This is a genomic window from Hydrogenophaga sp. (genome assembly GCF_025699295.1).
Lineage (GTDB): Bacteria > Pseudomonadota > Gammaproteobacteria > Burkholderiales > Burkholderiaceae_C > Hydrogenophaga.
This window is the reverse complement of sequence record NZ_JAILWB010000007.1, coordinates 1-56,513: the sequence shown is the minus strand read 5'-3', so window position 1 is coordinate 56,513 and position 56,513 is coordinate 1. Positions and strand designations below refer to the sequence as shown.

At 66.1% G+C, this 56,513-nt stretch carries 51 protein-coding genes, 1 tRNA gene and 1 riboswitch (1 of these 53 running past the window's edge); of the genes, 25 read left to right on the top strand and 27 right to left on the bottom strand.

Annotation, left to right across the window (positions count from 1 at the left end):
- The 12 genes from K5880_RS08745 to K5880_RS08690 form a co-directional block, all read right to left on the bottom strand.
- Nucleotides 1-677 carry the 5' portion of a hypothetical protein gene (locus tag K5880_RS08745; protein ID WP_297650821.1) on the bottom strand. It extends 166 nt beyond the left edge of the window, so 677 of the gene's 843 nt are visible here — the first part of the coding sequence; its start codon is at nucleotides 675-677; the stop codon falls past the left edge of the window.
- A 46-nt stretch (nucleotides 678-723) separates the two neighbouring features.
- Nucleotides 724-1,590 carry an alpha/beta hydrolase gene (locus K5880_RS08740; protein ID WP_297650819.1) on the bottom strand — a complete coding sequence of 289 codons (867 nt, stop codon included), beginning with the start codon at nucleotides 1,588-1,590 and terminating at the stop codon, nucleotides 724-726.
- On the bottom strand, nucleotides 1,587-2,687 hold the full coding sequence (locus tag K5880_RS08735; RefSeq protein WP_297650818.1) for a branched-chain amino acid ABC transporter permease: 1,101 nt from the start codon (nucleotides 2,685-2,687) through the stop codon (nucleotides 1,587-1,589). Before K5880_RS08735 ends, K5880_RS08740 begins: the two co-directional genes overlap by 4 nt.
- A 13-nt stretch (nucleotides 2,688-2,700) precedes the next feature.
- Entirely contained in the window at nucleotides 2,701-3,687 is a 987-nt protein-coding gene (locus tag K5880_RS08730; RefSeq protein WP_297650816.1) for a branched-chain amino acid ABC transporter permease, read from the bottom strand.
- Nucleotides 3,684-4,418: an ABC transporter ATP-binding protein gene (locus tag K5880_RS08725; protein WP_297650814.1), complete on the bottom strand. Its 735-nt coding sequence runs from the start codon at nucleotides 4,416-4,418 to the stop codon at nucleotides 3,684-3,686. The genes K5880_RS08730 and K5880_RS08725 overlap by 4 nt, the downstream gene beginning before the upstream one ends.
- Entirely contained in the window at nucleotides 4,415-5,176 is a 762-nt protein-coding gene (locus K5880_RS08720) for an ABC transporter ATP-binding protein (RefSeq protein ID WP_297650812.1), read from the bottom strand. Before K5880_RS08720 ends, K5880_RS08725 begins: the two co-directional genes overlap by 4 nt.
- 126 nt (nucleotides 5,177-5,302) lie before the next feature.
- Nucleotides 5,303-6,493 (bottom strand): substrate-binding domain-containing protein, encoded by a 1,191-nt coding sequence (locus tag K5880_RS08715; RefSeq protein WP_297650810.1) that lies wholly within the window; start codon nucleotides 6,491-6,493, stop codon nucleotides 5,303-5,305.
- Between the two features lie 163 nt (nucleotides 6,494-6,656).
- Nucleotides 6,657-8,150: a sigma 54-interacting transcriptional regulator gene (locus K5880_RS08710; protein ID WP_297650808.1), complete on the bottom strand. Its 1,494-nt coding sequence runs from the start codon at nucleotides 8,148-8,150 to the stop codon at nucleotides 6,657-6,659.
- Between the two features lie 28 nt (nucleotides 8,151-8,178).
- The gene (locus K5880_RS08705; RefSeq protein ID WP_297650806.1) at nucleotides 8,179-9,672 is read right to left on the bottom strand and encodes a tripartite tricarboxylate transporter permease; all 1,494 of its coding nucleotides are present in this window, start codon (nucleotides 9,670-9,672) and stop codon (nucleotides 8,179-8,181) included.
- Between the two features lies 1 nt (nucleotide 9,673).
- Nucleotides 9,674-10,201, bottom strand: coding sequence for a tripartite tricarboxylate transporter TctB family protein (locus tag K5880_RS08700; RefSeq protein WP_297650804.1), 528 nt, complete (start codon nucleotides 10,199-10,201; stop codon nucleotides 9,674-9,676).
- 66 nt (nucleotides 10,202-10,267) lie between these two features.
- Entirely contained in the window at nucleotides 10,268-11,227 is a 960-nt protein-coding gene (locus K5880_RS08695) for a tripartite tricarboxylate transporter substrate-binding protein (RefSeq protein WP_297650802.1), read from the bottom strand.
- Nucleotides 11,228-11,337: 110 nt separating this feature from the next.
- Nucleotides 11,338-12,360 carry a porin gene (locus K5880_RS08690; protein WP_297650800.1) on the bottom strand — a complete coding sequence of 341 codons (1,023 nt, stop codon included), beginning with the start codon at nucleotides 12,358-12,360 and terminating at the stop codon, nucleotides 11,338-11,340.
- A gap of 136 nt (nucleotides 12,361-12,496) precedes the next feature.
- On the opposite strand from K5880_RS08690, the gene K5880_RS08685 reads away from it, so the two are divergent.
- Genes K5880_RS08685 through K5880_RS08675 form a run of 3 tightly spaced genes read left to right on the top strand, consistent with a single transcriptional unit; the run spans nucleotide 12,497 to nucleotide 15,056 of the window.
- Complete coding sequence (locus tag K5880_RS08685; protein ID WP_297650798.1) at nucleotides 12,497-13,171, top strand: response regulator transcription factor; 675 nt, start codon at nucleotides 12,497-12,499, stop codon at nucleotides 13,169-13,171.
- Nucleotides 13,168-14,595, top strand: coding sequence for a sensor histidine kinase (locus K5880_RS08680; RefSeq protein ID WP_297650796.1), 1,428 nt, complete (start codon nucleotides 13,168-13,170; stop codon nucleotides 14,593-14,595). Before K5880_RS08685 ends, K5880_RS08680 begins: the two co-directional genes overlap by 4 nt.
- Nucleotides 14,592-15,056, top strand: coding sequence for an RNA-binding S4 domain-containing protein (locus K5880_RS08675; protein ID WP_297650794.1), 465 nt, complete (start codon nucleotides 14,592-14,594; stop codon nucleotides 15,054-15,056). The genes K5880_RS08680 and K5880_RS08675 overlap by 4 nt, the downstream gene beginning before the upstream one ends.
- A 51-nt stretch (nucleotides 15,057-15,107) precedes the next feature.
- Here K5880_RS08675 and K5880_RS08670 read toward each other — a convergent pair whose 3' ends face one another.
- The gene (locus tag K5880_RS08670; protein WP_297650792.1) at nucleotides 15,108-16,016 is read right to left on the bottom strand and encodes a DMT family transporter; all 909 of its coding nucleotides are present in this window, start codon (nucleotides 16,014-16,016) and stop codon (nucleotides 15,108-15,110) included.
- A gap of 131 nt (nucleotides 16,017-16,147) precedes the next feature.
- Here K5880_RS08670 and K5880_RS08665 point away from each other — a divergent pair, with 131 nt between their 5' ends.
- On the top strand, nucleotides 16,148-16,627 hold the full coding sequence (locus tag K5880_RS08665) for a hypothetical protein (protein ID WP_297650791.1): 480 nt from the start codon (nucleotides 16,148-16,150) through the stop codon (nucleotides 16,625-16,627).
- A 63-nt stretch (nucleotides 16,628-16,690) separates the two neighbouring features.
- Here K5880_RS08665 and K5880_RS08660 read toward each other — a convergent pair.
- From K5880_RS08660 to cysS, 6 genes are all read right to left on the bottom strand, one after another.
- Nucleotides 16,691-16,783: transfer RNA gene (locus K5880_RS08660), tRNA-Ser, on the bottom strand.
- Nucleotides 16,784-16,837: 54 nt separating this feature from the next.
- Nucleotides 16,838-18,118 (bottom strand): aspartate kinase, encoded by a 1,281-nt coding sequence (locus K5880_RS08655; protein ID WP_297650789.1) that lies wholly within the window; start codon nucleotides 18,116-18,118, stop codon nucleotides 16,838-16,840.
- Nucleotides 18,119-18,206: 88 nt separating this feature from the next.
- A complete protein-coding gene (gene tilS / locus K5880_RS08650; protein ID WP_297651105.1) occupies nucleotides 18,207-19,148 on the bottom strand; it encodes a tRNA lysidine(34) synthetase TilS in 942 nt (313 codons plus the stop codon).
- A gap of 43 nt (nucleotides 19,149-19,191) precedes the next feature.
- Nucleotides 19,192-20,178, bottom strand: a complete 987-nt coding sequence (locus K5880_RS08645; protein WP_297650788.1) for an acetyl-CoA carboxylase carboxyltransferase subunit alpha — start codon at nucleotides 20,176-20,178, stop codon at nucleotides 19,192-19,194.
- Between the two features lie 53 nt (nucleotides 20,179-20,231).
- A complete protein-coding gene (locus tag K5880_RS08640; protein WP_297650786.1) occupies nucleotides 20,232-20,882 on the bottom strand; it encodes a DNA-3-methyladenine glycosylase 2 family protein in 651 nt (216 codons plus the stop codon).
- On the bottom strand, nucleotides 20,882-22,258 hold the full coding sequence (cysS, locus tag K5880_RS08635) for a cysteine--tRNA ligase (protein ID WP_297650784.1): 1,377 nt from the start codon (nucleotides 22,256-22,258) through the stop codon (nucleotides 20,882-20,884). The genes K5880_RS08640 and cysS overlap by 1 nt, the downstream gene beginning before the upstream one ends.
- A gap of 328 nt (nucleotides 22,259-22,586) precedes the next feature.
- Between cysS and K5880_RS08630 the strand changes: the two genes are divergently transcribed.
- The 6 genes from K5880_RS08630 to K5880_RS08605 all read left to right on the top strand — a co-directional run bounded on the left by K5880_RS08630 (nucleotide 22,587) and on the right by K5880_RS08605 (nucleotide 27,951).
- Nucleotides 22,587-23,540, top strand: a complete 954-nt coding sequence (locus K5880_RS08630; protein WP_297651103.1) for a tetratricopeptide repeat protein — start codon at nucleotides 22,587-22,589, stop codon at nucleotides 23,538-23,540.
- On the top strand, nucleotides 23,540-25,021 hold the full coding sequence (locus K5880_RS08625; protein ID WP_297650782.1) for a L,D-transpeptidase: 1,482 nt from the start codon (nucleotides 23,540-23,542) through the stop codon (nucleotides 25,019-25,021). The genes K5880_RS08630 and K5880_RS08625 overlap by 1 nt, the downstream gene beginning before the upstream one ends.
- A 65-nt stretch (nucleotides 25,022-25,086) precedes the next feature.
- The gene (locus tag K5880_RS08620; protein ID WP_297651101.1) at nucleotides 25,087-25,725 is read left to right on the top strand and encodes a peptidylprolyl isomerase; all 639 of its coding nucleotides are present in this window, start codon (nucleotides 25,087-25,089) and stop codon (nucleotides 25,723-25,725) included.
- A 2-nt stretch (nucleotides 25,726-25,727) separates the two neighbouring features.
- The gene (locus tag K5880_RS08615) at nucleotides 25,728-26,234 is read left to right on the top strand and encodes a peptidylprolyl isomerase (RefSeq protein WP_297650780.1); all 507 of its coding nucleotides are present in this window, start codon (nucleotides 25,728-25,730) and stop codon (nucleotides 26,232-26,234) included.
- A 25-nt stretch (nucleotides 26,235-26,259) separates the two neighbouring features.
- Complete coding sequence (locus tag K5880_RS08610; protein WP_297650778.1) at nucleotides 26,260-27,075, top strand: UDP-2,3-diacylglucosamine diphosphatase; 816 nt, start codon at nucleotides 26,260-26,262, stop codon at nucleotides 27,073-27,075.
- 18 nt (nucleotides 27,076-27,093) lie between these two features.
- Nucleotides 27,094-27,951, top strand: a complete 858-nt coding sequence (locus K5880_RS08605; RefSeq protein WP_297650776.1) for a M90 family metallopeptidase — start codon at nucleotides 27,094-27,096, stop codon at nucleotides 27,949-27,951.
- Between the two features lie 15 nt (nucleotides 27,952-27,966).
- On the opposite strand, the gene K5880_RS08600 is transcribed toward K5880_RS08605, so the two are convergent.
- Complete coding sequence (locus K5880_RS08600; protein WP_297650774.1) at nucleotides 27,967-30,681, bottom strand: DUF349 domain-containing protein; 2,715 nt, start codon at nucleotides 30,679-30,681, stop codon at nucleotides 27,967-27,969.
- Nucleotides 30,682-30,793: 112 nt separating this feature from the next.
- The gene (locus tag K5880_RS08595) at nucleotides 30,794-34,483 is read right to left on the bottom strand and encodes a DUF748 domain-containing protein (RefSeq protein WP_297650772.1); all 3,690 of its coding nucleotides are present in this window, start codon (nucleotides 34,481-34,483) and stop codon (nucleotides 30,794-30,796) included.
- A 737-nt stretch (nucleotides 34,484-35,220) separates the two neighbouring features.
- Between K5880_RS08595 and K5880_RS08590 the strand changes: the two genes are divergently transcribed.
- From K5880_RS08590 to nrdR, 3 genes are all read left to right on the top strand, one after another.
- Nucleotides 35,221-36,108, top strand: a complete 888-nt coding sequence (locus tag K5880_RS08590; protein WP_297650770.1) for a lytic transglycosylase domain-containing protein — start codon at nucleotides 35,221-35,223, stop codon at nucleotides 36,106-36,108.
- A gap of 24 nt (nucleotides 36,109-36,132) precedes the next feature.
- Nucleotides 36,133-36,304: riboswitch (ZMP/ZTP riboswitch) on the top strand.
- Between the two features lie 36 nt (nucleotides 36,305-36,340).
- A complete protein-coding gene (gene glyA / locus K5880_RS08585) occupies nucleotides 36,341-37,585 on the top strand; it encodes a serine hydroxymethyltransferase (protein WP_297650768.1) in 1,245 nt (414 codons plus the stop codon).
- A 22-nt stretch (nucleotides 37,586-37,607) separates the two neighbouring features.
- A complete protein-coding gene (gene nrdR / locus K5880_RS08580; protein WP_297650766.1) occupies nucleotides 37,608-38,057 on the top strand; it encodes a transcriptional regulator NrdR in 450 nt (149 codons plus the stop codon).
- A gap of 70 nt (nucleotides 38,058-38,127) precedes the next feature.
- Here nrdR and K5880_RS08575 read toward each other — a convergent pair whose 3' ends face one another.
- From K5880_RS08575 to K5880_RS08550, 6 genes are read right to left on the bottom strand one after another with little or no spacing between them, the layout of a single operon-like run.
- Nucleotides 38,128-41,511: a PilC/PilY family type IV pilus protein gene (locus tag K5880_RS08575; protein WP_297650764.1), complete on the bottom strand. Its 3,384-nt coding sequence runs from the start codon at nucleotides 41,509-41,511 to the stop codon at nucleotides 38,128-38,130.
- Nucleotides 41,512-41,541: 30 nt separating this feature from the next.
- Nucleotides 41,542-42,153: a hypothetical protein gene (locus tag K5880_RS08570; RefSeq protein WP_297650762.1), complete on the bottom strand. Its 612-nt coding sequence runs from the start codon at nucleotides 42,151-42,153 to the stop codon at nucleotides 41,542-41,544.
- Complete coding sequence (locus K5880_RS08565) at nucleotides 42,153-43,403, bottom strand: PilW family protein (protein ID WP_297650760.1); 1,251 nt, start codon at nucleotides 43,401-43,403, stop codon at nucleotides 42,153-42,155. The genes K5880_RS08570 and K5880_RS08565 overlap by 1 nt, the downstream gene beginning before the upstream one ends.
- 11 nt (nucleotides 43,404-43,414) lie before the next feature.
- The gene (gene pilV / locus K5880_RS08560; RefSeq protein ID WP_297650758.1) at nucleotides 43,415-43,864 is read right to left on the bottom strand and encodes a type IV pilus modification protein PilV; all 450 of its coding nucleotides are present in this window, start codon (nucleotides 43,862-43,864) and stop codon (nucleotides 43,415-43,417) included.
- 1 nt (nucleotide 43,865) lies between these two features.
- Complete coding sequence (locus tag K5880_RS08555) at nucleotides 43,866-44,390, bottom strand: GspH/FimT family pseudopilin (protein ID WP_297650756.1); 525 nt, start codon at nucleotides 44,388-44,390, stop codon at nucleotides 43,866-43,868.
- On the bottom strand, nucleotides 44,384-44,809 hold the full coding sequence (locus tag K5880_RS08550; protein WP_297651099.1) for a type IV pilin protein: 426 nt from the start codon (nucleotides 44,807-44,809) through the stop codon (nucleotides 44,384-44,386). Before K5880_RS08550 ends, K5880_RS08555 begins: the two co-directional genes overlap by 7 nt.
- A 364-nt stretch (nucleotides 44,810-45,173) precedes the next feature.
- On the opposite strand from K5880_RS08550, the gene ribD reads away from it, so the two are divergent.
- The 12 genes from ribD to K5880_RS08490 all read left to right on the top strand — a co-directional run.
- Nucleotides 45,174-46,421: a bifunctional diaminohydroxyphosphoribosylaminopyrimidine deaminase/5-amino-6-(5-phosphoribosylamino)uracil reductase RibD gene (gene ribD / locus K5880_RS08545; RefSeq protein WP_297650754.1), complete on the top strand. Its 1,248-nt coding sequence runs from the start codon at nucleotides 45,174-45,176 to the stop codon at nucleotides 46,419-46,421.
- 200 nt (nucleotides 46,422-46,621) lie between these two features.
- The gene (locus tag K5880_RS08540; RefSeq protein WP_297650752.1) at nucleotides 46,622-47,185 is read left to right on the top strand and encodes a GspH/FimT family protein; all 564 of its coding nucleotides are present in this window, start codon (nucleotides 46,622-46,624) and stop codon (nucleotides 47,183-47,185) included.
- Complete coding sequence (gene pilV, locus K5880_RS08535; protein WP_297650751.1) at nucleotides 47,182-47,799, top strand: type IV pilus modification protein PilV; 618 nt, start codon at nucleotides 47,182-47,184, stop codon at nucleotides 47,797-47,799. Before K5880_RS08540 ends, pilV (K5880_RS08535) begins: the two co-directional genes overlap by 4 nt.
- The gene (locus K5880_RS08530; protein ID WP_297650750.1) at nucleotides 47,796-48,572 is read left to right on the top strand and encodes a PilW family protein; all 777 of its coding nucleotides are present in this window, start codon (nucleotides 47,796-47,798) and stop codon (nucleotides 48,570-48,572) included. The genes pilV (K5880_RS08535) and K5880_RS08530 overlap by 4 nt, the downstream gene beginning before the upstream one ends.
- On the top strand, nucleotides 48,569-49,291 hold the full coding sequence (locus K5880_RS08525; RefSeq protein ID WP_297650749.1) for a pilus assembly protein: 723 nt from the start codon (nucleotides 48,569-48,571) through the stop codon (nucleotides 49,289-49,291). Before K5880_RS08530 ends, K5880_RS08525 begins: the two co-directional genes overlap by 4 nt.
- A 14-nt stretch (nucleotides 49,292-49,305) precedes the next feature.
- Entirely contained in the window at nucleotides 49,306-52,647 is a 3,342-nt protein-coding gene (locus K5880_RS08520; RefSeq protein WP_297650748.1) for a PilC/PilY family type IV pilus protein, read from the top strand.
- On the top strand, nucleotides 52,647-53,075 hold the full coding sequence (locus K5880_RS08515; protein WP_297650747.1) for a type IV pilin protein: 429 nt from the start codon (nucleotides 52,647-52,649) through the stop codon (nucleotides 53,073-53,075). The genes K5880_RS08520 and K5880_RS08515 overlap by 1 nt, the downstream gene beginning before the upstream one ends.
- A 59-nt stretch (nucleotides 53,076-53,134) precedes the next feature.
- Complete coding sequence (locus K5880_RS08510; protein WP_297650745.1) at nucleotides 53,135-53,779, top strand: riboflavin synthase; 645 nt, start codon at nucleotides 53,135-53,137, stop codon at nucleotides 53,777-53,779.
- Complete coding sequence (gene ribBA, locus K5880_RS08505) at nucleotides 53,776-54,906, top strand: bifunctional 3,4-dihydroxy-2-butanone-4-phosphate synthase/GTP cyclohydrolase II (protein ID WP_297650743.1); 1,131 nt, start codon at nucleotides 53,776-53,778, stop codon at nucleotides 54,904-54,906. The genes K5880_RS08510 and ribBA overlap by 4 nt, the downstream gene beginning before the upstream one ends.
- A 36-nt stretch (nucleotides 54,907-54,942) precedes the next feature.
- Nucleotides 54,943-55,407, top strand: coding sequence for a 6,7-dimethyl-8-ribityllumazine synthase (gene ribH / locus K5880_RS08500; RefSeq protein ID WP_297650740.1), 465 nt, complete (start codon nucleotides 54,943-54,945; stop codon nucleotides 55,405-55,407).
- Nucleotides 55,404-55,922 carry a transcription antitermination factor NusB gene (nusB, locus tag K5880_RS08495; RefSeq protein WP_297650738.1) on the top strand — a complete coding sequence of 173 codons (519 nt, stop codon included), beginning with the start codon at nucleotides 55,404-55,406 and terminating at the stop codon, nucleotides 55,920-55,922. The genes ribH and nusB overlap by 4 nt, the downstream gene beginning before the upstream one ends.
- Nucleotides 55,919-56,513 (top strand): aminotransferase class I/II-fold pyridoxal phosphate-dependent enzyme (locus K5880_RS08490; RefSeq protein ID WP_297650736.1); only part of this gene is annotated, 595 nt, incomplete at its 3' end. The genes nusB and K5880_RS08490, both read left to right, overlap by 4 nt.

The following is a 56,513-nucleotide window of genomic DNA, read 5'->3' as shown; positions in this document are numbered from 1 at the left end:
TAAGACCGTTTCCATTCCGGCTCCAAGAATCGCTGGATAGACCACCGAAGTTGATTCAAGAACTCCGCGATTGTGCTCGCGTGATAAGCGAAATAGTTCGAGTGAAGCCACTCGTAAATGCTCGGGAGCGCGACAACAGCCTGAGCCCTCGTCAGAGGCGTCCCACTGTCGGCATATATCCGAACAAGTCTCCCAATATCTGAATCCAGCCTAGAGAAGTTGTGCTTCCCGATGTTCCCGGAAATCTTGAGGAATTCGTACCTACTCGCCAATAGATTTGACTCCACCCCCACTTCGCCAAGCCACATCCGATCAATTGGTTGTCTATCCTCAAGCCACGCCGCAAAGTGCTCTACCGTGTGGGACAGCTCCGTTGCATCTGACCCTAGCTGCGGATGTGCACACACCTGCTTCAAATAGAACAAATAGCTCCGATCCGTCAGGCCTTGTGCAGGTACCGCAGGGAGATCGAAGGGCATGAAGCCACCCCTCGGCACTGGGGCGGAAAGAAAATCCACAAGCAAGATGTTGAAGAGCCGCTTCTCAGCCGAACCGACGAACATGACGTTCGTATCCTTTGTAGTCACAAGCCGCTCGAACATGGCGTGGTTCACCATGTCGTCGATCATCTCGACGACTGCGAACAGGATGATGCATTCATGCTCAACCGGGTTCATGGTCAGTGGCCATCCATGAACTCGATCGTACCGGGTCTGTCTCAGCTCAGTGCCCCGCCAGAAAACGCTGCACAAGATCCAGTTGCTCGGGCACGTTCAACGCCGGCGCGTGACCGCATCCGGCAATGGTCACCACCAGCGCGCGCGGACCCCGGTCGCGCATGGCCTCGGCGGTGTCGGCCAGCAGCAGGTCCGAGTCCGCGCCGCGCAGGCAGAGCACCGGGATGTCGATGCGGTCGTAGGCGGGCCACAAGTCGTAGTCCGCCGGGTGGTGGATGAACTGCTGCACCATGGCCGGGTCGTAGTGCGGCGTCACGCGGCCGTCGGGCAGGCGGCGGGTGGAGCTTTCGGTGAACAGGCGCCACTGCGCGTCGCTCAGATAGCCGTAGGGCTTGTAGACGGTGCGGAAGTACTGCTCCAGCTCGCCCACGGTCGCGAAGGCCGGCGGGCTGCCGGCGTAGCTGCGGATGCGTTGCACGGCGGCGTCGGCCAGCTTCGGGCCGATGTCGTTGAGCACCAGGCGCTCGATGCGCCCGTGCAACGGGCCGGCGGCGCACGCCATGCCGATCGCGCCCCCCATGGAGGTGCCCACCCAGTGGAAGCGCTTGAGCGCGAGCTGGTCCACCAGTGCTGTGGCGATGCGGCTGTAGAAGTCCAGGCAGTACTCGGCCTCGGGCGCCGGGCTCCACTGGCTCAGGCCGCGGCCGATGGTGTCGGGACAGATGACGCGCCAGCCCAGGGCGCACAGGTGTGCGGCCAGCGGGTCCATGTCGCGGCCGGTGCGCGCCAGGCCGTGCCAGGCCACCACCACCGGCCCGGTGGGGGTTTCGGGCTCCCAGTCCATGAAGTGGATCTCGCGGCCTTCGCAAGCGAGGTAGCGCGAGCGGGGTGCGGGCGGCGTGGTCGGATTCATGGGCGGCCCCTCAGGCGGGCGAGCACCGCGCGCTCCCGCAGCTTGCCCACGATGCCGGTGGGAAAGTAATAGACCGAGAGCACGAACAGCAGACCCAGCCAGAGCAGCCAGCGGTCGGGCGTGAGCAGCGCGGGCAGCAGGGGAATGCCCTCGGCGGCACCGCCCGCCAGGCGCAGCAGGTCCTGCAGGTAGCTCTGCGCGAGCACGAAGATCACGCTGCCGATGAGCGCGCCGTACAGCGTGCCCATGCCGCCGATGACGACGATCAGCAGGATGTCGAGCATGATCTCGAACGACAGCGAGGTGTCGGGTCCCTGGTAGCGCAGCCAGAGCGCGAGCAGGCAGCCCGCGAGCGTGGCGAACGCGGCCGAGAGCACGTTGGAGAGCGTGCGGTAGACCACCGTACGGTAGCCCAGGGCCTCGGCGCGGAAGTCGTTCTCGCGGATCGCCTGCAGCACGCGGCCGAAGGGCGAGTTCACGATGCGCAGGATGGTCAGGAAGATCGCCGTGACCGCGACAAAGAGCAGGTAGTAGGTGATGAAGCGGCCGTCCAGATCCACCTCGCCCAGCGGCGTGGCCAGCGGCTCCTCGCGCAGGCTGAAGGCGGGTGACAACAGCTCGGGCACGGAGAAGCTCAGGCCGTCCTCGCCACCAGTGAAGTCCGAGAGCTGCGAGGCCAGGGTGAGGAATGCCGAGGCCACGGCGAGCGTGATCATGGCGAAGAAGATCGCCTTCACACGCAGCGAGAACAGGCCGATCAGCAGCGAGAGCACGAACGAGATCGCCAGCGCGCAGACCACGCCCAGCGCGATCGCACCCCAGCTCGGTTCCTCGACCGCGTTCAGCGCGATCGCCACGCCGTACGCGCCGATGCCGAAGAACATGGTGTGCGCGAAGCTGACGATGCCGGTGTAGCCCAGCAGCAGGTCGAAGCTGGCCACCAGCGCCACGAAGATCAGCACCTTGGCGGCCACGTTGAGCGCCTTCACGCCCGGGAACAGGAAGGGCGCGAAGGCCAGGCCGAGGAACAGCACGATCAGCACGGCGGCCAGCCAGCGGCTGCGCGGCAGGTCGTTGGAGAGGATGCGGGAAATCATGCGGCGCTCCTGTTCAACGGTTGGTCACGGGATAGACGCCCTGGGGCCGCCACAGCAAGATGGCGACCATGAGCGCGATGTTGGAGAACAGCGCGACCTTGGGCACCAGGAAGCCGGTGTAGTTGGCCATCAGACCCACCAGCAGCGCGCCGATGAGCGCGCCAGTGGTGGAACCCAGGCCGCCGATGATGATGACGATGAAGATCAGCACGTTCACCTGCGCGCCCATCTGCGGAATGACCGACTGCTGGTACAGCGCCCACATCACACCACCCAGGCCGGCCAGCGCGCTGCCGACCACGAAAACGCCGATGAAGAGCTGGCGGATGCGGTAGCCGAGCGACTCGACCATCTCGCGGTCCTGCACGCCGGCACGCACGAGCAGGCCGACCTTGGTGCGGTTGAGCGTCCAGACCATGGCCGCGAACACCGCTGCGCCGACCAGCACCGCCAGCAGGCGGTACTTCTCCACCGCTGCGTCGCCGAAGATGAAGGACCCACGCAGCGACTCGGGCAGCGGCAGCGGAATCTGCTCCGGCCCCCATACCACCTTGATCAGCTCCTCGCCGATGATCATGCCGCCCATGGTGATGAGGATCTGCTTGAGGTGCATGCCGTACACCGGGCGGATGATCAGGCGCTCGAACACCCAGCCCAGCGCGCCGGCCACCGCCATGGCCACCAGCATGGCCGGCAGCAGCGCCACCAGGTTGAGCCACAGGCTGTCGGCCGTGGTGTAGCTGTTCATGCTCGCCAGCACGGTCGTGGCCACGAAGGCGCCCAGCGCGATGAACACGCCGTGGCCGAAGTTGAGCACGTCCATGAGCCCGAACACCAGCGTGAGGCCCGAGGCGATGATGAAGATGATCATGCCCATGGCCAGACCCGCCACGGTGAGCGTGAGCCAGGTGGATGCGCTGCCGGTGAGCGGCAGCGCGATCAGCGCGAGCACGGGCACCAGAGCGAGCGGCTTCCAGTCGAAGTCCTTGAGGGCAATCATTGGTGCGCTCCGAGAGAGAGTCCGAGCAGCTTCGACTGCAGGGTTTCGTTGCTCGCCAGTTCGGCCATCGAACCGCTGTGCACCACGCGCCCGTCGTCCATCACGGCCACGGTGTCGCCGAGCTGGCGCGCGAAGTTGAAGTTCTGCTCGACCAGCAGGATGGTGGTCTTCGCGGCCTTGAGTTCCTTGAAGGCCGCGATCATGTTCTGGATGATCGCGGGCGCCAGGCCCTTGCTGGGCTCGTCGATCAGCAGCAGCTTGCGCGGCTCCACGATCGCGCGCGAGACCGCGAGCATCTGCTTCTGCCCGCCGCTGAGCTTGCCGGCCGGGTGCAGCCAGAACTTCTTCATGGCCGGGAACAGGCCGAAGATCCATTCGAGCCGCTGCGTGTCGATGTCGTCGAGCGTGCGCGCGCCGCGCGCGGCCAGCAGCAGGTTCTCGCGCACCGACAGGTCCGAGAAGATGCCCATGCTCTCGGGCACGTAGGCCACACCGCTGTGCGCGATGTCGGGCGTGGGGCGCTGGGTGATGTCCGCGCCATCGAGCGTCACCGTGCCCTGGCTGGCGTGCCACAGTCCCATGATGGTGCGCAGCGTGGTCGTCTTGCCCGCGCCGTTGCGGCCCAGCAGCATGGTGAGCTGGCCCTCGGGCACCTGCAGGTCCACGCCATGGAGGATGTGGTACGCGCCGATGTGCGTGTGCACGCCGCTCAAGGTCAGGAGGTCGCTCATGCGCTCACCTCTTCTTCCGGGTTGATGCCCAGGTAGGCCTGCTGCACCACGGGCGACGCGATCACGGTGGCGGGTTCGCCGTCGGCCACCAGCTCGCCGTTGTGCAGCACGATGATGCGGTCCGAGAGTTCGCGCACCACGTCCATCTTGTGTTCGACCAGCAGGATGGTCTTGGTCTTGTCGTTCTTCAGTTGCCGGATCAGGTTCAGGATCACCGGCACCTCGTCCACGCTCATGCCGGCGGTGGGTTCGTCGAACATGAACACCTGCGGCTCCAGCGCCATCAGGATGCCCACCTCCAGCTTGCGCTGGTCGCCGTGCGGCAGGCTCGACGCCAGCGCGTCGCGCTTGTCGGCCAGCGCCACGGTCTCCAGCACCTCGTCGGCACGCTGCAGCAGGTCGCGCCGGTCGCTCCAGACGCGCCAGAGGTTCAGCCCCGCGCCGGCCCGGGCCTGCACCGCCAGGCGCACGTTCTCCTGCACCGTGAGGTTGGGGAACAGGTTGGTGAGCTGGAACGCGCGCCCCAGCCCGGCCTGCGCACGCGCCGGTGCACCCAGCCCGGACAGATCCCGCCCGTTGAGCCGCACGCGCCCGGCACTGGCCTTGATCTGTCCGGAGATCAGGTTGAAGTAGGTCGTCTTGCCCGCGCCGTTGGGGCCGACGATGGCTGTAAGCGTGCCCGGCGCGAACGCGCACGAGACAGCACTCACCGCCACGTGCCCACCGAAGCGGACCGTGAGGTCTTGGGTTTCAAGCATGGGTAGCCTCGGAGCCGCAGCGCGGCGACAGTTCAAGAACACAGCGGAACCGGCTTTGCCGGGCCGCATGTGTTGCCCCCTTGAGGGGGTGACGCGCCGCAGGCGCGGCGCGGGGGTGGGTCAAGCTCAGCGCTTGTTTCTCACTGGGACGTCCATCTCTTCCGGCTTGATCTCGCGCACCAGCTCCGGCACGCCCCAGGCGAAGGCCGGGTCCACCTTGATCTTGAAGTGGTACATGCTCTGCATGGCCTGGTGGTCTTCCTTGCGGAAGGTCATCGTGCCCTTGGGTGTGTCGAAGCTCATGCCTTCCATGGTCTGGATCAGCTTGTTGGTGTTGGTGTCGCCGCCGGTCTTCTTCAGCGCTGTCACCACCGCCATCGCGGCCGAGAACCCACCGGCGGTGAAGAAATCCGGCGGGGCCTTGAACTGCGTGTAGTGCTGCGCCACCAGCGCGTCGTTCACCTTGTTCTTCGGGATGCCGAAGTAGTAATAGGTCGCGCCTTCCATGCCGGGGAAGTTCTTGTACGCGGCCATGGCGGGCAGGATGTTGCCGCCGGTGGCGATCTCGATGCCGTAGCGCTTGAGGTCGAGATCGGCGATCTTGAACGGGTTGCCCGCGCCAGCCCAGATGATCCAGATCACCTTGCGGCCCGGCAGGTCCTTGAGCTTGTCGATCAGGCGCTGCGCGCCGGCGGTGAAGTCGGTCGTACTGGTCGGCAGGTACTCCTCGTGCACGATCTTCGCGGTCTTGATCGACTCCTTGAACGCCTTCACGCCGTCGCGGCCGAAGGCGTAGTCCTGCGCCAGCGTGGCGATGCTCACGCCGGCCTTGTCCAGCGCCACGGCGTTGGAGATCGCGTCCTGCGAGCTGTTGCGGCCGGTGCGAAAGATGTACTTGTTCCACTTGTCGCCGGTGATGGAGTCGGCCACGGCCGGCTCGACCAGCAGGATCTTCTTGTACTCGGCGGCCACCGGCAGCATGGCCAGCGCCACGCCCGAGCCGGTCGGGCCGATGGCGATGTCGGCCTTGTCGTCGGCATAGGCGGCGGCCAGTTGCGCGCGGCCCACGTCGGGCTTGAACTGGCTGTCCTTCTCGATCACCACGAGCTTCTTGCCATTGACCATCATGGTGCCGCCGGTGGCGTAGTCCAGGCCCATCATCAGGCCGGTGTGGGTCTGCTTGGCGTAGGCCTCCAGCGGGCCGGTCTTGTCGTAGACGTGGGCGATGCGGATTTCGCCCTTGTTCGACTGGGCCATGGCCAGCGAAGCGGTGCAGGCGAGCGCGAGGACCGCGAGGCGGCGGGTGATGTGGGTCATGTCTTGTCTCCTGGTTGGAACGGTCACAGCGCGTTGCGCCGTGGTCATTCATTGCAGGCTTCATGCCAACACCGGACGCCGTTGATATTCAACAGGTTTTCAAGCGGGTCAATCTGGGTCGTCCAGATTTCAGACGATTTGAAGATGAAGAAACGTCTGAAATTCAGGCAATCGTATGAATTTCAGACAATCCACCGGAAGACGTCAGGCGGTCGTACAGACTGGCGCGCGAGATGCCCAGCAGCTTCGCTGCAGCAGTGCGGTTGCCACCGGTGTGCGCCAGCGCCAGCGCGATGGCACGCTGCTCCAGCTCGGCAATCTGCTCGGGCAGCGGGCGCAGCTGAGCGCCTTCGGACTCGGCGCCTGCAGCCGCGCGCAGCGGCGCCGCTGTTTGTGCCGGCGCCAGCGCGGGCAATCCGGCCTCGCGCAGCACCGCGCCCACCTGCGCGGCGGTGATGTGGTGCGAGTCGCTGCGCAGCGCCAGTTGCTCCAGCACGTTGCGCAGCTCGCGGATGTTGCCGCGCCAGCTCTGCGCGGCCAGCAACGCCTGCGCATCGGTGGTCAGCTCCAGCTGGGCACCGCCGCCGCGTGCGGCAATGTCCTCGCACAAGGCCTCGATCAGCAGCGCGATGTCGTCCCGGCGCTCGCGCAGCGGCGGCACGCGGATGGGCAGCACGTTGAGCCGGTAGTAGAGATCTTCGCGGAAGCTGCCTTCGGCCACCATCTGCTGCAGGTCGCGCGAGGTGGCGGCGACCACACGCACGTCGAAGCGCAACAGCCTGTTCGAGCCCAGCGGTTCGATCTCGCCCTCCTGCAGCGCGCGCAGCAGCTTCACCTGCACCGACATCGGCATGTCGCCCAGCTCGTCGAGGAACAGCGTGCCGCCATCGGCCAGCTTGAACTTGCCGTCGCGACCCTTCTTGTCCGCGCCGGTGTAGGCACCGGGTGCCACGCCGAAGAATTCGGCCTCCAGCAGCGTGTCGGGCACGGCGGCCATGTTCACGCTCACGAACGGCCGCCCCGCGCGCGGCGAAGCCGCGTGGATCGCGTGCGCCAGCAGCTCCTTGCCGGTGCCGGTCTCGCCCAGCAGCAGCACCGGGCTGGCCGACTGCGCCGCGCGCCGCGCCTGGCGCTTGACCTCCAGCGCCGCGGCACTGCTGCCGACGAAGCTGGCAAAGGTGTACTTGGTGCGGCGCTGGCTGGCCAGTTCGCGCCGCGCCTCGCTCAGGTCCTGCTCCAGCCGCGCGAATTTGCTGATGAGGGGCTGCAGCGTGGTCTCGGGGTGGTCGAACAGCACGATGCCCAGCACGCCGATGACCTCGCCCGCGCCGTCGCGCAGCGGGATGCGGCTGACCACGAAGGTGCCCGCGCGGTTGGTCAGCAGGTCGATCAGGATCGGCTTGCCGGTGGCCAGCACCTGGTGCATCTGCGTGTTCTGCACCACGCGGGAGACCGGGTGACCCACGAAGTCTTCCTCGCGCTCGAAGCCCAGCGCCGGCAGAAAGCGGCGGTACTGGTCGTTGATCCAGACCACGCGCGCGTCGCGGTCCACCAGCATCATGCCTTCGCTGGCGTTGGCGAACAGCTCGAACATCGAGCGCGCGGCGAGTTCGAGAATGCTTTGCGCGTCGCGCGGCAGGCGGTCGTCCCGGGTCATGCCGGGATGGTACCCCCTACCGGTATCGTCAAGCCATGCGAGTGCGCCGCGCCAGCAGGCGCGGCAACACCAGCACCGCCACCACCACGGCCAGCAGCGTGGCCGACATCGGGCGCTGCAGGAAGACCATGAAACTGCCCTCGCCGATGGACAGCGCGTTGCGCATCTGCGCCTCGGCCATGGGGCCGAGGATCAGGCCGACGATCACCGGCGCGGTGGGGAAGTCGTAGCGGCGCATCACCACACCGAGCAGGCCCAGGCCGTACATCAGGAACAGGTCGAACGCGCTCTGGCGCATGCCGTACACGCCCACGGTGGCGAAGATCAGGATGCCGGCGTAGAGCTGCGGGCGCGGGATCTTGAGCAGCTTGACCCACAGGCCCACCATGGGCAGGTTGAGCACCAGCAGCATCACGTTGCCGATGTAGAGCGAGGCGATCAGCGCCCACACCAGGGCCGACGAGGTCTGGAACAGCTGCGGCCCGGCGTTGATGCCGTAGTTCTGCAGCGCGCTCAGCAGGATGGCCGCGGTGACCGAGGTGGGAATGCCCAGCGTGAGGAGGGGCACGAGCGTGCCGGTCACGGCCGCGTTGTTGGCCGCCTCCGGGCCGGCCACGCCTTCGATGGCGCCCGTGGTACCGAACTCCTTCTTTTCCTCGGGACCGGCGAGCTTGCGCTCGGTCGCATAGCTCAGGAAGGTCGGGATCTCGCTGCCGCCGGCCGGGATGGTGCCGAACGGGAAGCCGATGGCGGTGCCGCGCAGCCAGGCCGGCCAGGAGCGGCGCCAGTCGCGCCGCGTCATGTGCACGCGGTTCATCTTGTTCATGGTGGCGGTGCTGCGGCCTTCGTAGAGCGCGTTGTAGAGCGCCTCGGCCACGGCAAACAGACCCACGGCGACCAGCACCACTTCGATGCCGTCCATGAACTCGAGCACGCCGGCGGTGTAGCGCACCTGCGCGGTGATCTGGTCGATGCCGATCAGGCCCAGCGCCAGGCCGAAGAACAGCGCGGTCAGACCGCGCAGCGTGCTCTGGCCAAGCACCGCGCTCACCGTGGTGAAGGCCAGCAGCATCAGGCAGAAATACTCGGGCGGGCCAAGCTGCACCGCGAACTCCGCCAGGATGGGCGCGAACAGCGTGACCAGGATGGTGGCGATGCTGCCGGCCACGAAGGAGCCGATGGCCGAGGTGGCCAGCGCGGCGCCCGCGCGCCCGCTCTTGGCCATCTTGAAGCCTTCGAGCGCGGTCACCATGGTGCCGGTCTCACCCGGCGTGTTCAGCAGGATCGAAGTGGTCGAGCCGCCGTACATGGCGCCGTAGTAGATGCCGGCGAAGAAGATCATCGACGCCGTGGGTTCCACCTGCCCGGTGATGGGCAGCAGCATGGCCACGGTGACGGCCGGGCCCAGGCCGGGCAGCACGCCGATGGCCGTGCCCAGCGCGCAGCCGGCAAAGGCCCAGAGCAGGTTGACGGGGGTGCCGGCGGTGGCGAAGCCGGCGAGCAGCTGGTTGAGGACGTCCATGTCAGATCCAGCCCGTGGCGGTGATGCCGGGCAGGTTCACGGCCAGCAGTTTGGTGAACAGCCAGTACACGGGCGCGGCGATCAGCATGCCGGTGACCGCGTCCTTCACGGTCTGTCGCAGGTCGCCGATGGGTTTGCCCTCGCTGGCGCGAAGACCGCGCACGGCGAGCATGAAACACAGCGAACAACTCAGGATGAAACCGATGGTGGTGATCAGCGCCGCGTTGAGCAGGATGCCGGCCGAGACCCAGGCCAGCGCGCGCCAGTCGCCCCGCGCGGCGCCCGAAGGCTCTTCCATCTGCCGGTAGCCGCCCGTGAGCACCTCGCGGATCAGCATCACGCCGCATGCCGCCAGCGCGGCACTCACCACCCAGGGCAGGAAGTTGGGGCCGACGCCGGCATAGCCCGCGTCGGAGGGGATGTCCATAGCGCCCCAGGCGAGCACCGCCGCCACGACAAGGGCACCGATGCCCATGGCGAGCTGACCGGGGCGGTGGTTGGTTTGTGATCGGGTATCGAGGGAATCCATATCAGTGCTCACCGAAGGCGCGCCAGAGGGGAAAGCCGCAAAGCGGCGCAGGGGTGCTTGCGGGCTCTAGACCATGCCCGCGCGCACCATGGTCGCGCGCAGCGATGAGAAGTCCTTGTCCACGAACTCGTCGAAGGCCTTGCCGGTGAGCAGCGCGGGCGTCCAGTTGTTCTTCTCCAGCGCGGCAGCCCAGCTCTTGCTCTGTGTGGCCTTGACGATGCGTTGCGTCAGTTCGTCGCGCTGGGCCGGCGTGATGCCTGCCGCGCCGAACACGCCGCGCCAGTTGCCGATCTCCACGTCGATACCCTGCTCCTTCAGCGTCGGCACGTCGATGCCCTTGACGCGCTGACCGGACGTAACGGCAATCGCACGCATCTTGCCGCTTTCGATGTACTGCTGGAATTCGCTGTAGCCGCTGCCGCCCACGCTGACGTTGCCGCCCAGGATGGCTGCCGTGGCCTCGCCACCGCCCCTGAAGGGCACGTAGTTGATCTTCGAGGCCGGCACACCGACCGACTGCGCGATCTGCGCGGCGGCGATGTGTTCGGTGGAGCCGCGCGAGCCGCCGCCCCACTTGACACTGCCCGGGTCCTTCTTGAGCTGCTCGACCACGTCCTTCATGGTCTTGAAGGGCGAGTCGGCCGGCAGCACGAACACGTTGTATTCGGTGGTCAGGCGCGCGATCGGCGTGAGCTGGGTGACGGACACCGGCGGCTTGCCGGTGATGATGCCGCCGAGCATGACCGCGCCCATGACCATGAGCGCATTCGGGTCGCCCTTGCTGGCGTTGTAGAACTGCGCCAGGCCGATCGCGCCGGCGGCGCCGCCCTTGTTCTCGAAGGTGACCGATGAGGCCACGCCGGCATCGCGCAGGGCTTCGCCGAGCGCGCGGCCGGTGCCGTCCCAGCCACCGCCCGGGTTGGCCGGGATCATCATCTTGATGCTGACGTTGGCCCAGGCGGCAGTGGGCAGGGCACCGGCAGCGGCGAGGGCGGCCAGGGATTTGAGGAAGGTATCGCGGCGCATGGCTTGTCTCCTTGATATGGGGTGAACCGACTGGCGTATCTTCTGCCTGCACGCTGTCAGTTCGCTGTCCACTTCCTCGGTGAAAACCCTAGGCCAGCGCCCAGCACCGATCAAAAGCGATGGCGCAGCCCCACCTGGATGCCGTTGGAGCGGCCCCCGGCCACCGGGCCGTTGAACCCGAGCGCGGCCACGCCGTCGTTCGACACTGCGGTGAGGTGGCTGTAGACCGCCGTGCGCCTGGACAGGTTGTGGCTGGCCTGCAGGGTGAAGATCTTCGCGTCGTCCAGCGCCGCCGATCCGGTGACGTTCTTCGCCTGCGCCGCGCCCACCGACAGTGTGGTCTCGCCGAACTTGAACGCCGCGGCCAGGCCGTACACCTTGAGTTTCTCGGCGGCCCTGTCTTCCACGTCGTAGTAGGCCGACAGCTTGAAGCTGCCGAAGTCGTAGGCACCCACGAGCAGCAGCGCGTCCCTGCCCTGCTGGCCGGCCAGGGCACCGTCGGCGTCCTTCACCTGCATCAGCGACAGGCCCGCCGTCAGCGGTCCTTGCGCGTACAGCGCATGCGCACTCAGCTGCTTGCCGAAATCCGGGCTCGGGTTGCTGCTGGCGCGCTCCTCGCCCAGGCTGTACTGCAGCTGGAAGACGGTGTTGGCGACCGTGGGCGAGACGTAGGTGATGGCGTTGTCCACGCGGTTGTAGTCGCCGTTGCCGATGATGGGCACCACGCTGAGCACGTCGTAGGTCTTGGTGCCGATCACGCCGGCGATGTCGTCCATGGGCGAATACTGGCGGCCCAGGCGCAGCGCACCCCAGCCACCGGCCAGGCCCACGTAGCCCTGGCGCCCGAACAGGCGGCCGCCCTGCCCCAGCGTGCCCACGTCGGCGTTGAAGCCGGACTCCAGCAGGAACACGGCCTTGAGGCCGCCGCCGAGGTCTTCAGAGCCACGCAGGCCCCAGCGCGAGCCCTGCTGCTGACCGGAGGACACGCGGGTGAGCGAGGTCGCGCCCTTGATGCGTTCGACGGCAACATCGACCACCCCGTAGAGGGTGACGGAGGACTGCGCGCTGGCCAGGCCGCTGGCAAGCCCGAAAGCCGCGAGGGCGATGGCATTTCTTCTCAAGCTGAGGTTCATGTTCACTTTCCTGTGTGGGTGGAGGGAGTGGCCATGCTCTGCGCGGGGGCTGTCAGTTCGCTGTCCAGCCGATCCGGACAAACCCTGAGCACCTGTCCGGACCACCGCGCGCGCGCCGCGTGCCGATAATCGGCCCATGAAGTTGCTGCTGATCGAAGACAACGCCACGATGCAGACCACCTTGCGGCGCAGTTTCGAGCGGCGCGGCATGCAGGTGCTGGGTTGCGAGGACGGCGCGCGCGCGCTGGCGCTGTGGCAGGCCAGCCTGCCCGACGCCGTGCTGCTCGACCTGAGCCTGCCCGGCGTGGACGGGCTCGACGTGCTGAGCCAGGCGCGCGCGGCCGGCCTGACCACGCCGGTCATCGTGCTCACCGCACGCGGCACCGTGGGCGACCGCATCCTGGGGCTCAACTCCGGCGCCGACGACTACATGCCCAAACCCTTCGACCTGGACGAGCTCGAGGCGCGCGTGCGCGCGCTGGTGCGCCGCTCGGGCCAGGCCGACCCCGGCGCGCGCGCGCCCGCCTGGTGCGGCATGCACGTGGAGCGGGACAGCGGTGCTGTCTACTTCGGCGGCCAGCCGATGGAACTCGCGCCACGCGAGCTCGCGCTGCTGCAGGCCCTGCTGGGCAAGCCCGGCCACGCCATCGCCAAGGAACGCCTGTTCGAGCTGGTGTTCCCGGGCGAGAGCCAGGTGCAGCCCGAGGCCATCGAGGTCGTGGCCTACCGTTTGCGCAAGAAGATCGCCCACACCGGCGCACAGCTGGTCACGCTGCGAGGCCTCGGCTATCTGCTCAAGGCCTCCACATGAAGCGGCCGGTCTCGCTGCGCCGTACCCTGCTGCTGGGCATCCTGGTGCCGGTGTTCGGCTTCGTCCTTGTCAACACCGTGGTGCTGTACCGCCAGGCCCTCGCCGCAGCCGACACTGCCTACGACCGCACGCTGCTGGCCACCGCGAAGTCGCTGGGTGAGCAACTTCGCGTGACCGGCTCGGGCGACAACCTGCGCATCGAATCTACCCTGCTGTATTCGGCTCTTGAAGCCTTCGAGGCCGACAACCGCAGCCGCATCTTCTACCGCGTGAGCGGTCTCAAAGGCGAGATGGTGTCGGGCTTCGACGACATGCCCGCCTCGCGCCGCGACATCCCGCAAAAGAACCTCTACGCCGCGCTGGTCAACTTCTACGACGACGAGTACCGCGGCGTGCCGGTGCGCATGGCGGTGCTGCTGCAACCGGTCTCGGGTGTCTACGAGCAGGGCATGGCCACGATCCAGGTCGCCGAAACGCTCGAGCTGCGCCAGACGCTGGCACGGCAGATCCTGGCCGACACGCTGCTGCGCCAGGCCGCGCTGGTGATCGTGATCGCGCTGGTGGTGGTGTTCGTGGTGCAGCGCGCCACACGGCCGGTGCGCGCGCTCAGCCAGGCGCTGGGCATGCGCAGCGAGAACGACCTCTCGCCGCTGCCCACCGAGGGAGCGCCGCGGGAGCTGCTGCCGTTGCTCGATGCCACCAACCAGCACATGCAGCGCCTGTCGCATCTGCTGGAGCACCAGAAGCGCTTTGTGCGCGATACCTCGCACCAGTTGCGCACACCGCTGGCGGTGCTCAAGACGCAGGTGCAGTCGGCCCGGCGCGGGGATGCCCCGCCCGCGCAGGCATTGGAGGAGATCGGCCACACCGTGGATCGCGCCACCGAGCTGGCCAACCAGATGCTGGCACTGGCCAAGGTGGAACAGTTGCGGCAGGACCGCAGCGCACCCGTGCTCGACTGGTCGGACGTGGTACGCGCGGTCGCGCTGGACCTCTCGGCCCTGATGGCCGCGAACTCGCTGGATTTCTCCATCGAGACACAGGCCGCGCCAGTGCAGGCGCATGAATGGGCGCTGCGCGAACTCAGCCGCAACCTGCTGCACAACGCGATCAAGAACACGCCGCCAGGCTCCACCCTCTCGGTGGTGCTCGTCGCGGACCGGCACACCGCCGCGCTCACCATTCGCGACGAGGGCCCCGGCATTTCGCCGGCGCTGCGCGCACGTTTGTTTCAGCCCTTTGCCACCGAACCGGGCCAGGTACCCGGCGTGTCCGGCTCCGGCCTGGGGCTGGCGATCTGTCATGAGATCGTGCAGTCGCTGCAGGGCATCATCGAACTCGACAACCGCGTCGAGCATGGCCAGTTGCACGGTCTCGACGCCACCGTGCGCCTGCCGCTGGCCACGCCTTCCACCGCTCCATGAAAAACACTCCCGACCTCCACGGCAACGACAAGGTGCGCCTCGACAAGTGGCTCTGGGCCGCACGCTTCTACAAGACCCGTGGCCTGAGCAGCGAGGCCATCGACAAGGGCCACGTGCGCCTCAATGGCCTGCCCGCCAAACCCTCGCGCGAGGTGAAGGCGGGCGACACGCTGGAGCTGCGAATGGCCCAGGACGCACCCCGCACGGTGGTCGTGCGGGCCTTGAGCGGCGTGCGTGGCCCGGCACCGGTGGCCGCCCTGCTGTACGAGGAAACCGAGGCCTCGCTCAAGCAGCGGCGCGAAGCCGCCGAGCAGCGCCGGCTGGCACCGGAGCCCGCGCACAGCCAGCCCCTGGGCCGACCGACCAAGCGCGACCGCCGTCACATCGAAGATTGGCGCAATGCAGCGCCGCGCGATCAATGGAACGACCGCTGGAGTGCCTCGCTGGACGATCCGGAGTAGTTCCCTCGCCGCGCCACCGTGCGAGGCCAGCACGGCAGGCTGCCGCCCCGTTCAGCCTTTGCGCAGACCCAGCCACATCACCGTGGCCACCACCACCAGGCCCCCGGCCACCTGCACCGGCGCGATCGCCTGCCCCAGGATCGCCCAGGCCAGCACCAGCGCGAAGATCGGCTCGATGTTCATGATGGCCGAGTTGCCCACCACGCCGAGCCGTGGCAGCACGGTGAACATGATGGTGAAAGCCGTGCCGTAGAGGAAGGTCAGGCCCAGCAGCCCCCACCAGCCGATCGGTGCGGTGGGCAATGACAGCCCGCCTTGCGTGGCCGCTCCGGCCAGCGCCATCACCGAGACGATGGCCATGGTGCTTGCAGTGCGCAACCGGCCGTCGAGTGCACCCGTTTCATGCTGGGTCAGCACCAGGGCCAGACCGAACGTGGCCGCCGCCGCCAGCGCGAACGCCACCCCCACGCCGATCTTTGCCCAGTGCCCTGAAGCCCCCAGCCCCGACGCAGCGCCGAACACGTCCAGCGCGAGCGCCAGGCCGAGCAGCATCACCGGCATGGCACGCAGCACACGCGGCTGCGGGCGCTGCCCGTACACGATGCGCGCCCACAGCGCGGTCCACAAGGGATAGGTGTTGAAAGCCAGCAGCGCCAGGGCCACCGGCAGGCGCGCGACAGACGCGTAGAGGCACAGGCTCTGCACGCCCACCAGCAGCCCGATGGCGGGCAAGGCCTTGCGATGCCGTGCCTGCAGCGCCACCGGCACGCGGTACGCAATCAGGATGCCCGCGACCACCAGCGCCGTGACGCCGCTGCGAAAGGCCACGGCGGTGGCCACGCTCACGCCATGGTCGAACGCCAGGCGCGCGGCCACATGGTTGGCGCCCATCATGAAGGCGATCAGCAGCAGGGTGGCGAAGGCCGTGGTGGAAAGCGCGGCAGGGGTCGGGTTTTGCATGGTGCATTGTCGCGTCAGCACAATGGCCCGGCATCGGCACCGTGTTCAGCGTTCGGGGTGTCGATGCGTTGCTGGAAACGGGGATATCACCGATAGTCGCCTCACCGACACACGCACCGAAGGAGAGAACGATGGGCTTCAACGAGCATCAGCGGGGCGACAGCGAGGGCTACCGCGGCATCCCTACCCGGCCCGCGCAAAGCCTGGACGAGGCCATGGGCCGTGGCGCCGGGCAGGCGCGGCGCGAACAGGAACTCCAGCATGGCCTGCAAGGCTCAGAAGGCTACGAAGCGATCCCGCCGCGCTACGGCATCTATCTGGTGGTCCTGATCGGGGTTTTCGCGATGGCACGCTGGATGTTCGGAGGCAACACGTACGCCTCGCTGCTGCTTGCTGGATCAGTCGGCGCGTTGATGCTGACGCTCGCTTTGCGGGGCCTGCTGCGGGGCTTCACTCCGCTGGCAGTTGGCCTGGCCGGTGGGGCGGCCTTTGGATCCATGTCCCTGGTCATCAATCAGTCGCCTCTCACTTGGGGCAACATCGCGATTCATCTCATCATTGGAAGCGCCATCGGGATCGGCATCATGGTGGTTCGACGGCACCGGCGTTGAAGAGTCACAGGCCCGTCCGCGCATGAAAAAACCCCACGGCCAACGGCGATGGGGTTTTGTGTCTGGCGGAGCGAGAGGGATTCGAACCCTCGATGAGGCTCTACACCCCATACTCCCTTAGCAGGGGAGCACCTTCGGCCACTCGGTCATCGCTCCGGAAGCTGCGTATTATGCCTCAACTCACCCGGCTCTTCTCCTCTGGAGAACGGCTCAGCGGGTGAGGGTGTCAGCGGTCTGGTCGAGGTCGAATTCGCGGTGCAGCGCACGCACCGCGAGTTCCATGTACTTCTCGTCGATCACCACCGAGGTCTTGATCTCGGAGGTGGAGATCATCTGGATGTTGATGCCCTCCACGCTCAGGCACTTGAACATGCGGCTGGCCACGCCGACGTGGCTGCGCATGCCGATGCCGACAATGCTGACCTTGCAGATGCGCGTGTCGCCCACCACTTCGGCCGCGCCCAGCGCCGGCACGACCTTGGCCTTGAGCAAGTCCAGCGTTTTCTGGTAATCGTTGCGGTGCACCGTGAAGCTGAAGTCGGTCAGTCCGCCCTTGCTCAGGTTCTGGATGATCACGTCGACCTCGATGTTGGCATCGGCCACCGCACCCAGGATCTGGTAGGCGATGCCGGGGGTGTCAGGCACGCCGAGCACCGAGATCTTGGCCTCGTCGCGGTTGAAGGCAATGCCGGAAACGACGGCTTGTTCCATGTCTTCGTCTTCCTCAAAAGTGATCAGGGTGCCGGAAGCGGCTTCCTCATTCAGGTCGATGTCCCAGGGCGTGAAACTGGAGAGCACGCGCAGGGGCACCTTGTACTTGCCGGCGAATTCCACGGAGCGGATCTGCAGCACCTTGCTGCCCATGCTGGCCATCTCCAGCATTTCCTCGAAGCTCACGCGCTCGAGGCGGCGCGCCTCGGGCACCACGCGTGGGTCGGTGGTGTAGACGCCGTCGACGTCGGTGTAGATCAGGCACTCGGCGGCCTTGAGCGCGGCGGCCACGGCCACGGCCGAGGTGTCGCTGCCGCCCCGGCCCAGCGTGGTGATGTGGCCGTCGGGATCGATGCCCTGGAAACCGGTGACGATGACAACCTTGCCAGCAGCGAGTTCGGCGCGCACGCGCACGTCGTCGATCGACTCGATGCGGGCCTTGGTGAAGGCGCTGTTGGTCTTGATCGGCACCTGCCATCCGGCAAAGCTCACCGAGCCGATGCCCTCGGCCTGCAGCGCGATCGCCAGCAGCGCGGACGAGGCCTGCTCGCCGGTGGCCGCGAGCATGTCGAGCTCGCGGTTGTAGGCGTCATCGGTCTTGCCAGGCGCCAGTTCTCTGGCCAGGCCGAGCAGGCGGTTGGTCTCGCCGCTCATGGCGCTAGGCACCACCACGAGCTGGTGACCGGCCCGGTGCCACTTGGCCACACGTTTGGCCACGTTGCGGATGCGCTCGGTCGACCCCATGGAGGTGCCGCCGTACTTGTGAACTATCAAAGCCATCGGGAGTTGGGATTGGGTTGGTTGCCACCACGCGACGACGTCGGCGGTGCATGTCCTGGGCACTCGCGGCCCGTTGGGCAACCTGTAATTATATGGGTGCCCTGTAGTTCAGGCACTCCCCCTCTCGCGCCACGTACCCCGCGGCGACCTTGAGATGGATGCGGTGGCCCCGCGTGGTGCAGGCGGCGACCTGATCCAGCAGCTCGTCCATCTGCGCGGCGCTGGCCGCCACGCCTTCGCTGTCGCGCAACCAGTGGCGCAAGGCGTTGGCCTGCCGGTCGCGCGACAGCCGCTGCAGCGCCGCAATGGCGGGCGGCGTGCCGGTGCCAGCGAGATCCAGCACCGCCAGCTCGTCCAGCAAACGCTGCGCCTGTGCGGCGTGCGCGGCGCTGCGCGCCAGCATCGGCCGGAAGCCCGGAAAGCAGGCCTCCCACGCAGGCATCAGCAGCGCGCGGATGCGGTTGCGGGTGAAGCGCTGGTCGCTGTTGCTCGGGTCGTCCACGAAACCGTGGCCCTGCGACAGCAGCCATGCGCGCAGCTCGGTGGCGGGCAGCGCCAGCAGCGGCCGCCCGAAGACCATGCCGTGTCGCTCGAAACGCGCTGCCATCGCGCTCAACCCCGGCAGGCCCGCGCCGCGGCTGAGCGCGAGCAACAGGGTTTCGGCCTGGTCGTCGGCGTGTTGCCCGAGCAGCGTGCAGCTGGCTCCTGCATCGGTGGCCATGCGCGCCAGGGAGGCATAACGTGCCTGGCGCGCGGCATCCTCAGGGCTCTGGCCGGAGGTGTGCATGGCCTGCACGCGTTCCACCCGCAGCGCCATGCCGCGCTCGGCGCAGAAGGATCGGGCGTGCGACTCGAAGGCATCGGCAGCGGCCTGCAGACCGTGGTTCACATGCAGCGCCACCACCCGGTCGGGCCAGCGCCGCTGAGCGGCCAGCAGCAGCGCGGTGGAGTCGGCGCCGCCACTGTAGGCCACCGCCACAGTGTCCAAGGGCAGGTCGACGCTGCTCCAGCGCGCGCACCACGCCGCCAACGCCTGATCGCAGGGGTTGGCCGGTGCGTCGCAGGCGTTCACCTCAGCGCTTGTCCTTGCTGTCGGCCTTGGTGTCGGTGAAGCGACCGTAGCTGTTGAGGCGCGCGTAGCGGCGATCCACCAGTTCCTTCACCTTGAGATCGGCGACCTGTCGCCAGGCGTCGCCCAGCGCACGCTTGAGGAAAGCGGCCATCTGCTTGTGGTCCCGGTGCGCGCCGCCCACCGGTTCGTTCACGATCTTGTCGACCAGTCCCAGCGCCTTGAGGCGGTGCGCGGTGATGCCCAGGGCATCGGCCGCCTCACTGGCGCGGTCGCTGGTCTTCCAGAGAATGGACGCACAGCCCTCGGGGCTGATCACCGAATAGACCGAGTACTGCAGCATGAGCACCTGGTCGGCCACCGCGATGGCCAGCGCGCCGCCCGAACCGCCTTCGCCAATGATGGTGGAGATGATCGGCACCTCGAGTTGCGCCATCTCGAAAATATTGCGGCCGATGGCTTCGGACTGGCCGCGCTCCTCCGCGTCGATGCCGGGATAGGCGCCGGGCGTGTCGACGAAGGTGAACACCGGCAGCCTGAACTTCTCGGCCAGCTTCATCAGGCGCAGGGCCTTGCGGTAGCCCTCGGGCTTGGTCATGCCGAAATTGCGCAGACCACGCTCCTTCGTGTCGCGGCCCTTCTGCTGCCCCAGCACCATGCAGGGCTGGCCGTTGAAGCGCGCCAGACCGCCCACGATGCTCAGGTCGTCGGCGAAATGGCGATCACCATGCAGTTCGACGAAGTGCGTGAAGACTTCGCGCACGTAGTCCAGCGTGTAGGGGCGATCGGCGTGGCGCGCGATCTTGGTGATCTGCCAGGGCGTGAGGCTGCTGTAGATGTCCTTGGTGAGCTGCAGGCTCTTGCCGGCCAGCTGTTCGATCTCTTCGGAGATGTCGACCGCGGATTCCGTCTGCACATAACGCAGTTCCTCGATCTTGGTTTCGAGTTCGGCAATCGGTTGCTCGAAATCGAGAAAATTCTTCTTGGCCAAGGTGTGCTCCTTTGGTCTTGTTTGCGACGACGTCCCGGTGAAAACCGGTGCGCTCAGTAACTCACCGGCAGCGGATCGAGCGACCGCCAAATATACCAAGTCGCCACACTGCAGAAGGGGGCCCAGGTGGTCGCCACTTCCCGGATTTCGCTGCGGCTGACGGGCTCGCCCGAAAAGTAGGCCTGGCTGATGCCGTTCTGCAAACCAATGTCGTCCAGCGGTAGTACGTTGGGCCGCATGAGGTGGAAGATCAGGAACATCTCGGCCGTCCAGCGGCCGATGCCGCGAATGGCAACCAGCTCGGCAATGATGGCTTCGTCGTCCATGCCAGGCCAGTCGTTGACGCGCACGCGCCGATCGGCGAAATGCAGGGCCAGGTCCACCAGGTACTCGACCTTGCGCGCTGACAGGCCGGTCGCGCGCATGTCGTCAACCTTGAGCTTGAGCACCTGCGCCGGCACCATCTTCTTCGGCAACTGCTCGAAACGGTCCCATACCGACTGCGCGGCCTTCACCGAGATCTGCTGGCCGACGATGCTGCGCGCCAGCGTGACGAAAGCGTCGCCGCGCGATTGCAGGCAACCGGCCCCGTACTGCGGGATGAGCTTCTTCATCACGCGGTCGCGCTTCATGAGGTGGCGGCAGGCCTCGACCCAGTACTCGGGCGGCACGGGCGTGGGCACGGGCAATGCGGCCGTGGCCATCAGATGCGCTCCCAGGTGGTGCCCGAGGGGCTGTCCTTGAGCACGATGCCCTGCTCCTGCAATGCCTTGCGGATGCGGTCGGCTTCGGCGAAGTCCCTGGCCTGCTTGGCGGCGGTGCGCGCCGCGATCAACGTGGTGATCCTGACCTCGTCGCTCTCGGAGCCCCCTTGCAGGAAGCGCTGCGGATCGTCCTGCAGCAACCCCAAGGTCCCACCCAGTGCTTTCAACAATCCGGCAACGGCAGGCTCCCTGCCACGGTTGATTTCACCGGCCAGTTCGAACAGCACCGCCACCGCCTCGGGCGTGCCGAAGTCTTCGTCCATCGCGGCGCGGAAACGCTGCGCGTGCGGCTGGTTCCAGTCGATCGAGTTCATGGGCGCGGGCGGCACCAGCGACAGCGCGGTGTACAGGCGCTTGAGCGCGCCGCGCGCGTCGTCCAGGTGCACGTCGCTGTAATTCAGCGGGCTGCGGTAGTGCGCGCGCAGGATGAAGAAACGCACCGTCTCCGGGTCGTACTTCGCCAGCACCTCGCGGATGGTGAAGAAGTTGCCCAGGCTCTTGGACATCTTCTCGTTGTCCACGCGCACGAAACCGTTGTGCACCCAGAAGCGCGCCAGCGGCTTGCCGGTGGCGCCTTCGCTCTGAGCGATCTCGTTTTCGTGGTGCGGGAACTGCAGATCGGCACCACCACCGTGGATGTCGAAGGTTTCGCCCAGCGTGCTGCAGCTCATGGCCGAGCACTCGATGTGCCAGCCCGGGCGGCCCGTGCCGTAGGCGCTGTCCCATTGGGCCTCGGCCGGTTCATCGGGCTTGGCCGATTTCCAGAGTACGAAATCCAGCGGGTCGTTCTTGTCGCTCGCCACCGCTACGCGTTCGCCGGCACGAAGGTCGTCGAGGGATTTTCCCGAGAGCTTGCCGTAGCCGGGGAATTTGCGCACCGCGTAGTTCACGTCGCCGTTGTCAGCCTGGTAGGCCAGGCCCTTGCGCTGCAGGGTCTCGATCAGCGAGAGCATCTGCGGCACGTATTCGGTTGCACGGGGCTCCAGGGTGGGAGGCTCGATGCCGAGTGCGCCGATGTCCTGGTGCATGGCCGCGGTCATCTCGTCGGTCAGTGCCCGCAGGGTGATGCCGCGCTCCAGCGCGCGCTTGATGATCTTGTCGTCGATGTCGGTGATGTTGCGCACGTAGGTGACGCGGTAGCCACTGACCTTGAGCCAGCGCTGCACGATGTCGAAGGCCATCATCATGCGGGCGTGGCCGATGTGGCACAGGTCGTAGATCGTCATGCCGCAGACGTACATGCGCACATGGCCGGGTTCCAGGGGCTGGAATGCCTCCAGCCGGCGAGACAGGGTGTTGTGAATTTTCAGGGTCATGGAACGGCAGACGCGGGAGTCGGGGCGGCAATCGGGGGCGGCAAACCGGACTCGCCAGGCCTTGCATGACACCCCTCACACAGCAGGCCCTGCGGGTGTTCCATACGGTCTGGCGCGGCCATCGGAACAGGACCCCTCAGATACAATCCGCCAGTATATCCAGCCCGGCGGCGCGCCCCAGCGCACCTTCGGTCATTCGATCAACGCACCACTGGCCCCATCCCCGTAGGATGCCCAGGCTCGCTTCCGAGGTCCCATGTCCCACCCCGTGAACCCACAGCCCGGCCACCAAGGCCTGCCGATTCCATCCTCGTGTCTGTCCATGCGCATGCGCCAGCTTGCGCTTGCAACCGTGGTCGCGTTTGGCCTGGGCGGACCTGCGGCCTGGGCGCAGGCGGACGACTACAGCGAAGTCAACCGGCTGGTGCGCGCGGGGCAGCTCAACGAGGCCATGTACAAGGCCGACCAGTACCTGGCCGGCAAGCCACGCGATCCGCAGATGCGCTTCCTCAAGGGCGTGATTCAGACCGAGAGCGGCAAGACCACGGACGCGATTGCCACTTTTGCCAAGCTGACCGAGGACTACCCCGAGCTGCCCGAGCCGTACAACAACCTGGCGGTTCTGTACGCCGGCCAGAGCCAGTTCGACAAGGCGCGCGCCGCGCTCGAAATGGCCATCCGCACGAATCCGAGCTATGCGACGGCGCACGAGAACCTGGGCGATGTGTATGCCAAGCTGGCCAGTCAGGCCTACAGCAAGGCGCTGCAGCTAGATGCCGGCAATGCGGGCGTGGCTCCCAAGCTCAGCCTGATCCGCAACCTGTTTGCCGTCAGTACTCCCTCCTCGAACGGCACCAGCCCGTCGGCGGCGCCCGCCCCCCGGGCCGCCAGCGTGGCCAGCCCCGCGCCGGCACCGGCGCCTGCACCCACTGCAAGCGGCGATGCGCAAAGAGACGTCGAAGCGGCGGTCATGGCGTGGGCCAACGCGTGGTCGTCCAGGAACATGGCCAGCTATCTGGGCGCCTACGGCCCGAACTTTGCGCCACCGGGCGGACAGGCCCGCGCTGCCTGGGAGGCCGAGCGCCGCGCGCGCATCGAGCCGCGCTCGCGCATCGGCGTCGACATCAGCGATCTGAGTATCACGGTCAACGCCGATCGCGCCACCGCCCGCTTCCGCCAGGACTACACCTCCGACAACCTGGACATCACCAGCCGCAAGACGCTGGAACTGGTGAAGATCGGCACCCGCTGGCTCATCGTGCGGGAATCCACAGGCTCTTGATGCTCAATCGGCGGTTTTCGCAACGGGGCCATGCCAGCCTCTCGACCGAACTGCCGGGTGCAACGCCCGGCAGTGGCTGGCAAGCGCCCAGGATGCGTGGCGCGCTCGTCGCCGCGACCGCCCTCGCCGGCCTGTGGCTGGTGGCCACTGTCTTGCGCACTCCCGTCGAGCCGAACCCTCCGACGGATCCCTCCGGTCAAGCCGGCGGTGCGTCACCCTCCCTGATCGACAGTGCTGTGGCCAAGGCCCACGACCGCGTGCCCGGATCGGCCGACGTGGCGTCCTCCGGACTCAAGGCCGTGAGCCTGACCGACGAATACCTCAGGCAGTCGGCGCCGCGGATCGGCCTGGCCGAAGCCCGTCTCATCGGCATCTACCAGCTCATCAGCCAGGCACGCCATCGGGAAGCACTGGTGCAGACCGAGCAACTGGTCCGCGATCACCCGAATTTCCAGCTGGCCCATCTGGTGCATGGAGACCTGCTCAGCCTGCAGGCCCACCCGGTGCGCCAACTCGGCGACGTGCCCGATACCAAGGCCCTGGCCGCTGCGGTGCAGCTCACGGCCTTGCGCGAGGAATCGCGCCGGAGGCTGCGCGCCCTCACCGAGCGCCCCCCGGAGGGCAGCGTGCCCACGCAGTTCCTCACGCTGTCGCCGCAGAGCCGCCACGCGATCGCCATCGACGCCTCGCGCTCGCGCCTGTACCTGTTTGAAAACCTGAACGCGGTCCGTGGCGCCCACGGCGTCGATCGGGCGCCCCGACTCAAGCTGCTGGGTGACTTCTATATCTCGGTGGGTCTGCAGGGCATCGAAAAGTCCGTCGAGGGCGACAAGCGCACGCCGCTGGGCGTGTACTACATCACCAGCAACCTCAACCCCGCCGATCTGCCCGATCTGTACGGTGTCGGCGCACTGCCCATCAACTACCCCAACCCGCTCGACATGCAGCGTGGCAAGACCGGCAGTGGCATCTGGCTGCACGGCACGCCCAGCGACCAGTTCGTGCGCGCGCCGCAGGCCTCGGACGGCTGTGTGGTGCTGGCCAACCCCGACCTCGAACGCCTGCTGACGACCGTGCGCATCCGTACCACTCCGGTGGTTATCGCGCCTTCGCTGCAATGGGTTCAACCGGACGCACTGGCGCGTGAGCGGGAACAATTCGAAACGGTGCTCGACGCCTGGCGTCGTGCGCGTGGCGACGGCAATCTGGCCGAACTCAAGGGCTTCTACTCCGAGCGCTTCGCCAGCCAGGGCCGCGATCTGGCGCAGTGGTGGCCCCGCGTCGAAGATGAACTGCGCGCCAGCAAGCCGCGCGACCTGCAGATCAAGGATCTGTCCGTGCTGCGCTGGCGAGACCAGGAGGACACCATGGTCGTCACCTTTGGCGAGGTGCCTGCCGGCCGCAGCCGTGGTGTGACCAAACGCCAGTACTGGGTGCGCGAGCAGGACCGCTGGACGATCTTTTTTGAAGGAACCATCTGATGGCCCCACTGCCACCTCTCATGCTGCGCCGCCGGGTGACCCTCTGCCTCGCCGCATTGGCGACCATGGCCACATTGTTGCCTGCCGCAACCCATGCCCAGAGCGCCCATCCCCGCGTGAAACTCGCCACATCGATGGGTGACATCGTGATCGAGCTCTACCCTGACAAGGCGCCGAAAACGGTGGAGAACTTCCTGCAGTACGTGCGCGACAGGCACTACGACGGCACCGTGTTCCACCGCGTGATCAGCAACTTCATGGTCCAGGGTGGCGGTTTCGACGGTAGCTACAGGCAGAAGACCACGCGCCCTCCGGTGGCCCATGAAGGCCAGGCCGCCATCGCGCTTGGCGGCCCGCGCAACACAGTTGGCACCGTCGCCATGGCGCGCACCAACGACCCCCATTCGGCTTCGTCGCAGTTTTTCATCAACGTCAAGGACAACGCCTTCCTCGACCCCACGCCGATCCCGCCGGGCGACCCGGTGCCTCAGTTCGAGTACAAGGGCAAGGTCTACAAGGACGTGCCACGCGCCAGCCTGCTCAACGCGGGCGAACTCTATGGCTACACCGTCTTCGGCAAGGTGGTGTCCGGCATGGACGTGGTCAACAAGATCAAGGACACGCCCACCGGCGCGGGAGGCCCGTTCCCGACCGACGTGCCCAAGACCCCCATCACCATCCTCAAAGCCACCCTGGAGAAATGAACATGGCCAACCCGAAAGTGGAACTGCATATTGCCGGTCACGGCGTGATCACGCTGGAGCTCGACGCCGAGAAAGCACCGCTGTCCACCACCAACTTCCTGGCCTATGTCGGCAAGGGCCACTACGACAACACCGTGTTCCACCGTGTCATTCCCGGCTTCATGGTGCAAGGTGGCGGCTTCGAGCCCGGCATGACGCAGAAGCCCACGGACGCGCCGATCGCCAACGAGGCCAACAACGGCCTGAAGAACGACACCTACACCGTGGCCATGGCGCGCACCAGCGACCCGCACTCGGCCACCGCGCAGTTCTTCATCAATGTCGCAAACAACGGTTTCCTCAACCACACCGCTCCCAGCGCGCAAGGCTGGGGCTACGCGGTCTTTGGCAAGGTGGTCTCCGGCGCCGAAATCGTCAAGAAGATCGAAGGCCTGCCCACCGGCCGCAAGGGCTTCCATGACGATGTGCCCAAGGACGACGTGGTGATCGAAAAAGCCGTCGCCCTCTGAACGCCGGGCCACGCGCCCTGCCCCGATGTCTGCCCACCCCGTCGACCGCTTCGCCGAATGCATCGCCCCCGCGAGCTGGCAAGCGGTCGATTTCATTTCCGACCTTCACCTGCAGGCCAGCGAGCCCGGCACCTTCGAGGCCTGGGTGCGCTACCTGCGGCGACCCGCGCCCGATCGGGCCGATGCGCTGTTCATCCTCGGTGACCTGTTCGAGGTATGGGTGGGTGACGACGTTCTCCATGCCGACGCCCTCTCGACCGACCACGCGTTCGCGCGCGCCTGCGCAGCCGAACTGCGCGCCTGCAGTACCCACACGCCGGTGTACTTTCTGCACGGCAACCGCGATTTCCTGCTCGGTGCTGCCGCACTGCAGGCTTGCGGCATGCAGGACCTGAGCGATCCGACGGTGCTCGTCTTCCAGGGCCAGCGCTGGCTGCTCAGCCACGGCGACGAGCTGTGCCTGGCCGATGTCGACTATTTGCGCTTTCGTGCTCAGGTGCGCTCGCCGCAGTGGCAGCGGGACTTCCTGGCGCAACCTCTTGCCCGGCGCGAAGCCATCGCGCGCGAACTGCGCGCGCAAAGCGAGGCACGCAAGCGCAGCACGGGCCACGACCCCGATCTCTGGGCCGATGTGGATGCCGAGGCCGCGCGCAACTGGCTGCGCCGCGCTGGTGCGCACACGCTGATCCATGGCCACACGCACCGCCCGGCCGAGCACCCGCTCGGCAATGGCCTGCGGCGTGTGGTGCTGAGCGACTGGGATATGGGTGCAACGCCGCCACGAGCCGAGGTACTGCGGCTGGACGTGCAGGGCACGCACCGCGTGCCGCTGATACCCTGACGCCGCTCGCACCGCCCCATGTTCGACCTGATCCAGCGCTGGCTGCCTCGCTCACTGCGCAGGCCCACCCCCATCCCCGATGCGCTCTGGCAACGCACGCTGGCGGACCACCCCTTTCTGGCAGGCCTCGCAGACGCCGACCAGCAACGCCTGCTGTTGTTGTGCAGACACTTCCTGCTGGAGAAGGAGTTCCACGGTGCCAACGGCCTGACAGTCACTGACGCCATGGCACTCGCCATCGCGGCGCAGGCCTGTCTGCCCTTGCTGCACATGCACGCAGCGTCGGGCGAACCGGCGCGTGACCCGCTCAGGTTGCTGGACTGGTATGGCGATTTTGTCGGCATCGTGGTGCAACCCGGCGCCGTCGTGGCGCGGCGCAAGACCATGGACAGAGCGGGCGTGGTGCACCACTACGACGAGGTGCTGGCCGGCGAAGCCATGGACCGGGGGCCACTCATGCTCAGCTGGGAAGACGTTGCCAACGCGGGGGAGCGTGCCCAACGCGGCCACAACGTTGTGATCCACGAATTCGTGCACAAGCTCGACATGCACGACATGTCGCTCGGCGACGCACCCGACGGCGCACCACCGCTGCCGCGCGATTTCATGGGCACGCGCCATGCCGGCGAGGCACGCGCCGTGTGGCGAAAGACCATGCAGACGAGCTACGACCGCTTCTGCGAGGCAGTCGCCATGGCCGAACGCTTCGGTGGCGAAGTACCCTGGCTCGACGACTACGCCACCAAGGACGCGGCGGAATTCTTCGCCGTGACCTGCGAGGCCTATTTCGTCAACCGCGAGCGCTTCGCGACCGAGTTCCCCGAACTGATGCCGCTGTACAACGGCTTCTTTGACGCGGGTCGCGCACGGCGCTGAGGACGCCGCCTCCGCTCAGCGCTTGAGCAGCACCTTCAGCGCGTTCTGCAGGCGGCGTTCGGCTGCGGCATCGTGGCTGGAAGCCAGCACCGCGGCGACGTCTTCCACCCAGGTCTCGGCAGGGGCGGCGGCGTGGCGGCGCGTGAGCAACTGCAGTTGCAGCATGCGACGCTCGCTCAGGTGTTCAGCCGGCGTGGGCACGTCGGCAGCCATTTCGAGTCGCAACAGGGTTTCACCCGACAAGGGGACGGCACCACCGGACAGGGCCGCCGACCACGCCGCGCGGTTGCCCGCGCTCACGCGCGGCCCCAGCGCCTGGGCACTCGGCAACTGCCCCGCGTCACGTTGTTGCCAGGCGGTCATGAGCTGCGTCAGCACCTCGCCGTGTGCCTGGGCCGCCAGCTTGCGCAGGCTCGCCTGTGCCGCTTCGATAGCCTGGCGCTGCGCGCGGAATGCAGCGTCACCCAGGCGGGGACCGCGCGGCTCGCGCTCTTCGCGCCAGGGCGTGGCGCCTGAACCGCGGGCATCGCGCCCGGCGCGCGCAGCCCCGCTGGCGTCGCGGCGGCCTCCCTCCGGACGATCGCCCCGACGGCCGTCGCGGCCCGCCGGTTCGGCCTTCTTCATCCCGGGGCGGTCGTCACCCCGAACGGCCACCACCTTCTTCGGCGCGGCAGCGGGGGGCGCGGGCCTGGCCGGCGCGGCCTTGTCCGCATCGGCGTCCGCATTCTCGGCGGGCACATCCTCAGCGGCCGGTCCGGATGCCGATGTCGCCGGATCCGCCCCCACGACCGGAGCGGGCACCGGTGCAGCGGCCTGCGCCTGACCGGCCAGCGCCTGTTCCAGTTCGGTCATGGCCGTGCGGATGCGCTGCGCGTCGCCGCTGGCACTGGCCGCTTCCAGCGCGCGCGACGCGTCCAGCACGCGCTGGTCGTGCGCGTTCAGTGCGCTGGAGGCCTTCTCGCGCTCCGAGCTCTTGCGCGCAAAGGCCTCGTCGATCGGCTGACGGAACGCCTCCCACAGCTTCTGCTCGTGCTTGCGCTCGAGCGGAACCGCATGTGCTTCCGCCTGCCAGCGCTGCTGCAACGCCTTGACGGCATCGATGCGCAACTGGGGGGCCGCGCCCAGCGCGGTGGCCTCCTCGATCAGCGCCTTGCGCCGTGCAGTGCTCTCGGCCTGTGCCACTTCGAGCCGCGCGTGCGCGGCGTGCATGGCCTCCTTCCAGACCGGCTGGATGTCGGCAAACGCCTTTTCGCTCAAGTGCCCGGCTTCGCGCCAGCGCTCGGAAAACGCGTGCAGCTCGCGCACCTGCGCCTTCCAGTCGGTGCTCTCGGCGTGGGCCTGCGTCCAGGCTCTCAGTTCCTCAATGATCGCTGCGCGCTGCGCCTTGTGCGCCTCGCTCTGCTGGCGCACCTGCACCAGCCACGCCTCGACCACCTTGTGCGCCTCGGTGCACGCCTCGTCGAAGCGCTTCCACAGTGCGTGGTTGGGCTGCCCGCCCTGGTCGGTGGTCTTCCACTGCTCGCGCAGGCCGCGCAGGGTCTCCTGCATCTTGCGCCCGCCCAGGCGCTGTCCTTCAGGGGCCTGCAGCAAGGCTTCTGCCTTGGCCACGAGTTCCTCGCGCAACTGGTCGGCGCGCCAGCGCTGCCAGCCCTCGAGCTCACCCGCCTGCCCGAGCGCGGCCTGAGCACGCGCATCCAGCGCGGCGGGCACCAGGCGGCCATGGCTCTTGAGCAGCGCGCGCACGTCGGCCGCGGCCTTGGGCGTGGCCTTGCCATGCCCTTCGGCCAGCTCGCGCTCCAGCACCGCCAGGGCCTGCTCCAGCTCGGCGGCCACCCGGGCACGCCGCTCCTGCTGTGCCTTCGTGTCCTGCGGCGTTTTCTCGGCGGGAGCAGCCACATCGAGGCCGCGCGCCGCGCGCAGTTCGTCGGCCCACACCGGCACGGCCGGCAGGGGCGCTTGCGGGCTGGCATCGGCCGCGACGGTCTGGGCCAGCGCGGCTTCAAATGCCTCCCACACCAACTGCAGTTGCTGGCGCGAGGCGTCCAGCATGGGAGGAAACTTCACGTCCACGCTCGGCCATTGCGGATCTTGCGGCAATGCCTGGGCCTGCTGCTGCCACTGAGCCACGTCAGCGCGCAACGTGTCGACCATCTGCTGGGCATCGCGCCAGGATTTGGTGGACAGCACCTCGATGCGCTGTGCGATCAGCACCGCCGCCTCGCGCTCGACCTGTACGCGGTGCTGCAGGTCTTCGACGGCCTTGACACGTTCGGCCAGCGACTGGCGCAGGGCCGCCAGCGGCTCGCGCGACAGCGGCGCGCCCGCGCGGGCCGCATCGCGCTGCCATGCCAGAGCATCGGCCAGATTCAAGCGCGGTTGCTCGATCAGTGCCTGCGCCTTTTGCGCCCATTCCACCGACATCTGCTCCTGCGACTTCTGGCGCTTGAGTTCGTCGAGTTTTTCCTTCAACGGCTTGGCCGCACCGCGGTCGCGGTGCGAGAGTTCCTTGAACACCTCGTTCATCTGCTCCAGCGCGGGCTCCGAGGCCAGCCAGTCGCGAATGCGCGCGGCGCGTTCGCCGGAGGTGGGTGCGGAAAACGCGCCGCCGGTCAGGGCGTCCAGTGGGTGGGCGGCGTTCGGGCCGGCCGGCTTGGGGGTGGTGGGCGTGTTCACGGCGGATTCGGAAACGTTGGACGAAGACAGGGCTTTGCGCGGGGAAAACAGCGACATGGAGGAGATGGCTCGATCGGATCAGCGGCCGGCGCCACGCTGGCGCGACCATCGCCTATTGTCACCGCAGTTGCATACCGCCTGAGCGGCATGGGGCCGCCACGCGAGCCACTCAGCGCGGCGCGAGCTTGAGTTCCGCGTGCGGCTGCCATTTCTCACCCTGACCAGCCGTCAGGGGTGCACCAAGGAACATGCGGTCTTCGGGCAACTGGCGGCTGGCGAGGTAATCCTTGACGGCCACCCCGCGCGCCACCGCGAGTTCGCGCATGGCATCGGGTGTGACGGGAATCGAGGCCAGCAACAAGGCCTCCATCTCGGCCTGGGGAATGTCCTTGGCGATGCCGATGAAGTTGCGCGGCTTGGGGATGTCCGCACGGCGGTAAACCTCTTTCAGCAGCCCTGGGTACTCTTCGGTGGACACCATCAGTGCGCCATCGATGGTCGAGCCCTCGCGCGCCAGCGCCCGGCGCTTCTCTGCCCGCACCCGCTCATCGAGCCGGGCACGCTGGTATCCGGCACGCTCGGTCTCGAGGTCGCTGTGACCGACCACCGTGATCTGCAGCGCGGGCCGATCGGCCAGTGCCTTGGCCACCGCATCCAGCCGCTGGCGGCTTGCGTCGTCCAGCCGCTGGCTGCCCGGGCTGAACACCACCTGGCTCATTTCCTCGCCGCCCCCGCCGAAAGCGCTCGCAATCAGCGAGAACGGTGCGGTGATGGCCTTGCCGATGAGGTTGAAGATGAGTCGGAAGATCAGCGGCCCGAGCCGGAACTGCGGGTCGTTGAGCGAGCCGCTGACAGGCAGGTTGATGTCGATGACGCCATTGCGGTCGGCCAGCAGCGCCACTGCCAGCTTGACTGGCAGGTTGGGCGCATCGCTGCCGGCCACACGCTCGCCAAAGCCCAGCTGGTTCAGGGTGATCTGGTTGCTCGCAGTGAGCTGACCACTGGGCTCGACCTTGTAGGCCACGTCCACGCTGAGCTTGCCGCGCTCGATGCCGTAGCCAGCGTATTTGACGCTGTAGGGGGAAAGAGGCGGCAGTTCGAGATTGCGCACGCGGCCCCGGATGTCGAGCGCCAGCGGTTGCGCCAGCGGATTGAGCTGGCCGTCGATCTCGAGCGCGGCGGTGCCTTCGGCGCGCCCACGCAGCGTGAGGTCGGCCAGTTGCGCCGCGGAGCCCGCCGCAGCGCTCGAGAACGCGCTGAGGCTGCCGGTGACCTCGCTCAGGTTGGCAGAGTAGTTGGGCTGGATGAAACGGTCGGAGAACAGCACGCGGCCATTGACCAGGCTGACGGGGCCGAAACGGATCTCGGGATCCGGCGCCGTTTCAGCGACCGGGGACGCAGGTACCGGCATGGGTGGCGAGACGGGTGCCGGAGTGCCGCCCGTGGCCGGAGGATCGCCCTGGTGCTTTACCAGGCCCTGCAGGTTGAAGCGCCCCGTTTCATCGAGAATCACACGCGCAAAGTAGTCGCTGAGCACGGTCTCGTCCACCGAGACGCGGGTGACCTGCCCGGGTGCAAGGTCGAGCTGCAAACCCCGCACCTGCAACGACTTCCAGGCCAGCAGGTCCTCGGCGGGCGACAGGGTACTGGCCTGAAGATCGTCCAGCGCGACGCTACCGGCCAGCAGCAGACGCAGGCCGGCCGGCGGCAGCGCCGCTTCGACCTTGCCGCGGTAACTGGCGTCCGCGCGCAGCAGTTCCAGATTCAGCCGGTCGCCGAAATAGGGCTCCAGCGCGTGCAGCGGCAAGCGTTCGGCCTGCACCTGCAGCCGGGTGCGCAGGCCTGCAGCGTCCTGTGCCACCGGGGCAGGCAGGCGCAACGTGCCGTCCAGCGAGAGCCGCCCCGGCTCAAGACGGTTGGCGAGCCCCGAGCCCAGACGCAATTGCAACGACACCGGCATGTCGGGCTGGCTGCGCGTCAGAGGTTGCAGGTTCTTGACCCGCAGCCGGATCTGGCTGAGTTCCAGCCGGACCGGTCGCGCGGACGCCTGGTCGTCCAGCGCGATGCTGCCCGCGTCCAGTTGCACGTCGGCCAGCGTCACCTGCCAGGCTGCGGGTGCCTCAGGGGCTGGATCCACAACCTGCCCGGCAGCGGTGGGCGCCGCCTTCAGCCAGCGCTCGACCATCCAGCGCCCGTCTTCGTCCCGTTGCGCGCGCACCTGAGGCCCGGTGAGCGCGACCTGGCCGACCACGGCGGTCCGGGCCACGAGGTCCAGTTGCGCATCCTGCGCCAGGAGCTTGCGCAGGCTCACCAAGGGCTGCCGGCTCGGGCCCAGGCGCCCATCATCGAGCTCGATCCTCCGCGCGTTCACCGACAGCCCCATGGGTTGGCCATCCTGACCCGCGCGCCAGTCGATCTGCAGATCGGCCGCGAGGCGTCCGTGCAGATCCGGCTCTAGCACGCTGGCGACATACGGCGACAACAGGGTCAGAGGCAGTTCGCCGAGCGCCATCTGCACCTGCGCCTCCGTGTCGGTCGCATGCCCCCTGAGTGTCAGGGGCGTCTCGCCCAGGCGTGCGGACACCTCGAACGGCGCTGCCGCCTGCATGGGCCATTGCCAGGCTCCCACCTGAACGCGCAGGTCGTCCAGTGCGAGTTGTGCCGCTGGTCTTACAGCCGCATCACTCCATTGCAATGTGCCGCCGTCAAGTTCACTGCGTGTCACGCTGATCTGCCACGCAGCTCCCCCGGACGAAGGCTGGGTGGCCATGGAAGGTGCGGCCGGCTTTGGCGCGTCAGCAGGAGCGGCCAAGGCCACAAAGGCCTCGGCCACGCGCTGAAGGTTCAGGCGCCCGGTCGCGTCGCGCGAGATCGCCACGCTCGGCGCGCGCAGTTCGATGGCAGCCAGGTCCACGCGCCGCGCCAAGGGCTCCACCCGGTTCAGGGTCACGTCCAGGCTGTCCCAGGCCAGCAGCGCGGCGCTCTCCGATGCACCGACACGCTCGACCACCCGCACACCGGAGAGCGCCGCCCGCCCCGAGAGCGACAGGCGCGGCGTGTCTTGCTGCTCGAAGGTCAGCTTGAGGGCGAGCTGCAATACCCCTGCCTCGGGCCGTACCGGCCACTGGGCGGGCCAGTACGGCAGGTAAGGCGCCAGATCCAATGCGGGAATGTCCACGCTGGCGTCGGTCTCCCGCGTCTGGGCAAATGGCGTGGTGCTGGCGCGCGAGTCAAAGGCGCTGCCATTGAGCACGAAGGCCAGGCGCGGTTCCGTCACGATGTCGTGGCGCGATGGCAGATTGCTCAGAAAGGGCACACCGATGTCGAGTTCGCTCAGGCGGTGCGTGGCCCCCACGCTGTCATCAACGAACACCAGCTCCCCCCCTGAGAGCGTGATGTTGAACAGGGCGAAATGCGCCGGATCGGAAGGTGGCGCATCGGCTTTGGGGCTCAGCCGCAGCAGCACATCGTCCACGTCGTAGCGCCCGTCCCCGAGATGCCGCACGTTCAGCCGCGGCCGTTCCAGCGCCACGGCGTGAGCCACCGGGGCCAGCCGGATCAGCGACTGCAACTCGACATCTGCGTAGAAGCGTCCCAGCGAGAACTGCTCGGCATCGCCAGCCGCATTGGCCACGCGCAGCCCCTCGATGGCCAACTCCAGCGACCAGGGCCGGACGTCGACCCGCTCCACCGTGACGGCCCGACCCAGGGCGGCGGAAGCCTGCTTTTGCAGTTGCCACTTCAACAAGGGAGGCATGCCCAGCCATGTCACCAGCCAGAGCAGCAGCAGACCCGCCAGTGCATACCCCAGGCGGCGCGTCCAACGGCTTCGCGTCAGGCTGGAGAGGTAGGCGTTCATCGTGCGATGTGTTGCGGGACCATGCCGCGAGTGTCGTCGAACTCCCGCCTCTGCCAGAAGGCCTGCGCCTCATACCTGTCTGGAAGCCCCGGAAACAGGAGTGTCGACCCCAGAAACAAGAAACCCCGGCAAACGGAGTCTGCCGGGGTTGACGGCGGGCCAAATGCTCTTGCCGTCGGTTTTGGCGGAGGGAGTTTGATGTCTCTCCAGCCTGGAAGCAACAGATTGCTCCCGTTGGGGGCTGACGTGCGGATCACCGCGTTGCCAGCTTGTGTCTGCTTCTGAAAACAGACAGTTGCAGGTTACTCCCCGGCAGCGTCTCGATCAAGAGCGCCACGTCGGGAGCCCATGGAGATTATTTATCGCGCGGCCGGGAGCCATTCGAGACCCTCGGAATCCCGTTCCGGCACGTGAAAGGTAGCGTGCAACCGACAGGCGGTTTCGGCAACGCCCCCGGGCGGTATGCCTTGATGGCGCTGGGGGTGTCGCTAGCAAAGCCGATTCGCTTACGTTTTCTCACACTTGTTCATAACCAAAAGTGCTTTTGAATTGTCCTGAAAACATTGACTTGATATTAATAAGCCCATAGGATGCGCCAGCTTTCCCCGACAAAGGGTTAACCCGAACCGCAGCCTCAGGCTCGCTCGACTGCTCACCCACCAGGCTGAGCATTGACCACGACCTGACCCTGCCAGCCCCTGATACCCCATGGGGCCGGCTCAGCAAGGAGCGACACCATGACCGCGAACATCGCGCCGCCACCCAAGAGCACCTCAGGTGCCGTGGCATCCCTCAAGACCGCCGTCGGCGATGCCTACCAGGGCTTCTTCGATATCACCCACAACGGCCTGGCCCTGCTGGGCACATTGCTGGCCGTCGGCCTGATCACCCTCAGTGCCCGTGCTGACCTTCGCGCCGGCGCGGAAGAACAGCTGCTGGGCTGGCTTCTGGAGCGCCAGGAAGCCGCCAACGCGGACGCGATGTACGTCGCGGAGCCGACCGCCGCCGACCGCGTGACAGCGGCACAGCCAGGCGATCTGCCCAAGCAGCAAGCCAATGTGACCTTCTGGCTCAGCCGCAAATACCGCGTGGCGCCGGAACCCCTGAGCGTGCTGGTGGCCGAAGCGTTCCAGATCGGCGAAAAAGCCAAACTCGATCCCACCCTGATCCTGGCCGTCATGGCCGTGGAGTCCCGCTTCAATCCGTTCGCACAAAGTCCGGTGGGCGCGCAAGGGTTGATGCAGGTGTTGACCCGTATGCACACCGAGAAATACGACGATTTCGGCGGACAGCTCGCGGCTTTCGATCCGGTATCCAATCTGCGCGTGGGCGCGCGGGTGCTGCAGGACGCCGTCAAGCGCGCAGGCTCGGTCGAGGGTGGCTTGCGGCTGTATGTCGGCGCCGTCTCCACAGATGGCAGCTGGTACATCAACCGGGTCATGGCCGAACATCTGCGCATCCAGAGCGTGGCGCTGGGCAAGCCCATGCAGCGCTATGTGCCACGGCCGCGTGCGACGCCCGTGGTGGCCCCTGCTGCACCCGTGCCACCTGTGGCGCCAGGCGGCGACATCGAGGCTGGCGGCTCTGTGCCTCTGCCTCACACCGCACCGCTCACCCGGTCCTGATCCGACTGCCGGCTCGGCTAAACTAGCCGGGTACGCAACTGGCGATAGGCGCGCACCCCGGCAGGATCCCGCCGGCGGCAGCCGCTGACGTGGCCCCCCTGCCCGATCCGCGATCGATTTCAGGGACAACCACTGGGAAGCGTACCGCCCGAACAGAAACGGTTCGGGCGTTCAGCCGTTCGCCTGGGCAGCCCTTGTCACCGCGCAAGGTTCCACGTCTTGAAGGACTGCCATGTACGACCGCAATATTCTCATCGAGCAAACCGACCCCGAGCTGTTCGCCGCCATCCAGGCCGAAAACGCGCGCCAGGAACACCATATCGAGTTGATCGCCAGCGAGAACTACGCCTCGCCGGCCGTCATGGCCGCCCAAGGCACGCAACTCACCAACAAGTATGCCGAGGGCTATCCTGGCAAGCGCTACTACGGTGGATGCGAATTCGTCGACGTGGCAGAGCAACTCGCCATCGACCGGGTCAAGCAGATCTTTGGCGCCGAAGCCGCCAACGTGCAGGCACACTGCGGCGCATCAGCCAACGAAGCCGTGTTTCTCGCTTTCCTCAAGCCTGGCGACACCATCATGGGCATGAGTCTGGCCGAAGGCGGCCACCTCACCCATGGCATGGCGCTCAACATGAGTGGTAAGTGGTTCAACGTCGTGTCCTACGGCCTCAACGACAAGGAAGAGATCGACTACGACGCCATGGAGCGCAAGGCCCACGAGACCAAGCCCAAGCTGATCATCGCGGGCGCGTCCGCCTACAGCCTGCGCATCGACTTCGAGCGCTTCGCCAAGGTTGCGAAAGACGTCGGCGCCATCTTTATGGTCGACATGGCCCACTACGCCGGCCTGATCGCCGCCGGCATCTACCCCAACCCGGTGCCACACGCCGACGTCGTCACCTCGACCACCCACAAGAGCCTGCGCGGCCCACGCGGCGGCATCATCCTGATGAAGGCGCAGCACGAGAAGGCCATCAACAGCGCGATCTTCCCCGGCCTCCAGGGAGGTCCGCTGATGCACGTCATTGCAGCCAAGGCGGTGGCCTTCAAGGAGGCTCTGGCGCCCGAATTCAAGGCCTATCAGCAACAAGTACTGACTAATGCGCGCATCGTCGCCGAAACCCTGGTTTCTCGCGGCCTGCGCATCGTCAGCGGCCGCACCGAGAGCCACGTCATGCTGGTCGACCTGCGGGCCAAGGGCATCACAGGCAAGGAAGCCGAAGCGGTGCTGGGCAGCGCCCACATGACGATCAACAAGAACGCAATCCCGAACGACCCGGAGAAACCCATGGTCACCAGCGGCGTGCGCATCGGCACTCCGGCCATGACCACGCGCGGCTTCAAGGACGAGGAGGCTCGCCTCACGGCCAACCTTATCGCCGACGTACTGGACAACCCGCGCGACCCGGCCAACATCGACGCCGTGCGCGCCAAGGTCAATGCCCTGACCTCGCGCTTCCCGGTCTACAAGTGACGCCATCGGGCGGCATCGCGCGATGAAATGCCCCTTCTGTGGTCATCTCGAAACCCAGGTCGTGGAAACACGCGTCTCGGAAGACGCCGACTTCATCCGCCGTCGCCGCCAGTGCGGCCATTGCGAAAAGCGTTTCACCACCTATGAGCGACCGGAAGTGAGTTTCCCTGCGGTCGTCAAGAAGGACGGCCGCCGGGTGGACTACGTGCCCGGCAAGCTGCGCGCATCGTTCGCGCTGGCGCTGCGCAAGCGTCCGGTGAGCACCGAGCAAGTGGACGCAGCGATCGAACGCATCGAGGAAAAGCTACTCAACCTCGGGGCGCGCGAGGTGCCCGCCAACCGCGTCGGCGAGATGGTGATGCGTGAACTCAAGAAGCTCGACAAGGTGGCCTACGTACGCTTTGCCAGCGTGTACCGCAGCTTCGAGGACATCGACGAATTCAGGGCGCTGGTGGACGAAGTGCGGCGTTAGTTTGCATGCGCAAAACACTTGGGCAGGTGCAGCCCACCATCGCCACTTGAAACGAATTCAATAGGGCTGACTACTTGAGCTGACGCCAGTAGATGCGCCGCCAACTGGCGGGCCCCGCTACCGGCGTCGTCGGTTCGGGGATCCCCAGGGACCGGATCTCCTTGTTGGAAGTTTGCAGCACGCCACTGACCCCGTCTTCGGTGAACACCAGCGTGGGTTCACTGCTCAGTGCATTGGCAACGAACACGCCCACGTCGTAGTAATCACTACCACCAATGGTCACTGGAACGGCGCCGCCGGTCTCGCCTGAAACGGTAAAGAACCAGCTAGATCCACCAGGGTCGCATTTCACGGCGGTAGGAATGTTGACTACGAACGCCAGCGTACCTCTGGGCGTCAGCACCGGCTTGCCTGTGACCCGGCCGTTGGTCAACCGCGTGTCCTGTGGGAAGTCGATATACCAGCCCCGTCTATCGGTCGGGACCACATGTGTAGTGGCTGCATAGCTGCCTCGCGCAGACACGAAAGAAAGTGACTGACACACCAGTTCACCATTGCCGCCACCGGCCGGGCAGGTCGACCCGTTGGTGCCTCTGATGTTGGGCACGGTGGGAGACGAGTTGGTCGTGTCGTCAATGAAGCCGTACATGGATTGCCTTTGCGTCGCGAAGACGTTGGCCCCCGTGTTGCCGGGCACGTCTTCATCGGCTAGGTAACGCCCCGTTCCAACGTATACATGAAACTGCGTTGTACTCCCCGTCACGCGGCCTACTTCCACCGGCGAGGTGATGGGCTGTACCGTGCCTCCTGAATCCCGGGCTGTGGCAACGCGGGCGGTCGTCATGGCGTCAAGGTCAAAGCGCCAGACATTGCCGAGCAAGTCACCGCCGTACAGGAAGCGAACGGTATCACCAGGCGCCGAATTGGCGACCCGCGACAGGTGCGCCAGGCCCGATGGCGAAGCGGCCGTGCCCACTCCCGTGGAGATACTGCCTTCGACATTGCCAGTCTCGGGGTTCAGAACCCAGACCCGCCCAACACCATCACCATTGCCATTCGGTCCGCCGGTTCCGTTGCCGTAGCCCGAGGTCACCACCACACGCCAACCAGCCGCTGTGCGCACGATCTGAGGGGTTCCGAAGGAGTAGCCCATATGCACCGGATTGAAGCCAGTGCGAGCGTCCTTGAGTTCCCACAGAACCTTGCTGGCCACATCGCCTTCATTGCTTGCAAGGTAGGAACTGACGTTAAGGGCGTAATAGGCACCGCCGCCCTTGCCAAGGCCACCCACGAGAAGTCGAGAGATGGCGCCCACACCCGTCACCTCCGCGGTGGCCGGTGTGCTGTCCAGGAAGTAGCGGTGGTTGTAGCCGGGGTCGGCCAGCTCGGACAGGTTGTTGTGCACGGCGCGGGGCACATAGGCCCAGAGTTCCTGGCCGTTGCCGGCCGAGCCATCCGTGCGACCGTCAAAGACGTGCAGCATGCCGTCGTTGGCGGCCTGGAAGATGATGGGAATGTTGCCTGGGTAGTTCAAGACCACCGGCTTTGCATTGATGAGATCACCCAACACGTGGGCACGCCGGCGGACGGTGACGCCGTCTTCGAGCGAGCGATCGCCGCGCAGGAAGTTGATCACGTTGGTGGTGAGTGAGGCGGGCGCGCCCGTGAAACCGGGCTGAAACGGGACCCCGGTTGTCCCGTTGAAGGTTGCAATGCGGCGGCTGGCAGGCGTTCTCCCATTGAGCAGCACCCGCGCCGACCAGAACGCGGGTTGTCCTGCGACAGGCGCTCCAGTTGTCGTGTCGAGGGCAAAAGCTTCCAGATCACCGTACCAAGTACCGGAGTTATAGCTGGGCGCGTAGCTCACGTTGTTGACGGTAAGCTGCGCGTTGGCCACTGCTACAGCGGCAGACGCGGCATCCTTTGCAAACGCCTGGGCGGTAAGTTCGGTCAACGCGCGGGTCAGTTCGGTTTGATCGCTTGCAGCAATGAAGTCGCCACCCCCTTGTTGACCGGCGGCGATCAGCAAGGGATCGTTCTGCACCTGTGTGTCTGCGAACCCGATCACGTAGGTCAAGGCATTGTTTTTGTAGGGAGGGGTGGGCGGGGTTGTCACCGGTGGTGCCGGCTTGGTGATGTCCGGACGCAAGTCAATGTCGAACAGCGCTTTGGCGACGTCATCCAGGTAGTCCGAACCCTGGCTCTCGTACTCGCGACTGAGCTTGCGGTCAAAAGCACCTGAAGCGCCATTGGAGACGCAGGTCGAGGCCAGCGCACCACTGCAGTCACGGTCATAGTCGCGGATGTGGGCATTGTCCGAGAAGGCTTGGTCGCCCTGGGATCGACCATCGGTCAACATGAACACGTAGGAGCGCTGACACCATTGGGTGATCGGACGCTGTGTGGCCTGATTGGTTGAACTCACAGAAGTGCTTGTGCAACCATTGCGACTGCTGCCAAACCGAAGGCAGGAATCGCGGCTGTTTTGCTCGAAAAAGGCGTCAATATTCACCGAACTCGTGTTGGCCGTGGCAATGTTGTCGTTGTAACCCGTGGCAAGGTAGCGGCCTATGTCGGCAAGCGTCTCGGCCAACGGGGTGTTACCCGACGGGCTCAGCGCATCGACCAGCGTTTTGAACGGTGTGCGACCAATCTCGGTCGCGGTGTTGGTCGTCGCAGTGGCAGACAGGTTCTTGATGGGCGACAGCAAAGTGCCGCCATCGCCGCTGTAATACGTGCTCAACCCGATGCGCACCGCATAATCCGGGCTGGCGCTCGTGGGCACGGGCAACGCATCGACGAGCAGCTTGGCCGAAGCCTTGGCCACCTCCATGCGAGTCTGGACGCTTCCAGAGCAAGAATCGATAGGCTTGCGCGTACCTGACCAAACGTTGGTTGCACTACAGGCGGTGCTGAAGTACCAGTTGAGATAGTTGCCCGTGTATTCGGATGCCAGGTAACCGCTGGGCTCGGTGTTGCTGTTGCTGTCGGCAAGGAGCCGAGCCGGATAAAGACTGTTGCGCACAAAGCAGCGCTGCGCCGCAGTGCCGAAAGTGCCGGTGGGCGTTTGCGTTGAATGGCGATAGTTGTTCCCGCCATATCGAATAAACGAGCGTCGTTGCCCGCCGGCGGTTGCAATCCGGAGGTCGACACTGGTGCCCGCTGAGATGCGATTTCCCGCAGCGCAGTCGCTGGAGGGGGTGTAATCGTTGGCCGCGTTGTAGGGTGCCTCGGGCACGATGTTGCTCATCGAGCCCGAGTTGTCGATCATGAACATGAAGTTCGGCGCGACGTTGTTCTTCACCGCCATCGGAACGTCGTTGATGTTTTGCGCCTGTGCTTGCGGCAGTGCAGACAGGGCTCCGATCAGTAGCAGGCCGCTGGCGAACAGGGTCCGAAGCAGAGAGCGGAGATGCCTTGCGTCCTTCTCGCGGTGGACAACGGTATGGTTCATGGTTGTTTTCTCCCTGACAGTGGGATGGCTTTAGCTGGATGCCGGCCCGGACACGAGTGCCTCGTACCAGCCTTCTGTACCCCGTGGGCCCTGCACTCGGATCAGCACGCGGTAGCGCAGGCCGATCTCATTGGCCAGGGTGGTGGTCGTGGCGGTAGGCGACGGCTCGTACTCGCACTTGGCGCGGATGTCGTCCGTGTCGGTGAGCACGGGGTTCGCCGAACACAGTCTCTCGATGAAATACTGCACGCGGAAATTGCCGGCATCGGTGGCGCAGTTGCCCACGGCGCCGCCCACCTCGTCGGTGCAAGCCACCGTGGCCCAGTTCAAAGCGCTGGGTATGCCGCGGGCATCCAGCGCCGTGGCCCGCACAGCGGCGTAGCGGTTGGCCACATCGGCATTGCCCCCACCCGCCGTCACGATGTTGGACAGGTTGTTCAGCGCATCTGTCAACGCCCGGTCTGAGGCGTGCGTGGCGGCTTGCTGGAACGCGAAGTTGCCTGAAATCACATTGCCGGTATCGGCAGAGCGCATGGCAGCGAACCCACCCAATACCAGCAACGTGAGCACCGACAACACCACGATGAGGGAGTTGCCGGCCTGCTGGCGGCGGGAGCGATGCAGCTTGGGGATGGTGAGCATCAGTTGCTCCAGAGCACGTTGCGAAGTGGAATGATGGCGCGGTGCACGCGGTACCGGTAGTTCTGCCAGGTGCGCCCTGCAGCCACAGGAGTCGCCGAAAGATCGATCACCGGAGCCGCTGCATCTTGAAATGAGCAAGGGCCCACATTGACCACACCGGCGTCGTTGGTGCATGCCGCAGTTGTCACGTCTGTGGTGGCCGCTTCCTTGGCCCGCGAGATCAGGATCACCCGAATGGCTTTGATGCGCTGGACGTTGTCAGCGGTCGGTGCCGCCCAATCCACACCGGCGGCGTCCACCCACGCCGTGACTTCGTCCGTGACGGCGTCAGGACTGATGCCGTATTGGGCGTGCATGAGAACGATGTCAGACGCCAGGGCATTGCCACCGCCAGCAAAGCTCAAAGGATTGGTTGTGCAGGTCGGCGCGTCGGTGAACGCGTTGTATGCGACCAGCGCTTCGCACTGCACCGTGAAGGCAGGCTGGCGGAACGCGGCACCGATCCGTACCACTGTGGCCGGGCCAAGAGCGCCGCCCGCTGTCGAAAAACCATAGGCTGACGGCACTGCAAATGCCGCAGCAGGGTCGGGTGGGTTATAGCCTGTTGCAGGATCGGTCGCGCGTGGAAGCACCTTGCAGGATGTCGCATTGCCACCGCAGACAACGCTGGGCACCGGTGCCGAAGTGACCTGAAACAACGTGCAGGGGCCACCTCCACCCGGCGCACCAACCACCGCAAGATCGTTGGCCGCAATCAACCCACTGTCGTTGACCGTGATGTCCTCGCCCGCAGTCGCCATATTGACCATCACCGGCATGTTCGACAGCGGGCCAACTCCTGCCGATGTGGTGAACGTGATGGTGTCTGAAGCGGTGGCGGCACCTCCGTCCGTGATGCGTACCGGCATCAAAGTGGCATCGTTCAACCGGGTTACCCCACTTGCCCACGCGTTGATAGAAGGGCAGATGATCTGGCCATTGCTGTAAAAGCCGGCGCCCGCGGACCGCCCCGCCTCGTCGATCAGGCCCAGCCCGACCTGGGCCGACACCTGAGCAGAAGCGTTCGAGCCGATGGTGCGAAAACTCGCACCGACGCCGGTGACGGTTGCAACGACGATCAGGGCCACGATCAACCCGATGGTCATCGCAACCATCAGTTCAATCAATGACGCGCCGCGCGAGCGCAGATGAAGGCGCCCTGCACGGTGCGCGGCACCAGATTTCAGGGAAATGTGTTGAGTCCTGATCATGGGGTTCCTGATCATTGCCACTGAATCTGGTTCGAGACGACGTACTGACGGGGCACATCATTGCCTTGTTGCCAGCACAGTGTGACCGTGACCTGACCGGTTGCCGCGTTCACGGTGACCTGCTGAAGGTCCGGGGTGGCACCTGGAAGAACCTCCTGGACTTCCAGCAACCACTCCGCTGCAGACGGAGCGGACGCATCGCCACCAACGGAGTTGCACGCAGTGCCACCTGGTCGGTGCGCAAAGTCTGCGGCGTTGGCCTCTGCCGAAATCAGCATGCGGGCAAACAGTTGATCGGCCAAAAATGCGGCGTCGGCCCGATAGCGGGCATCTGAGCTGAGTCGAATGGACGCGGCCTGCAACTGCACCAGTGCGAGGACGCCGAACGAAAACACCAGGATGGAGACCAGCACCTCCATCATGCTGAAGCCACGTTGTCGAGAGAGCATCGGGCCGTTCATGTCAGCACCTGCGTGGGTCGTTGGCGATGGCTACTGCCGGATCGCACATGCGAATCAGACCGCCACCAAAGATGTTGACTCGCCGCGTATCGGTGTTGCCGATCACGCTGGACACGTTGATCTGCTCAAGCCTCACCACACTGGTGTCCACCAGCCCGTTGGGCAGGAACGTGACCACCCGGCTAGCCGTCGTGGATGCCGTGGTGACCCCTGGCGACTCGCTGTCGGGACGCGTCTGGATGGCGGTGGCCGGCGCAACTTGGGCCACGGCCCAGCCGCTTCCCGTGGCGTTGAGGGTGAATTGCACCGGCGAGTTGCGTCGGATGGCCTCGGCCCTGGCCAGAAACAAGCCGCTGAGCATGGCCTCAGCGCCCGTGCGCACCCGGTAATTCGCCAGCAGTTGGGAAAAGCTCGGCAACGCCAGCGAAGCAGCGATGCCGAAGATCACGATCACGATCAGCAGTTCGATCAGGGTGAAGCCCCGGTCTTTGCCGGCGCAGGCCCGAGATGGGCGATGGCTCAGCACGCGCTGCCCCTCTTCGTCAGCCAGCAGGGCAAAGGTAGACCCGCCGCTCCCACGAAGGCCGTGGTCGTTCGGTTGTTGTTGTTATCCACAGTGAACGTGTAGCCGGCCATCGCCCCGATGCCCGTGGCGGTGATGAGAAAGCTCTGGTTACTGGCCGTCGCCCCCCAGGCGCAGGAGTAGTTGAACGCACCGGAGCCGCTGACAGGCATGGGAACGGTGCAGGCGGCTGCGGTTGAGCCATAGTTGCGGTTGTCCTGGTAGAACTGCTCCAGCCTCACCCGCGCGGCCGAAAGGTCGCCAGTCGCTTCGGCTATGCGGCTGCGACGCACGTAGTCTGTGTATGACGGATAGGCAATGCTCGCGAGAATGCCTATGACTGCCACAGTGATCATCAACTCGATGAGCGTGAACCCCCGCATGTGCCGCGGAGCCACTACGGACGATAAAGAGGGGATGACCACCGCATACTCCTATATGTATTCATATGTAATGTGCCCTATCAACTGCAAATACATCAGGAGGGGGCAGACGAGTGGGCCTATTTGCTACGTAGGTGGTTTGCGGGCAAAGCGCACCTTGTTGACCGGTCCGCCGCAGTTGTTTGCGCAGGCCGCCAATGGGCCCCGTGCGATCGTCCTCCAAAAAACCGGGCCGACTACCATTCTTTGTCACCGAGTGATCGGCTACGCCCTTTTGCGATAGAAGGCTCTTTTGGCTTCATCGAGAGTGCAAGAACCATTCGTCCCGCCAAAAAAGTAAGCACAAATACCGACATCTCTGTCCATGACAAGCAGAACCCATCCCAATCAGTACCAAGCTGCAACCAGCGAAAATCCATCGATAAGCATGGGGGTGACAGTCATGGAGAAGAGCAGATTCGCAGAGGAATACGCAGATTGGGAGACCTTGCTCACGCATGCCAATGGCTCGATTGGTCTATCAGAACCCAATCCTCGAGTCGGATGCCGCATCACTGGTCTTGACGGTAGGACGTTTTATGGCCATACGCAGCGCGCGGGGGGCTGCCACGCTGAGATTGTGGCGCTTCAATCCGCCCGGCGCGCCGGTGCAGACGTCAGCGGAGCCACCGTTCAAGTCACCCTTGAACCCTGCTCCCATCACGGGCGTACGCCACCGTGCTGCGATGCGCTCATCGAGGCACGCGTCGGCAAGGTAATCGTTGCCACCGTCGACCCCAATCCCCTGGTGGCAGGACGCGGCATCGAGCGCCTGCGCGCTGCGGGCATTGAGGTCGAGTTGCTCCCCTGCGACCACGCGGCTGCCATGGCATCGCGAGAGCTCAACATCGGTTTCTTCAGCCGCATGATCCGCGCGACCCCGTGGGTCCGCATGAAGTTGGCCTCGTCACTAGACGGCACCACAGCACTGGACAACGGCGTCAGCCAATGGATCACCGGCGAAGCTGCCCGTGCCGACGGACATGCCTGGCGCGCCCGTGCCTCTGCCGTGCTCACAGGAATCGGCACGGTGCGGGAAGACGATCCGATGCTGGACGTGCGCCTGGTCGAGACACCGCGACAGCCGCATCTGGTGGTGGTCGACAGCCGACTCGAGACACCCCCGGATGCCCGGCTTTTCAGTCCGGCGGCTGGCAATCTGACGCGGCAGATCTGGATCATCCATGCGGTGCAGGACACCGATCGGCAAGCCGCCCTTCAGGCGCGCGGTGCGCAGTTGATTCACCTGCCCGGTCCGAACGACAAGGTCGATCTGGCCGCCATGCTTGTGGAGTTGGGACGGCGGGAGGTCAATGAACTGCACGTGGAGGCTGGCCACAAGCTCAATGCCTCGTTCCTGCGCGAAGGCCTGGTGGACGAGTTGCTGCTGTACCTCGCACCGCAACTGCTCGGTCAGGGAGCCGGCATGACCAGCCTGGGGCCGCTGCAGCGCTTGCAGGACGGCCTTCGGTTGCGCTTCTCCAGTGCAACCACTATCGGCGAAGATCTGCGCATCACGGCCCGGGTGTTGGGTCCCAACAACCTCGATTGCTGTCCCCCGACCACCGCTTGATTCCCTTGGGACGCACGTGCGGCGATAAAGCGCTACAAGACAGTACATTTCTCACGCCCATCGATCAGCGAACATCACGTTTCGCTGCAAATTTCTCGTCAATACTGCCAATGAAGTAGAAAAACCACTTATCTGACTGGCATTACATCTCGTCTTAATTAATACCAAATAAATACTTCGGTCGATAAACTGCCGAAGTCATGAATACCTCCCCTCGTCCCCGGAGACCGCCCACCCAGCGAGCAGGCTTCACGCTCATCGAGCTGCTGGTGGCTCTGAGCGTGCTGGCTGTGCTCGCCGCGCTCGCCGCCCCCAGCTTCGCCGACCTCACGCGCCGCATGCGCGTGGACACGGTGCGCGAACAGTTCATCGGTTCGATGAATCTGGCTCGCACCGAGGCCATCCGGCACGGACGCACGGTGGTGATGCGGCGCATAGAGCCGTGCGCCGCCGCCAACGCCGCCACCCAGTGGTATTGCGGCTGGCAGGTCTTCGTTGACCTTGACCAGAACAATGCGATGGACGCGGGCGAACCGCTGCTGCGCGAGGTGCGCGGCGATTCCAGCGTATTGATCCAGCGCACCAGTCCCGTCGGAGGCGCTTACGTCCAGTTCACACGGTTCGGTATGCCCGAACAGAGCGGCCTGAGCTTTCAGATCTTCCCCGCAGGACAGAAAGCCGAAGACCCCACCAACGCCCAGCGCGTCTGCCTGTCGGGCGCTGGCCGCATGCGAACCGTGAAGGACACGGTGGCATGCACATGAACACGCACCCAGAGGCCATGGCGTCCGGATTCAAGCTGACACGGCAGGCGCAACGCGGCGCCACCATGCTCGAAGCGCTGGTTGCCCTGATGGTGCTGGCGCTGGGCGTGCTGGGTCTGGCACGGCTACAGGTGGCCACACTGATGGAGGCCCGCACGGCCAACGCCCGTTCGGTGGCCATACACGCCGCCAGCGACCTGCTGGAGCGCATGCAGGTCAACCGGGCCGCCCGCCTCACCGCAGTCGCCTTCGGCGACTACGTTTCTCCATGGGCAATGCCAGCGGTGCCTGCCTCCAACTGCCTTGAAGCGCCGTGCTCGAGCACTCAGATGGCTGCCTACGACATCTGGCAATGGAAACAGTCGCTCGCACAACAGTTGCCCGGAGGCGATGCCACCGTGTTCCGCTCCGACACGGACCCCACCCAGTTGGGCGTCCTGCTGGCGTGGTCCGCCATCCAGGCCAAGAACCTGGCCAACGCCGACAGCGCGAATGCGCTGCTGTATGCCGCCGCCGATGCCCTGGTGGACGCCGCGGGCAACCCAGGCACCGGTGTCGGCACGGTCAGCTGCCCGGCGCAACGCATCTGCCACCTCGTCTACATCCGCCCATGACAACACACCGAGCGCACGCCGCCCGTTCGTCACCGTGCCTGCAGCAGGGCCTGACCTTGATCGAGCTGATGGTCGGCTTGCTCATCGGCATGCTCGTGTCCCTGGCGGCCGTGACCAGCCTGGGCTTCAGCCGCCTGGCCTCTTCCACGGTGGGAGACAGCACCCGCCTGCACGAAGACGCGTCCACCGCCTTTCGCATCATTGGTCACCACATGCGCCAGGCGGGCGCGCAGCGACTGCTGAACGCGGGCGGGGGACGGGTGCACTTCAACGCTGTGTATGTCGGCTACGGCAGCGCTGCGAACCCCCACGCCCTCGAGGGGGTCAACGCCCCCAACGGTCCGGACACCCTGAGAGTCAGCCACGACATCGAGCCTTTGATCACGGCCACGGACTGCCTGGGCAATGCGCCCACCAAAAAGCAACAGGACGACGGCTTCACCACGCTCAGCAATGTCTTTTCGGTCGTCAATGGCAGCCTGCAATGTGCTGGATCGGCGGAAAATCAGACCGCCTCCCTGATCCAGGGCGTGGAAGATTTCCAGGTGCGCTATGCGGTGCGCGACAGCGCCACCGATACCCTCCAATACCGGGACGCGCCGGTCGACTGGAACGCAGTCGAAGGCGTGATGGTCTGCCTGCAACTGGTCGGCGAACTCGGCGGCCAGCCCACGGCGCCCGTTGTCGGCTGCGATGGCAATCCCACCGCCCAGGACGGACGGGTCCGGCGCGCCTTCTGGCGCGTGTTTCAGCTCAGGAACGCCGACGCATGAAGCACGAAGCCCGATCCCTTCGAGGCGTGCAGCGCGGCGTCTCGCTCATGGTCGTCATGGTCGTGCTGGTGCTGGGCACGCTGCTCATGCTCGGCAGCACCCGCGTGGGTACGCTGCATGGCGCGCTGGTGGGCAGCGAAAGCGACACCCAGCTAGCCTTCGCCGCGGCGGAGGCCCTGATGCGCGACGCGGAACTCGACATCCTCGGCCAGCGCGCCGACGGCACGCCCTGCAGCGACGACCCCACTGTGGCCGTGCGATGTCGAAACCTGGCAGGGCCCTTCTTTCCCGAAAAAGACGACGACCTGGATGTTCTGGGTGCGTCGGTGTCTGCTGCAAACGGTGGATTCCAGAATTGCCGCCAGGGCGTCTGCCTGCCCGCCACGGTCGACAGCCTGAGTCCGACCGTCTGGGTCGACCAGCTTTCGGACATGCAGTCGGTGGCCGCCACCTACGGACAGTTCACCGGAACCACCACGGACGAAGCCAGCAACCCGCTTTTGAGCAACGCACCCGTACGCGCTTGGTACTGGGTGGAGGTATTCCGCTACGCCGACGCCACCGGCATCCTGGCTCCGACCGGGAACCGGTTGAGACCCGACATGGACCGCCATCCCTACGTCTACCGCATCACGACTTTCGTGCAAGGCAGCAAACCCGGAACACGCGTTCACCTGCGCTCGGTATTCGTTCCCTATCCCAACCCCACCTACCGGTGAGCAGGAGCCTTCCCATGCGAACACCCCTTGCACAACCCATCGCGCTGCTCGTGGGCTTCGGCCTGTGTCTTGGCGCTCTGGCCGCGCCTCTGAGCCTCTCGCAAGCCCCCAGGGGCGGCGCCAGCGAGCCGGCGCCCAACATCATCGTGTCGGTCGACAACTCCTCGAGCATGGGCAGCACCGGCATCTCCCAGCTCAAGACGGCGCTCAAGGCCACGTTCTCTGCCGCCAACGTCCCGGACAACCGGATCCGGCTGGCATGGCAATCGATGCACCATTGCCGTGGCATCCCCGGCAGTACGACCTCATGCAAGGGTTTCAACGGCATCCGCCCGTTCAGTGGTCAGCACCGCGAGAATTTTATGGACTGGGTCGACTCGCTGAAATACTCCAGTGGCACACCGTCGCACTACGTGGTGGACAACGCTGGCAAATACCTCAGCGAAACAGGGTTGGGTGCCAACAGTCCCTGGGCGGCGATACCCGGCGTGCAGGAGGCCCCGGTGCTCTCATGCCGCAAGGCCTACAACATCTTCATGACCGACGGCGAGTGGGGCCATGCCTGGCACGAGGACGAGCTGGACACCTCGGGGCCGGATGGCAAACGCATCGTGCGCGGCGGCAATGCGGATGGCACTGCCACGACGCTGCCCGACGGTACCGCCTACTCGGTCGATGCCGGCAACATGCAGACGCGCCTGTACCGGGACACCTGGGGCAATGCGGGCCTGAGCACGCTGTCCGACCTTGCCTTTCACTACTGGTCGCGCGATCTGCAGCCCGACATCCCGAACAATGTGGCGCCCACGCCGCGACAACAGTTCCCGGTGCAGAACTTCGGAACCGCCGCGGCCCCGGCCGTGCTGGACGCGTACTGGAACCCGCGCAACAACCCCGCCACCTGGCAGCACATGGTGAACTACAGCATCGGCTTCAAGAGCGCAGCCAGCTGGTCAGGCGCACCCAGCTGGCTGGGTGACACCTTCACCGGACTGGGGCCCCTGATCCGCGGAGACGTCAACTGGGTCACGCCGTTCTGCAATGCCTCCGTCACCGGTGCGGGCACCCAGCCCTGCGACGGTGGCACCAACTATGAGAAACGGGACGACGCGCGCAAGGCCGAGCTCTGGCACATGGCGCTCAACAGCCGCGGCCGCTTCATCCCCGCCCCCGACGCGCAGTCCCTGGTGGACGCCTTCCAGGGCATCCTCAATGAAATCATCACGGACAACCTGAGAGGACTGGTCAGCATTGCCGTGAGCTCGACCCAACTGCGCACCGACGGCCTCGTCTACCTTGCGGGCTTTGACAGCGCGAAGTGGAGCGGGCAACTGAGCGCCCACAAGCTCGATGCCAAGACCCATGCGGTCAGCGCAGCGCCTACCTGGGAAGCGAGCACCACACTGGACGCCCCCAGCCTGAACCTGTCCCAACGGCTTATCCTCTCCCATTCCGACACATCGGGCATCCCGTTCCTGTGGACCTCCCTGAACACCGAGCAGAAAAACCACCTCAAGGGCGGCGAAAGCGACACCATCGCGCAGGCCCGGCTCGCCTACCTGCGCGGTGACCGGACGAAGGAAGAAAGCCAGTCGGGCGGCACGATGCGCAACCGCGCCTCCCGGTTGGGCGACATCGTGAACTCCAACATCTGGAACACGGGCAAGCCAGCGCGCATGGCCTTCGAACACAACGGGCATGCCCAGTTCCGCAGCCAGCTCGCCACGCGCCCGGACACGCTGTACGTCGGCGCCAACGACGGCATGCTGCACGCATTCAATGCGGCCGACGGCGTGGAACGCATGGCCTACGTGCCGCGCGGCGTGTATAGCAAGCTGCGCGCCTACACCATGCCCGGCTACGCGCACCAGTACATGGTTGATGGACATCCGTTCACCGGTGACGCAGACATCTCGGCGACCAGCGCCAACAACCCCGCGGCGCAACCCGACTGGCGCACCATCCTTGTTGCATCGACCGGCAGCGGCGCACGGGGCTACTTCGTGCTGGACGTGACCGACCCGACGCTGCTCGGCACCAGCTCCGTGTTGCTCGACCGCACCTTTGCATCCGCCTCGTCTGGCGACTTCGCCGGTTCGGAGGATGTGGGCCATATCCACGCCGCCCCCGTGCTCGATGACCCCATCAAAGGGCGCAGCGAGCAGATCGTCAAGCTCAACAACCAGCGCTGGGCCGTGGTCATGGGCAATGGGGCAAACAGCGTCAACGAACGCCCGGTCCTGCTGATCCAGTACCTCGACGGCGATCGCTCCCTGTTGCGCATCGTGGCGCACTCCACCACGTCGCAGTCCAACGGGCTGTCGGCGCCGCGCCTGATCGACGTCAACGGTGATGGCACCATGGACATTGCCTACGCGGGCGACCTGCAAGGCCAGCTCTGGAAGTTCAATCTGACCAGCGCCGATGACAGCCAGTGGGGGGTCAGCGTCTGGGACGGCTCGGGCGCTACCTGCAAGAACACCACCACCTGCCACCCCCTGTACGTGACCACCGATGGCGCCACGCCCGCCAAAAGACAGCCGATCACGTCAGCGCCCTTGTGGATAGCCCATCCCCTCGGCGGTGTCCAGGTGATGTTCGGCACCGGCCAGAACCTGCAGGACAGTGACCCGATGAACACAGGTATCCAGACGCTCTACGCCATCTGGGACAAGAGCACCTACGACACGCAGAATGGCCTGACTTCCTCCGACACGGGAGCTATCGGCCCATCGGAGAGCCGCAGCATCCTGGTGCAACAGAGCTTCACGGGAGCCGTCACCCGAACCGACCCGGACACCGGTGCGACGCTGTCCACCGAATACAGCAACTCCACCGCACACCCGGTGAAATATTCCCGTACCGACGTCTCGGCCAAGCGGGGCTGGTACCTGGACTACCCTCTGACCGGCGAGCGCGTGCTCACCACCCCGGTGCGGCTGCCCGGCAACCTCGCTGCCATCTTCAGCACCGTTCCCACCAGCGGCACGGCCGGAGAAAGCTGCGATGAGCTCGGCACGAACGACCCCAGCCGGCTGACCGTGCTCAACATGATCACCGGACATCCTTCGCCCACGCCCCTGTTTTTCAGCAGCGATGCGACCATGAACATGAACAATGCCAGCAGCGTGAAGGTGGCCAGCACAGAAGGCGTCTTCCTCAGAGGTTCGCAGGAGAAGATCAACGTGGTTTCCATCAACAACAATGCGGCATCCAAAGACGGCGCGTCGCCGGTGGATGACAAGGGCTGGAACTGCGGCACCGCCCCCGCAGGCAGCAAGCGCGAACTCGACTGCGATCGCCTGCATGGTCCGTTCCCTCTTGGCGTGCGGGCCGACTGGCGGGAGGTGCGCTGATGGATCACCTCGCAACGCGCCAGAGAGGCTTCACCCTGATCGAGGTGATGATCGTGGTGGCGGTGGTCGCGCTGCTGGCCGGCATTGCCTTGCCCAGCTACCAGGAGTACGTCCGGCGCACCCACCGTGCCCATGCGCAGGCGACCCTGGTGCAGGCTGCGCAATGGATGGAACGCGCCGCCACGGTCAGGGGTTCCTACCCCGTGACGAACCAGATACCCGCCGACCTGCTGCAGGTGGAAGGTGGGCGCTATACCGTGGTCGCTGTGTCCGATGGCGCCACCTACACGCTGACAGCCATTCCCACCGCCGGGCAGGCCACTGACCCGTGCGCGGCGTACCGCCTCACCGAAACGGGCCGGCGCAGCCAGGAAAACGTCAGCTCCCATACCCCCTCGTTGTCCGTGGACGCGTGCTGGGACCGCTGAACCGCGCAACGCAAGCGGCCTGAAAAGCCCGCCCGGCCAAACCCTGCGAAAATAGCCGGATGTTTACCGGCATCATCACCGGCGTGGGGCGCATCGCCGCCCTCCACGACCTGGGCAGCTCTTTGGACCACGGCAAGCGACTCACCCTCGAGGCGCCGCCGGGCTACCTCGACGACGTCGGTCTCGGTGACAGCATCGCCCTCAATGGCGCCTGCATGACGGTCACCTCGCTCGATCTGCCCACTCATCGCTTCACCATCGACGTTTCGGCCGAATCCCTGGCCCGCACCACGGGCCTGGCGCAGATCGGCCAGCGCCTGAACCTGGAAAAGGCCCTGCGTGCCCATGACCGGCTGGGGGGGCACATCGTCTCGGGCCACGTGGATGGCGTGGGAACCATCACCCGTTTCGCCCAGGTGGGCGAAAGCTGGGATTTGCGGGTGCTGGCACCGCCTGAACTCGGCAAATACCTGGCCTACAAGGGCTCGATCACGGTCAATGGCGTCAGCCTCACCGTCAACCTGGTGGCGGACAGCGCCGCCGGCTGTGAATTCAGCATCAACCTCATTCCCCACACGGTGCAGAACACCGCGCTGGGCACGTTGACCGAAGGCAGCCCGGTCAACCTCGAAATCGACACCGTCGCGCGCTATGTCGAGCGCATGTTGAGCAGCGCGCCGCACACTTCCAAGGAATCCGCATGAACGCCCCTGAAACCCTGGCCCCGGTCGCCATCTCGCCGGTGGACGACATCGTTGCCGACATGCGCGCCGGGCGCATCGTAATCCTGGTCGATGAAGAAGACCGGGAAAACGAAGGCGACCTGGTGCTGGCCGCCGACCACGTCACGCCCGAGGCGATCAACTTCATGGCGCGTTTCGGTCGCGGCCTGATCTGCCTGACGCTCACACGCGAGCGCTGCGAGCGCCTGCGCCTGCCGCCCATGGTGCCGCGCAACGGCACCAAGATGGGCACGGCCTTCACCATCTCCATCGAGGCGGCCGAGGGCGTGACCACCGGCATCTCGGCTGGCGACCGCGCACGCACTGTGCAGGCGGCCGTGGCGCCCGGCGCCCAGGCCAGCGACCTCGTGCAGCCCGGCCACATCTTCCCGCTGCAGGCCGTCGATGGCGGCGTGCTCATGCGCGCAGGCCACACCGAGGCCGGGTGCGATCTTGCGGCCATGGCCGGGTGCAGCCCGGCCGCTGTGATCTGCGAAATCATGAAGGACGACGGCACCATGGCGAGGCTGCCCGACCTTCAAGCTTTCGCCGCCGAACACGGCCTGAAGATCGGCACCATCGCCGACCTGATCGAGCACCGCAGCCGCAACGAATGTCTGGTGCAGAAGCTCGGCACCCGCAGCCTGAACACTGCCTTCGGCGAGTTCCAGGCCACCGCGTTCAAGGACCAGCCCAGCGGCGCCCTGCATCTCGCGCTCGTCAAAGGTCAGTGGGGCCCCGACAACAGTGTGGCCGTGCGCGTGCACGAACCGCTTTCGGTGCTCGACACGCTCGAGGTCGGCCGATCCATGCATTCCTGGAGCCTGGAGGCCAGCCTGCGTCACATCGCCCAGGCGGGCGCCGGCGTGGCCGTACTGCTCAACTGCGGCGAATCGGCCGAACAGTTGCTGGCCCAGTTCGAGGGCACTGCACGTTCGGCGCAGGCCCCCGAGCGCGGCCGCATGGACCTTCGCACCTACGGCGTGGGCGCGCAGATCCTGCGCGACTGCGGCGTGCACCGGATGCAGCTTCTGGGCAAACCCCGGCGCATGCCCAGCATGGCCGGCTACGGCCTGGAGATTACCGGCTACCTCGGTCGCGACGACTGAATTCCCCCTCCTCCACCTTTAGAAACGGATCCCCTCATGTTCGGCGCAGACAAAGGCAGCCCCAGCGTGCTCGACGGCAAGAAGCTGAGCATCGGCATCGTCCAGGCCCGCTTCAACGAAGCCATCACCGACGCGCTCTTCAACGCCTGCCTCACCGAGCTGCTGGCGCTGGGTGTGCAGGACAAGAACATTGCCCACGTCAAGGTGCCGGGCGCGCTCGAGGTGCCCGTCGCCCTGCAGGCCATGGCCGAGCGCGACGACTTCGACGCGCTGATCGCGCTGGGCTGCATCATCCGCGGCGAGACCTACCACTTCGAACTGGTGGCCAACGAGTCCGGCGCAGGCGTGACACGCCTCGCGCTGGACTACCAGATTCCCATTGCCAACGCCATCCTGACCACCGAGAACCTGGAGCAGGCCGTGGCGCGCCAGATCGACAAGGGCCGCGATGCGGCGCGGGTCGCGGTGGAGATGGCACACCTGCTTCAAGAGATCGGTTGACCATGTCCGCAGACACTCCCTCCCCTGCCCGCACCAAGGCCGGCGACACGCCACGCAAGGCAGCCGACAAGTCGGCCCGCACGCGCGCGCGCGAGTTCGCGCTGCAGGCCCTCTACCAGCACCTGGTGGGCCGCAACCCGGCGGTCGACATCGACGCTTTCACACGCGACCTCGCCGGCTTCCACAAGGCCGACAGCGTGCACTTCGACGCCCTGCTGCACGGCTGCATTGCCGACTCCACCGCGCTCGACGCCCTGATCGCGCCGCGCCTGGACCGGCCGCTGACCGAACTCTCGCCCATCGAACACGGTGTGCTCTGGATCGGCGCCTACGAATTCCAGCGCTGCCTGGACGTGCCCTGGCGCGTGGTGCTCAACGAATGCATCGAGCTGGCGAAATCCTTTGGCGGCACCGATGGCCACAAGTACGTCAATGGCGTGCTGCACCAGCTGGCCTCGCAACTGCGCCCGGCCGAGGTGGCCACAGCGCCGGCGGCGCGCAAGTCCGCTTCATGAGGATCGCCCAGCGCGCCCAGCGCGTCGAGCCCTTCTACGTGATGGAGCTGGCCAAGGCCGCTGCCTCCATGGCCAACGGCGCCGGCGCGCAGGGCAGGCCGATGATCTACCTCAACATCGGCGAACCCGACTTCACCGCGCCGCCGCTGGTCACCGCGGCAGCGGAACACGCCATCCGCGGCGGCCGCAGCCAGTACACGCAGGCCACCGGCCTGCCCGCGCTGCGCGAGGCCATCAGCGGCTGGTACGCGTCGCGCTTCGGCCTGGCCATCGACCCGGCCCGCATCGTCGTCACCGCGGGTGCGTCGGCGGCCCTGCAACTGGCCTGCCTGGCGCTCATCGAAGCGGGTGACGAGGTGCTGATGCCCGACCCGAGCTACCCCTGCAACCGGCAGTTCGTACAGGCCGCCGAGGGCCGCGCGGTATTGGTGCCATCAGGGCCCGAACACCGCTTTCAGCTCAGCGCCGACCAGGTCGAGGCGTCCTGGCGCCCTGCCACGCGCGGCGTGCTGCTGGCTTCGCCGTCCAACCCCACGGGCACCAGCATCGCGCGGGACGAGCTCGAACGCATTGCGCGCTTCGTGCGCGCGC

Excerpts from the sequence above, each read along its gene's own strand:
- K5880_RS08740 (WP_297650819.1), bottom strand. The coding sequence starts at position 1,590 with ATGAATCCGACCACGCCGCCCGCACCCCGCTCGCGCTACCTCGCTTGC.
- K5880_RS08735 (WP_297650818.1), bottom strand. The coding sequence starts at position 2,687 with ATGATTTCCCGCATCCTCTCCAACGACCTGCCGCGCAGCCGCTGGCTG.
- K5880_RS08730 (WP_297650816.1), bottom strand. The coding sequence starts at position 3,687 with ATGATTGCCCTCAAGGACTTCGACTGGAAGCCGCTCGCTCTGGTGCCC.
- K5880_RS08725 (WP_297650814.1), bottom strand. The coding sequence starts at position 4,418 with ATGAGCGACCTCCTGACCTTGAGCGGCGTGCACACGCACATCGGCGCG.
- K5880_RS08720 (WP_297650812.1), bottom strand. The coding sequence starts at position 5,176 with ATGCTTGAAACCCAAGACCTCACGGTCCGCTTCGGTGGGCACGTGGCG.
- K5880_RS08715 (WP_297650810.1), bottom strand. The coding sequence starts at position 6,493 with ATGACCCACATCACCCGCCGCCTCGCGGTCCTCGCGCTCGCCTGCACC.
- K5880_RS08710 (WP_297650808.1), bottom strand. The coding sequence starts at position 8,150 with ATGACCCGGGACGACCGCCTGCCGCGCGACGCGCAAAGCATTCTCGAA.
- K5880_RS08705 (WP_297650806.1), bottom strand. The coding sequence starts at position 9,672 with ATGGACGTCCTCAACCAGCTGCTCGCCGGCTTCGCCACCGCCGGCACC.
- K5880_RS08700 (WP_297650804.1), bottom strand. The coding sequence starts at position 10,201 with ATGGATTCCCTCGATACCCGATCACAAACCAACCACCGCCCCGGTCAG.
- K5880_RS08695 (WP_297650802.1), bottom strand. The coding sequence starts at position 11,227 with ATGCGCCGCGATACCTTCCTCAAATCCCTGGCCGCCCTCGCCGCTGCC.
- K5880_RS08690 (WP_297650800.1), bottom strand. The coding sequence starts at position 12,360 with ATGAACCTCAGCTTGAGAAGAAATGCCATCGCCCTCGCGGCTTTCGGG.
- K5880_RS08685 (WP_297650798.1), top strand. The coding sequence starts at position 12,497 with ATGAAGTTGCTGCTGATCGAAGACAACGCCACGATGCAGACCACCTTG.
- K5880_RS08680 (WP_297650796.1), top strand. The coding sequence starts at position 13,168 with ATGAAGCGGCCGGTCTCGCTGCGCCGTACCCTGCTGCTGGGCATCCTG.
- K5880_RS08675 (WP_297650794.1), top strand. The coding sequence starts at position 14,592 with ATGAAAAACACTCCCGACCTCCACGGCAACGACAAGGTGCGCCTCGAC.
- K5880_RS08670 (WP_297650792.1), bottom strand. The coding sequence starts at position 16,016 with ATGCAAAACCCGACCCCTGCCGCGCTTTCCACCACGGCCTTCGCCACC.
- K5880_RS08665 (WP_297650791.1), top strand. The coding sequence starts at position 16,148 with ATGGGCTTCAACGAGCATCAGCGGGGCGACAGCGAGGGCTACCGCGGC.
- K5880_RS08655 (WP_297650789.1), bottom strand. The coding sequence starts at position 18,118 with ATGGCTTTGATAGTTCACAAGTACGGCGGCACCTCCATGGGGTCGACC.
- K5880_RS08640 (WP_297650786.1), bottom strand. The coding sequence starts at position 20,882 with ATGGCCACGGCCGCATTGCCCGTGCCCACGCCCGTGCCGCCCGAGTAC.
- cysS (WP_297650784.1), bottom strand. The coding sequence starts at position 22,258 with ATGACCCTGAAAATTCACAACACCCTGTCTCGCCGGCTGGAGGCATTC.
- K5880_RS08630 (WP_297651103.1), top strand. The coding sequence starts at position 22,587 with ATGCGCCAGCTTGCGCTTGCAACCGTGGTCGCGTTTGGCCTGGGCGGA.
- K5880_RS08625 (WP_297650782.1), top strand. The coding sequence starts at position 23,540 with ATGCTCAATCGGCGGTTTTCGCAACGGGGCCATGCCAGCCTCTCGACC.
- K5880_RS08620 (WP_297651101.1), top strand. The coding sequence starts at position 25,087 with ATGGCCACATTGTTGCCTGCCGCAACCCATGCCCAGAGCGCCCATCCC.
- K5880_RS08615 (WP_297650780.1), top strand. The coding sequence starts at position 25,728 with ATGGCCAACCCGAAAGTGGAACTGCATATTGCCGGTCACGGCGTGATC.
- K5880_RS08610 (WP_297650778.1), top strand. The coding sequence starts at position 26,260 with ATGTCTGCCCACCCCGTCGACCGCTTCGCCGAATGCATCGCCCCCGCG.
- K5880_RS08605 (WP_297650776.1), top strand. The coding sequence starts at position 27,094 with ATGTTCGACCTGATCCAGCGCTGGCTGCCTCGCTCACTGCGCAGGCCC.
- K5880_RS08600 (WP_297650774.1), bottom strand. The coding sequence starts at position 30,681 with ATGTCGCTGTTTTCCCCGCGCAAAGCCCTGTCTTCGTCCAACGTTTCC.
- K5880_RS08595 (WP_297650772.1), bottom strand. The coding sequence starts at position 34,483 with ATGAACGCCTACCTCTCCAGCCTGACGCGAAGCCGTTGGACGCGCCGC.
- K5880_RS08590 (WP_297650770.1), top strand. The coding sequence starts at position 35,221 with ATGACCGCGAACATCGCGCCGCCACCCAAGAGCACCTCAGGTGCCGTG.
- glyA (WP_297650768.1), top strand. The coding sequence starts at position 36,341 with ATGTACGACCGCAATATTCTCATCGAGCAAACCGACCCCGAGCTGTTC.
- nrdR (WP_297650766.1), top strand. The coding sequence starts at position 37,608 with ATGAAATGCCCCTTCTGTGGTCATCTCGAAACCCAGGTCGTGGAAACA.
- K5880_RS08575 (WP_297650764.1), bottom strand. The coding sequence starts at position 41,511 with ATGAACCATACCGTTGTCCACCGCGAGAAGGACGCAAGGCATCTCCGC.
- K5880_RS08570 (WP_297650762.1), bottom strand. The coding sequence starts at position 42,153 with ATGCTCACCATCCCCAAGCTGCATCGCTCCCGCCGCCAGCAGGCCGGC.
- K5880_RS08565 (WP_297650760.1), bottom strand. The coding sequence starts at position 43,403 with ATGATCAGGACTCAACACATTTCCCTGAAATCTGGTGCCGCGCACCGT.
- pilV (WP_297650758.1), bottom strand. The coding sequence starts at position 43,864 with ATGAACGGCCCGATGCTCTCTCGACAACGTGGCTTCAGCATGATGGAG.
- K5880_RS08550 (WP_297651099.1), bottom strand. The coding sequence starts at position 44,809 with ATGCGGGGGTTCACGCTCATCGAGTTGATGATCACTGTGGCAGTCATA.
- ribD (WP_297650754.1), top strand. The coding sequence starts at position 45,174 with ATGACAAGCAGAACCCATCCCAATCAGTACCAAGCTGCAACCAGCGAA.
- K5880_RS08540 (WP_297650752.1), top strand. The coding sequence starts at position 46,622 with ATGAATACCTCCCCTCGTCCCCGGAGACCGCCCACCCAGCGAGCAGGC.
- pilV (WP_297650751.1), top strand. The coding sequence starts at position 47,182 with ATGAACACGCACCCAGAGGCCATGGCGTCCGGATTCAAGCTGACACGG.
- K5880_RS08530 (WP_297650750.1), top strand. The coding sequence starts at position 47,796 with ATGACAACACACCGAGCGCACGCCGCCCGTTCGTCACCGTGCCTGCAG.
- K5880_RS08525 (WP_297650749.1), top strand. The coding sequence starts at position 48,569 with ATGAAGCACGAAGCCCGATCCCTTCGAGGCGTGCAGCGCGGCGTCTCG.
- K5880_RS08520 (WP_297650748.1), top strand. The coding sequence starts at position 49,306 with ATGCGAACACCCCTTGCACAACCCATCGCGCTGCTCGTGGGCTTCGGC.
- K5880_RS08515 (WP_297650747.1), top strand. The coding sequence starts at position 52,647 with ATGGATCACCTCGCAACGCGCCAGAGAGGCTTCACCCTGATCGAGGTG.
- K5880_RS08510 (WP_297650745.1), top strand. The coding sequence starts at position 53,135 with ATGTTTACCGGCATCATCACCGGCGTGGGGCGCATCGCCGCCCTCCAC.
- ribBA (WP_297650743.1), top strand. The coding sequence starts at position 53,776 with ATGAACGCCCCTGAAACCCTGGCCCCGGTCGCCATCTCGCCGGTGGAC.
- ribH (WP_297650740.1), top strand. The coding sequence starts at position 54,943 with ATGTTCGGCGCAGACAAAGGCAGCCCCAGCGTGCTCGACGGCAAGAAG.